The organism is Bowmanella dokdonensis (assembly GCF_017254865.1).
GTDB lineage: Bacteria > Pseudomonadota > Gammaproteobacteria > Enterobacterales > Alteromonadaceae > Bowmanella > Bowmanella dokdonensis.
In genome coordinates this window covers 57,672-106,031 of record NZ_JAFKCV010000014.1, presented here as the reverse complement: position 1 = coordinate 106,031, position 48,360 = coordinate 57,672, and the positions used below count along the sequence as shown (strand labels likewise).

Genomic DNA, 48,360 nt, shown 5'->3' with positions numbered 1-48,360 from the left:
TCAGGAGAAGAGATGGACTTCTGCACGGCGGCTATTTTGAAGTCCATCGAATAACGTCTTTTTGTGGTGACTTTCATAAACACCTTACCTCTTGAATTAAGGTGTCTACTTTTTCAGGGGCGGATCACTTTTTGCTCGTCCCTCGTCCCTCGTCCCTCGTCCCTCGTCCCTCGTCCCTCGTCCCTCGTCCCTCGTCCCTCGTCAAGCCCGATTCTGCTCAATCCACTCCCGTACATCCTGCTCGACAATGCTCATTGGGCGGGCGCCCGGCAGCAGGATCAGATCGTGGAAAGCGCGGATATCAAAGGCATCGCCCAGTTCCTGTTGTGCCAGGTCACGTAACTCGACAAATTTCAGCATACCCATCTTGTAACCCAGGGCCTGACCCGGCCACGCCATATAACGTTCCACTTCGGCCACAACATCGGTCATTGCGGTGCCGGTGGTGGTATGGAAATATTCAATGGCCTGTTCGCGGGTCCACTGCTTAGCATGCAGGCCGGTATCCACCACCAAGCGGACGGCCCGGTACAGCTCTGCCTGCAGGCGGCCCAGGTCGCCGAAAGGATCATCCTCATACATGCCAATTTCCTTGGCGGTCAGTTCAGAATACAGTGCCCAGCCTTCGGCAAAGGCGTTAAACGGGGCATTCTGACGCATCAGACCAATATCCTGCTGAGCCATATTCAGGGCGATCTGGAAGTGGTGACCGGGCACGGCCTCATGATAGGTCAGCGTCTTCAGGCCAAAGCTCGGCACGGCGGCCATATCGCGCAGGTTAATCCAGTAGATGCCGGGTCTGGTGCCATCCAGTGAGGGCGGCGTATAGAAACCTCCCGCTTCGCCTTTTTCCGACACCGGCGGAATCCGACGCACCTCCACTGCCTGGCTGGGCATGGTGGCGTAAAGATCCGGTGCCTTTTGCATGATCTTGTCTATTTCTACATTCAGGCTGGCCAGCAAGGCTGCCCGGCCTTCATCGGAATCGGCATACAGGAACTGGGGCTGCTCGGCCAGGGCTACCATACGCTGGCCTACTGTTCCCTCTTGGTAGCCGTTGTCTTTGAGGATCTTATCCATCTCGGCACTGATCCGGGCCACCTCACTCAGGCCAATCTGATGGATTTGTTCTGCGCTCAAATCACTGTCGCCCAGATAACGAATGGCGTGCTGGTAGAAGTCGCTACCGCCGGGCTGGCTCCATATACCATCCCCTTTCGGTGCCAGCACTTCTGCCTCCACCACTGCCTGGCGGGCTGACCGGTATGCCGGGTAAATGCGTTCGGCTACCAGTGCAGTGGCGTTGGAGACCAACTCCTGACGTTGCTGGTCGGATAAATCCTGCACTTTGTTAAGGCGTTCGGCGAAGGTCGTTACCAGCGGATGCCCTGCGGGCTCGGCGGACAGGAAGCTGTCGAAGAAGCTCAGGGTCCCGGGCACCAGTTTTTTCGGCAGCACCACACCGGCCTGAGCGTCTGCCTTGAATTTACTGACCACCTCTGCGGTCATGGTTTCCAATGCGGCCAGGCGGTCCAGATAAGCCCGGGCGTCGTCCATACTGGCGATACGCTGCTGTACCTGCATCAGCTTGGGAATATCGATGAGAGGGCCGGATATCTGATTGATAATATAGGGCAAATGTCCGGCCCAGGTATCGATATAGCCTGCGGCGAAATCAGCATCTCCGGCAAAATACTGCTCAATCACCTGAACTATCTGCAGGTGCTGGCGGGTCGGAGCATCCAGTGTGCTTTTGTCAATGGCGGCCAGGGCATCGGCCGCCTGTTGCATCTGATTCTGCACCTCCTGCATTCCGGCTGCGGAATAATCGGGCAGTCTGTCGTTGTAAGGGCCGCCGACCTGCTCTTGGGGCACATCCAGCATAGTGGACAGGGCCGGTTGCAACTGCATAAAGGCCAGGGTGTGCTGCTCCACCAGGGCGCCAGGAGAAATGCTTTGGGTCTGGGCCGCTACTGTCTGCTCGGTGGTATTGGGGGCACTGCTCTGCTGGGCGGGCTGACAGGCACTCAGTGCGGTGACGACCGCCAGGCTGATAAGGGTTTTCTGGTACATGGAATTCCGTGAGTGTGGCTTGCAATCATCTCACGTTATCTTATTTTCCATTGGATTGGCAGGGAGTTCACCCCCTGCCAGACGGCATCTGTCGTCCTTTTCAACCCTTTCTAGTGTCGTTGTACTCGTTCGGCCCCGATCTTACCCGCCGGCTGGTGCTGACGTTCAGCCTTGACCGTGCGTTCCACCGTGCGGGCCCGCTGCTGCACCGGCCTGGTGGGCTGAACACTTTTCTGCGGCTGGGCCCGGTGTACCTGGCGATTCTCCACCCTGGCCGGTTGCTGCACAGCTGAGCGACTTCGAAGTGGTTCTTTGCCGGCGGACTCGACGCGCGCCGGTTTGACGATGATATCCGGCGTGCGCCTCGGGTCCATTTTGCGCTGCTCCTTCTGGATCCGGCCCATATTATTGTTCAGGCGTCTGTCTGGTTCATGTTTGTTCAGGCTCTGGATCCGTTCCCTGACCCGTTCGTGCTGATGTTTACGCTCCAGGCTGGGTGATTTGTAGCGGCTCGGGTCGCGCACCGCCTTGTCCAGTTGAGCACCGCGATCGATGGTGACCCTGGGCGGTGAATAGGGCTTACCGCCCTGGTATTCACGATTTACCGTCACTTTTCGATGTGCAACCGGGTGATGGTAGCGCACCCCGCGGCGATGTTTTATATCGTGGTGCCAGCGGTCTCCCACATCGCGGTACCAATAACGGCGCGGATACTGATAGGGTCGCTGATGGTAAAAGGTCCGGTTGATCACCACATGACGATTGGTCCAGTGCAGGGCACTGAAATAGAAGTAGGGGCGCACCCAGATGCTGGGTCCCCAGTACACACCGCTGACACCGTAATAATGGGGATGAGACCAGTAATGGGGAGAGTTGTGCCACCACCAGTCACCGTAGACGATGCGGGTATCGTAGTAGGGCACATAAACGGTTTCCCGCCTGACCGTCTCAATCCGGATCACATCGGGCTCTTTTTCCACCACCACCTGACTATTGGATGACAGGTTACCCTGTTCGTAAGCCCGCTCCCGAAGCACCTGAATGCGCGCCAGCACCTGCTCCTCATCGGCCAGAAACGCCTCGCCCAGGTCCTGTGTCCAGGTCAGATCCTCGCTCATCTTCTGCAATAGATCCTTAAAAGGCAGCAGTGCCTTGACGCTGGGGTCCCAGTCCTGGTCCTCCACCGATTCCAGTATTTCTGCAGCATCCAAATCCGGGTGTTTTTCCCGCCAGCGGGCAGCCTGTATCACCTCCAACGGATAACTGGCGGCAATCAGTACATGGGACAACAAAGTATCAGGATACAAGGCGATGGGCGCCAGCAGGCTGTCCAGTTCAGCCATATCGAGGGAGGCGGCAGTCTCCTGTGTTTGTGTCTGTTCGGCCCGTGTGGCTGGTACCAGCAGAAGGGCTGCCAGCATCAACAGGGCCAGGGGGAATTTCAAATGTCGGTGGGTGGGCATAACATGCCTCCTTTTAACCAGCTTGCCTGATTTATAGCCCGGCTGGACTTAACCCCGGCTGAACTAGGGCGTGTTTATCTTTCATATTGACGCTCTGCTGGAGGCCATTTTTTTGCCCGGCAAGGAAGAAGGAGTGCGGTTTAGTGGGCCTAAATAAGCGACTGACCAATGGGAATGGAACCCATTGGAACAGCGAAGCTGGCCTCGAAGAGGTGAAATATAGGGATATATTTCATATCACGCCGCTGGACGGAAAAAAATGCCGGGAGCATTTTTTAACAGCTTGGCTGGCCGCTTGTCGGCGAGTATCAGGGATGATACGAGTAAAAATGGCCCCAGCCCGAAGGGTTGAGGCTAAAAACCCCTCACTCGGCGTTGCTCCCAACTTGTTTAGATGGCTAAACGGCGTTAGTCGCGCCTTGATTGAGGGGTTTTTAGCTCTCAACAGAGGCCAATATAAAAGATAAACACGCCCTAGCTGACATTTGTCCATACAGTGAATTGAGGCAGCCCGGCGTTCTGGTTGGCGATAAGGAGCGCCTCAGGGTCGCGGCCGGGTGCCTCAAAAGGTTGGCTGGTCAGCTGGGGTGGTTGGTGACCAGCCGGATGTCTGCGGTCAAGGCTCCACCAGGGCTCTCTGCGTGCAGGCCACCGCCAAAGGCCCGGTAAACTTCGGTCAGCGCAGAAAAGGTCAAAGCCTGGGCCTGTACCAGGTTATCCCTGGCGGCCAGCAAGGAACGCTGGGTGTCGAGCAGATCCAGCAGCTCAATGGCGCCGGCATCATATTGCACCTGGGCCAGCTCCAGTGCCCTGCTGGCGGCTTCTACCTGGGCTGCCAGCAAATGACTGCGCTGCTGTACCTTGGCGTAATCGTGGAGGGCAGACTGGGCTTCGCTGACAGCATCCAACCACTGCTGCTGCAGATTAGCCAGGGCAGCCTGTTGATTGGCATTGGCCACCTGGATCCGGGCCCGCACCGAGGACAGATCAAACAGTGGCAGACTCAGGCTTGGCGCCAGGCTCCAGGCACGGGTCTCACTGCCAAGCTCGCTGGCGCCGGGAGACAGAAAGCCCAGAAAACCTGTCACCGACAATGCCGGATACTGGGCGGCTTCACTGACACCCACGCTGGCGGTGGCCGCAGCCAGTCTGCGTTCCGCCTGGCGCACATCGGCCCGCTGACGCAACAGCTCTACCGGTTCGCCCAGGGCAACGGGCTGGCGTAAGCCTGGCAGGGTTGTCTGCTGCCATTGCCAGCCGCCCAGTTTCTGTTCGCCACCGGCCAGGGCGACCAACAGATAGCGGGTACGCTGCGCCCGGGCCTCCAGATCCGGCAGGCTGGCTTCAACGCCTTTGAGCTGGGCTTGTACCCGTAAAAGATCCAGTTCTGACGCGTAGCCCGACTCGAATCTGGCCTGAATAATCTGCCGGGTACGGGCCAGGCTTTGCAGATTTTCCCTGGCGACCTCAATACGGGCATTGAGGCCGTTGAGTGTGGCATAGGAATCAGCCACCTGGGCGACCAGGCTGACCTGCAGATCCTGCCAGGCGAACTGGCTGGCCTCGGCGTCGGCCTGAGCCGCCTCCGTGGCGCGCCGGAGCTTTCCGAACAGGTCAATGGTCCAGCTAAGGTCCGCGCCAATACGCACACTACGGCTGTTAATCCGCTGAGTACCCTGGCCGGGAACCACCTGATCCTGGGCCTGATAGCTGCCTGACAGGTCGCCGCTGGGCAGGGTGTCATTGCCGATATCCAAAAAACGGGCGTAGGCGGCCTGCATATTGGCCCTGGCAGCACTGAGTGAAGGATTGTGCGCCAGGGTGGCCTGAATCAGCCTGTTCAGTTGCTGATCATCGAACTGGCGCCACCAGAGCGGTTCAAAAGCCTGGTCTGATTCAAAGTCGGCGCCGCCAAAGCTGGCGTTTTCCAGTTCGCTGGCGGCCAGCTCGGGCTCCTGATAATCCGGCCCCAACGCACAGCCGGGCAGGACCAGGCAAAGAGTGATGGCCAGAGGCAGGTATTTAAGCTTGTTCATGGGCGACCTCCTGGGTAACCGGCAGGCGGGGGCTGGCAGGGCGCCGGCTTCTGAGCAAATGATAGAAGACGGGGGTCAGGACCAGGCCGAACAGGGTTACCCCGATCATGCCGGAAAAGACCGCCACGCCCATGGCCTGACGCATTTCACTGCCGGCTCCGTCGGAGAACACCATGGGCACCACACCCATAATGAAGGCGATGGAGGTCATTAGTATGGGACGCAGTCTCAGACGGCTGGCTTCTTTAATGGCCGCCAGGGTCGCCATGCCTTTATCTTCCAGCTCCTTGGCGAACTCCACGATCAGGATGGCGTTCTTCGTTGCCAGCCCCACCAGTACAATAAAGCCTATCTGGGTAAAGATATTATTGTCGCCGCCATAAATGATCACGCCGGTCATGGCGCTGAGCAGCGTCATGGGCACAATCAGGATAATGGCCAGCGGCAGGGTCAGGCTCTCATACTGGGCGGCCAGTACCAGGAATACCAGTATCACCACCAGCGGGAATACCAGTACCGCAGTATTGCCCGCCAGGATCTGCTGGTAGGTCAGCTCTGTCCATTCGTAACTCATGCCCAGCGGCAGGGTTTCGTTGAGGATCCGCTCGATAGCGGCTCTGGCCTGGCCAGAGCTGTAGCCCGGCGCAGGAGAACCGTTGACTTCGGCTGTCGGATAGCCGTTGTAGTGCATGACCCGATCCGGGCCGGCGGAATGCTCAACACTCAGGAAAGAGCCTAATGGGATCATTTCCCCTGCGTTGTTACGTACCTTGAGTTGGGCAATCTGCTCGGGCTCCTGGCGGAACTGCTCGTCGCCCTGCACATTGACCTGATAGGTGCGGCCAAACTGGTTAAAGTCGTTTACATACACCGAGCCAAGGTAAGCCTGCATGGTCTGGAACAGACTGTTCATATCCACGCCCTGGCCCATGGCCTTGGTTCTGTCCACATCCACATCCAGCTGCGGCACATTGACCTGGAAGCTGGTGAAGTTGCCGGTCAGCTCTGGTGCTGCCCAGGCCTTGCCGATGACCTCCTGGGTCACCCGGTACAGCTCCTCAAAGCCCAGATTGCCGCGGTCCTGAATTTGCAGCCTGAAGCCGCCAATGGTGCCCAGTCCCTGTACAGGCGGGGGCGGGAAGATGGCGACAAAAGCATCCTGGATGACACCAAACTGCTGATTGAGCTGGGCGGCGATGGCGCCGGCAGACAGTTCGGCACTCTGGCGATCGGCAAAGGGTTTAAGCGCTGCAAACACAATGCCGCTGCTGGGGCTGTTGGTAAAGCCGTTGATGTTCAGACCAGGAAAGGCCACCGCGTGCTCCACCCCCGGATGTTCGAGCATGATATCGGACATCTGGCGGATAACCGCTTCGGTTCTGTCCAACGAGCTGGCATCAGGCAACTGGGCGAAGGACACCAGATACATCTTGTCCTGGCCCGGCACATAACCGGTGGGTGTGCTGGCAAACTGCTGATAGGTCAGGGCCATCAGACCGGCGTATAGCACCAGGATAATGCCACTCATGCGCACCAGCTTGCCAACGCCCTGGGTGTACCCCTTGGCGCCCCGGTCAAACATGCGGTTGAAGGGGTTAAACAGCCAGTTGCCAAAGAGTCTATCCATGCCACGGGTCAGCCAGTCTTTGGAAGCACCGGTCGGCTTGAGCAACAGGGCAGCCAGGGCCGGACTCAACGTCAGGGAATTAATGGCCGAGATAAAGGTGGAAATGGTGATGGTCAGGGCAAACTGTTTATAGAACTGACCGGTCAGCCCCGACATAAAGGCGGTGGGAATGAATACCGCAGCCAGCACCAGGGTGGTGGCCACGATAGGGCCAGTGACCTCGCGCATGGCCTGCTTGGTGGCTTCCACCGGCGACAGACCGTCGTGAATATTCCGCTCTACGTTCTCCACCACCACGATAGCATCGTCCACCACTATACCTATGGCCAGCACCAGGCCGAACAGCGACAGGGCGTTCAGTGAAAATCCCAGTAAATGCATGATGGCAAAAGTACCGACCAGGGAGATGGGCACCGCTACCAGCGGAATCACCGAGGCGCGCCAGGTTTGCAGGAACAGCACCACCACCAGGACCACTAGTAAGATGGCCTCCAGCAGGGTGTTGATCACGGCTTTGATGGAGCCGCGCACAAAAACCGTCGGGTCATAGACAATGGAATAGTCCACGCCCTGCGGAAAGGTCTGCTTGAGTGTGGCCATAGTGGCGCGCACATCGTCAGAGATCTGGATGGCGTTGGAGCCCGGTGCCTGGAATACCGGCAGGGCCACCGCCGGCTGATTATCCAGCATTGAGCGCAGGGCGTAGGAGTTGGAGCCGAGCTCCACCCGGCCCACATCACGGATCCGCGATATCTGCCCGTCCTCGCCTACCTTAACGATAATATCGGCGAATTCCCGTTCGTCGGCCAGGCGGCCCTTGACGTTGATCAGCAACTGAAAGTCGCTGTCGCCAGTGGGCTGGGCACCCAGACTACCGGCTGCGGCCTGCTGGTTCTGGGCGCGGATAGCATTGACGATATCGCCAGGATTCAGACCCAGCGCCGCCACTTTCTGGGGATCCAGCCATACCCGCATGCTGAACTCGCCGGCACCGAACAGGCGGACATTGCCGACGCCCTGAATGCGGGCCAGTTCATCTTTCACATATTGGTCCGCATAGTTGGACAGGTAGAGCATGTCATAGCGGTTGTCAGGCGAAATCAGGTGCACCACCATGGTCAGATCCGGTGAGGACTTCTCCGTCACCACGCCAAGCCGCTGTACTTCCTGTGGCAGGCGGGGCAGGGCGCGATTGACCCGGTTTTGCACCAGGGTGGTGGCATCATCCGGATCCGTGCCGATGGCAAACGTAATGGTCAGGGTCATACGACCATCGGATGTGGCCTGGGAAGACATATACAGCATATCTTCGACACCATTGATGGCCTGTTCCAGGGGCGTGGCCACGGTCTCGGCGATGACCTCCGGGTTGGCGCCCGGGTAGCTGGCGGTGACCACCACGGTTGGCGGCACCACTTCAGGATATTCGGTGATGGGCAGCTTCCATACCGCCAGAGCGCCGCCGATAAAGATCAGCAGAGACAGTACCCCGGCAAAGATGGGGCGCTGGATAAAAAATTGCGAGAAGTTCATCTCAGCCCCCTATGGTCGCAGTGTGATTGGCAGCAAGGTGCGCCAGGTCGGCACTGTTATCCAGGCGTTGTTGCATGGCCTGCAGGTTTTCCAATTGCTCCTCGCTGGCCATCCTGACAAATTCCGGGCTGACGGGGGCGCCGGGCCGAACCCGCTGCAAACCGTTGACTACGATGCGATCAGACGGAACAAGACCGGATTTGACAATACGCAGGCCGGCCAGCTTCTCGCCCAACTCCACCGCGCGATATTGCACCTGGTTGGACTCATCCAGCACCAGCACAAACTTGTTACTCAGGTCCGTGCCGATGGCACGATCATCGATCAGAATGCCCTCATAACTGGCGCTGCCGGTTAATTTGATCCGGGCAAACAGGCCCGGCAGGAACTGACCCTGCTGATTACTGAAGACAGCCCGGGCGCGGATGGTGCCGGTGCGCGGGTCCACCTGATTGTCCATAAAGTCCACCACACCTGCATAGGGATGGCCGTCATCACTGGCCAACCCCATAAATACCGGATGGGCAGCATCCCGGGCGTTGGCGCGGCTGCCGTCCCTGGCCAGTTCCAGATAATTGAGATAGGTTTTCTCATCGGCGTCGAAATAGGCGTAGATCTTATCGGTGGAGACAATAGTGGTCAGCAGGCTCTGGCCGGCCGTCACATAGTTGCCCTGGGTGATCATGGCGCGGGAGACCCGGCCGGAAATCGGCGCCTCTACGCGGGTGTAGCCGCGATTGAGCTTGGCCACTTCCAGAGCGGCACCTACCGAACGGATACGTGCTTCGGCCTGTTGTACCTGGGCGCGACGGTTGTCCACTACCTCCTGGGAGATGGCTGACTGTCCTGCCAGCTTCAGGGCGCGCTCATATTCGGTGCGGGCCAGACTGACCTGGCTTTCGGCCTGCTCAAGTTCTGCCTGCAGGCGGTTGACTTCTGCTTTGAACGGCTTGTTGTCGATAAAGAACAAGGGATCGCCGGCTTTGACCAGGGCACCTTCCTCGAAGGCGACCAGATCGATATAGCCCGATACCCGGGGGCGTAACTCCACCCGTTGCGGCGCTTCCAGCCTGCCGGTGAACTCATCCCACTCGGTAATGCGTTGGCTGATCACCGGTGCGACCGACACCTGGGGCGCCTGCATGGCCTGTTGATTGGCCTGAGTGTCGGATCCGCAGGCGGCCAGCAGGCTCAGGGATCCAAGCAAGACTCCAATTTGCAAACTCTGACGTAAAGACATGGTGGGCTCCTTAATTTAACCAGTTGCGACGCGGGCAAGTATGGGCGGGGTCAATAGATAATAAAAATTATAATTTCACATGAGTAACATCATTTAAAATTATGTGTCATACTCTACCCAACTAACGTAAGGAGAGGCCGGAATGCGCCACCAGGATCTCAATCTTTTGATGATTTTCGATGCCATCATGACCGAAGGGGCCATTACCCGGGCGGCCGACCGTCTGGCCATGACCCAGCCTGCGGTGTCAAATGCCCTGTCACGTATGCGGACGGCCTGGAAGGATGAGCTGTTCGTCAAGGATGGGCGGGGGATTCAGCCTACGGTATTTGCCCAGAATCTGTGGAGCCATATCCGTGATCCCTTACGCCAACTGGAAGATGCGGTAGACCCGACCCTGTTCGATCCCAAGACCGCCAGGCGTACCTTCAGGATTGCCACCTCGGATATCACCGTGGACATGATCTGGTCTCCCCTGCGCCGTCTGATTGAGCAGCAGGCGCCGCACATCAATATCCATTCCATCCCCAACACCATCGTCAATAATGAACGGATCCTCAACGATGCCGAAGTGGACATGGTGGTGGCCGGCCAGACCATTATGTCCAGTGTGATACGCAGCGAATACCTGTTCTCTCCACGCTATGTTTGCGCCATGCGCCCCGGGCATCCGCTGGCCGGCAAGGAATTGAAGCTGGAAGACTTTGTCAGGGCGGATCACCTGCTGGTCTCCATGTCTGGCGATACCACCGGAGTGACGGATGTGGCCCTGTTACAGATGGGGCTCACACGCAGGGTGGCCATGTCGGTAAATCATTTCTCTGCCGTTGCCCCCCTGTTGAAGGAGAGCGATTTAATCAGTGTGGTGCCGTCCATGGCCATTGAGAGCGAGATATTCAGTGGCGAGCTGGCCGTGTTCGAAACCCCGGTGGAGTTGCCACCCACCCAACTCGGTATCCTTTGGCACAAGCGCCAGGACAGGGATCAGGGCCTGATCTGGCTCAAAGGCATACTGGCTGCATTACTGAAACAACGCTCCGCCCAGCATTTCGCCGACTTGTCCCGTTGTTGCCGTAAGTCCCAGTGCCCCAAAGCCATGCTGGAGAAGCTGCAACAGAGCAGGCTGGAGTCGGGTAAGTTATCGGTGGTGGGCTGAAACATAGGCCCGACCTTGTGCCCAAACCGTTTTAACCGGGAAATTTACCGACCAAAGGACTGGTCAATCGCGAAAAAGCTGCCAGTCTTTGCCTTATGCAAAGATCTATTCTGTCTGTTTTCACGGCATTAGCACTTAGCTGCCTGACTCTGTCAGCGGCCAGCCCGGCCCAGGAGCGGCGCGACAACGCGCCGTACCGCCTGCAAGGCCTGCAACGCTTCGCCCCGGCGCAGCGGCAGCAATTGGAGGACTGGCTGGCCCATGCCGTGCAGGCTACCCAACAGACTCTGGGGAATTACCCTTTTGTCATGCACCTGCATCTCTACCCACGTAAGTCCAACCAACCCGTTCCCTGGGCCAACACCTGGCGCAAGGGACGACAGTCGGTGCATTTCTATGTGGATACCCGCTTTGATCTGCAACGATTTATCCGTGACTGGACGGCCTACCATGAACTCAGCCATCTGGCCCTGCCCTATCTGGGCAGTTGGGAATCCTGGTTTGCTGAGGGGTTTGCCAGCTATATGCAGTATCAGATTATGGCCAGGGCGGGATTGCTTGAAGGCACGCCGATGGACCACTACCGGCGTAAGCTCAGACCCCACCTTCGCTGGTACAACAGTGAGCATAGCGCGGCCTCGGTAGCCAGACGCCTGATGGAGCAAAAACAGTATCCCGCCGCCTACTGGGGTGGAGCCTGGTTTTTCGTCCTGGCGGATCAGCGGCTGGCCGAAGATCACAATATGCGGCTGACCACATTGATGAAAGATTATCTGCGGTGCTGTCGCAGCCGGGACACAACGCTGGATGAGGTCATTGCCTCTCTGGACGGGCTGGTGGGGGAGACCTTGTTCAGCGAGTTGCGAAGAGACTTCGAGCAACAGCCGGCAAAAAAAATGATACCGGCGTCACCGGATTAAAAAAAGGCCGTCACAGGGACGGCCTGACAGGGAGTCATCAGCGGATACTGATGTTTTTAAAGTAACTGACCCCGGTTGGATTACTCACATCATGATCCATCATGAAGAACAGCTTATTGAAAGTACCGGTATAGAACTGTCCCACCGGAATCTCAAAATGCTGATACTGGCCAGGAGTGGTGTAGCTGTAGGTCTGGTTGCCATATCTCTGGGTACCGTAGAGGGTGAAGATCTTGTCGGCGGTTTCCTTGTCGTCATTATCGAAACCTAAACCGTGCAATTCGCCCTTGCTGTCACTCATAAAGTCGAAGCTCAGCACCGAGTCCTTATCTATCTGGGTGTACAGGCTGATGGCTTTCCAGAGGTTGCCTTGCAGGCGCAGGACATTGCCATCTTCAAGGATGTGCACCGACCCCGTCTTATCCTGTCCGCCAGCATAGCTGAGGATCTCCGTATCATTGAAATTGAAGCTTAGCTGTTCGCTGCTTTGCTCGTAGACCCGTACATTGCTGAATACGCTTTCCCCGGTGGGGTTGCTCACATCATGGTCCATACCGAAGAACAGGGTTTTCATATTGCCCTGGTAGTAAAGCCCGACAGGGACCACATAGTGCTGGGACTGGCCCTTACCGTTATAGCGGCTCAGCATCTTGCCGTAAGGCTGCGTGCCGTAAAGCTGCAGGATGCGCTTCTGCCTCAGTTGGCCGTCTGTATCCATACCTATGGCGTGAATTTCGCCCTCCTTTGAGCTGCTGAAATCAAACTCCAGCACGGTATTGGCAGTGACCACATAGGGATAGTCGATATACTTCCAGCGGTTGCCCTGCATTCTCAGAGTCTTGCCCTGATCCTCAATGCTGACCGGGCCGGTTTTGTCCTGGGTGCCGCCGTAGCTGCCAAGGTAGAACTGGCTGAAATCGATGACGTCACCGGCAGGCGCGGGGGCGGATGCCACCTCAATTTCAAAGTATTGCGAGTCACTGCCAAAAGCGTTGCTGACGGTTATCTGCGCTACTTGTGTGCCTTCCTGGGCAGCTGTCGGGGTCCAGACGATTCTGCCGTCAGCCTCGATAATCATTCCGTCAGGGCCAAAGTCCAGCCGGTAGCTCAGCCCTGTGCCCCCACTGACATCAATCCGTTCATCGGCGTCGTAGGCATAGGCCAGGCCGACCCTGGCTGAGTTGCCGGCTGTCGAGCTGATAACCGGGGCCAGACCGTCCAGCTCATTAAGACAGTAGGCATTTTGAATACGGCTGTTCATCTGCTGCAGACTGCAGGTAGAAAACTGATCGTTACCATTGACCATCGGATTCATCAGAAATGTACCGCCGGTGGTGGCACAGGCTGAGCCGGACTGATTGTCGTGGGGCGCCCCGAAGTTGTGGCCAATCTCATGGGCGGCGATAAGCGCCGTCATGCTGCCGTATTTCTGGGTAATGCCAACCCCATAACTGGAGCACATGGCAGAGAGGTAAGCGATACCCACGGTGCTACCGTCCAGATTCCGGCCGGTAAAGAGGTGAGTAAGACCCGGGTTTCCTATTTCACTGTGAACATAGTTGCGGAAGTCCTGGATCAGGGTACTGGCGTTAGTGGCGGTGAGATAGCCGTCGTCAGACATGACATGACTTTGGACTATCTTCAACTGCACGCCCACCTGCTCCGAAAAGATACCATCGACAATATTCATCTCCGCCAGCATCTTTTCCAGTCCATTGCCAGCATAGGCCATATTGAACTGGGTGTCGGCGACGACGGCCAGTTCCAGCTCTTTACTGGGGGCAGTAGCAGCCAGCTCGTTGAGATCCTGCACATAGTGCTGATAGTCAAAAGAGGAGTCAGAGAAGTGCGCGGGCCCTTCCATGCCGCACAATCCGTGATGCTCGATATCCGAGGCTTTGAAAATCACATCGCGCCGGCCTTTCTGCGCCAGTCTGTCCAGCAGGTTGTGGTTGGTCAGGGCGTCCTTCACGTTACTGCCCTGTTCGATAAAATAAAGATCCTCTCCATCAAAGAAAGCGCCGGAGTAGCCGCCGTCAATATAGGACAGCCTGACCCAGGAGCGGGGATGGTCTTTCAGCTTACCCTTGTAAAGTACCAGCTCGCCGTTGGACATATCAGCGTCCAGGCCCTTGAACAGGTTCTTGTTCTCCTCCAGTTCAAACCGGTGGGCGGCCCTGGAGCTGCTGACGGACAGTTCAAACTTGTTGCTGTCGGGCTTGGCCCGCAAATGACCTATCTCAGCCACGACGGCGTGTTTTATAGTGATATCCCTTGCTGGTGCGGCATTGACCAAAGCAGGAGTGAAGGTTAATGCACAACATGACAGTACTAAGAGCTGGCGGCCAAGGCGGGAACACCAGCCGGCATTGCGGGAAAACGACATAGCTAAACCTCAAATTTGAGCAGTGAAGACCGCTCAACGACTAACGGGATATCAAACTGGGCCCGGGCGTTCAGGTGGCCCCCTTCGTGCCAAGCAGTCCGTTGAATTGCCTGTGGGGATACCTTTGGCTTCCGGCTGCCAGTAGCGAGGGTCGGATTGTACGTAAATTAGCCAGGTGCTGTGATATGGCAGGTTATTCCTGTGTATGGATTGCAGGATAAAGAAAACCGGCCTGCGTCCGAAGGACTGACAGAGCTGCTGGATGATCAGTGACTTAGCTCAGATTGAGGGCGGAGCCAGTTCCTGTCCATGGGAAAATAACCGGCAGTCCATGGCATTCTTGCCTTTTTGCTTGATGCCATACATGAGTTCATCGGCCATGCGGATAAGATGATCCACATCCTGAGGACTGGCCTCGCAGGCCAATACGCCGATGCTGAAGGTTACCGGCCAGCGGTGGGTTTGCATTTCGTTCAGCAGCCTTTGACGCAGCCTGGCTACCAGGCTGGTGGCCAGGTTCAGATCGGTTTCCGGCAGCAGCAGGGCAAATTCATCGCCGCCGAGGCGGGCGACAGTATCTGAACTTCTCAGGCCCTTTTGCAGGCAAGCGCCGACCTTTTGCAGCAATCTGTCACCCGTATGATGGCCCAATGCATCGTTAATATGCTTGAAATTGTCCAGGTCTGTGTAGGCAACGGCAAAGGGGCGCTGGTAGCGATGGGCCCGCTCAATTTCATACTCGGCCAGTTCATAAAAGGCCCGCCGGTTGGCACATCCGGTCAGCATGTCAGAGCGAGCCAACTGCTTTTCTCGGTTCAGGGCCTCGCTCAGGGCATTCTGGATCTGCTTGGCTTCACTCATGTCGCGAATGGTGCAGATAATCCACTGCCTTCCCTCAACTTCGATAGGGCTGAGCATGATATCCACCGGGATCAGGCGCCCATCCTTGTGCTGTCCCGACAGCTCCAGAGCGCTGCCCATCATTCGACGACCCGGTTGCTGGAGATATTGTCTGACATGCCCGGGGTGTTTATTGCGATTGGACTCGGGGACCAGGAAAGTGACAGGTTGGCCGAGCATCTCCTGCTCCTCGTAGCCAAACAGCAAACCCAACTGCCGGTTGACCAGACTGATTATACCCTGATCGTCCGTTACCAGGGTGGCGTCTGGCATAGCTTGCAGCAGGTAGTGGCAGGATTTCAGGTTGTCAGGCATCAGATGGACCTCTTTTACTGATTGCCATCAGAAGGAACTGCGATCAGTTGTGCCCAGCATAACGTTGTTGGTTTTTTGCCCACAAGGACAATTATACCCATCTTTGACCTGGATCTAATTTTTCCCGGCCAATGCATGTTTTTCCTTTTTCCATAAAGCCGTTAGGCTTAAGTCATCTGTACTTAAGAGCCGTAAATGACAACTGTGTCCCACTATCACTATTGTGTCAGGTGTCTCGCAGCCTTGGTGGTGCTGATACTGCAGATTGCCTGTACGCCGGCAGAACCCAGGGTCTATGCGGTTTACTCCTATCATTCTGATCCGCCGTTCACCCTGCCCGGGGAGCCGACCGATCTCAGTCGTGCCTGGGTGGAACGGTTCAATCACTGGCAGGAAGATATCCAACTGGAACTGGTGCATATTGAGCGTGCCGACCTCAATGCCCTGGTGGAAAGTGGCGAACCTTACCTGATCCTGTGGGCCAATCCCCTGTGGTTCAGCTTTCGCGATCCCGACGTTCAGGCCAGTCATCGTATCTTCTGGGATGCGGATATAATCGTCAGCCTTAGAAGCCGGCCGGTCCGGTACACTGAACCTGCCGACTTGACGGGTTTGCATATTGGTGCACGCCAGGGACACTTTTACCGGGATATCAACAAACTGGCGGAGCAGAAGCTACTAAATCGGGAAGATGCAGATCGTGATTATGCTAACTACCAAAAGCTGTTGGGCGGCGAGTTGGATGCGTACATCATGGTTCGCTCCAGTCTGCTGTACTGGAAGGAACATGGTGTGGACACCAGTGAGTTGTTTGTTGCCCAGACCCCCCACGATACCTATTCGAGGCATATTCTGCTCAGCCAGGGCAGGGCAGAACTGATGCCGCTCCTCAATGCCTTTATCGATCATAATGCCGATGATCCGAAGTGGCTGGCCCAACTGGAGTATTGGGGTGTAACACGGCTGCTGGATCCCTTCGAACTGGAACTGGATGAACTGATGGAACTGGACGCTGACAAACAATAATTCAGGACAACAAAATGAAAAGAGTCGACTCGTTAACTGACCGCCGCCGGATATTGAAACTGCTCGGCACATCGGTCGCATTGACTGCCCTGGGCGGCTGGACACCGCGCCTGGCACTGGCAGACCCCGACCTGCCGGCATTTCGCACCAATGCCGACCCTCTGCTGCTGCATTACAATGAAAATGCCCTGGGCATGTCACCCAAAGCCTTGCAAGCGGCGCAGCAGGCAGCACTGGTATTGGGCAATCGCTATCCGGACGAATTACTGGCGCAGGTCAAAGAGACACTGGCTCAGCGGTTGCAGGTCACTACTGACCATTTGATCCTTGGCAACGGCTCGACTGAAGTCCTGAAGGCGCTGGTGCGGCACCTTGCCAGGCAGGGCGCCAGCCTGCTGGAGCCAGTGCCTACCTTCGGATTGGTCAGCAGCTATGCCGCCACAGAGGGAATGCCGGTTATCCAGGTTCCCGTGGGTCAGGGTTTTGCGACCGATCTTGCGGCCCTTCGCGCCAGGGCCGGACAGCACCAGGGCAGGCTGCTGGTCAACCTGTGCAACCCGAATAATCCCACCGGCACGGTACTGGACAGTAAAATGTTGCTGCAGTGGCTAGCCGAGGCACCGGACCAGCACTTCTTTTTGCTCGATGAGGCCTACCATGATTACGCGGAGGGGCAGGGCGACTACCAGTCGGCCCTGGCACTGGTCAAAGCCGGGCAGCCCAATCTGCTGGTCACCCGTACCTTTTCCAAAATCTACGGCATGGCCGGTCTGAGAATCGGCTACGGAATCGCAACGCCCGGGACGGCCCGTCCCATAGACCAGTACTCGGCCGGCTTTAATTTGAATGTCACGGGTCTGGCGGCCGCTGCAGCGTCCCTGCTCGACGAGCAGTTTTACCACTACAGTCGTCAATCCAACCAACAGGCCAGACAGATCCTGACAAGCGCACTGGCCAGGCTGGAACTGGCCTACATTCCCAGCTATACCAATTTCGTCCTGCACCGGATTAACGGGCCACTGGTTGATTATCAGCAGCGTATGCTGCAAAGCGGCATCAAGGTTGGGCGCAGAATGACCACTGAGGATGGCTGGAACAGATTGTCGCTGGGCACGCCGGAACAGATGACGGAGTTTGTCAGGGTGCTGGAAGCCTTCAGGGGCAGAGAATGGGTGTAGTGGACAGCCTCGGCTGCCCGCGGGTTGGCCATTGATTTATGACGTTTTTCGATAAGAGTTCGAGTGAACTGGATAAGCTGCCCTACCCCCACAGGCTGGGGGCAGGACGGCTCAGGAGGTGGCTCAGATGGCTTTAAGAAAACGCTCTGCTCTGGGTAGATAGTAGTGTTCGGGATTGAGCGACAACACCACCTGGCGGGAGCGACCGACAATTTCGTTTCTGGGCACAAAACCTATGACTCTTGAATCGGCACTGTTGTCGCGATTATCACCAAGGGCAAGATACTGCCCCGGTGGCACGGTCACCGCATTGAAGCTGTCCAGTTGTGAGCCCGCCTGCCTAATCCTGACGGCATGCCGGATGCCTAGCAGATCTTCCTGATAGTCCCCTTGTTCGGGCAAGGCAACATAGTCCAGGCGTTGGCCGTTGATAAACAGCACATTGTCTTGCATCTCCAGCCGATCGCCGGGCACGCCCACCACCCGCTTGACCAACCGTTCATTCATTTTTGCCGAGTCGAAAATGATAATGTCGCCCCGGGCCGGATCGGCGAACTTATGCAGGGACAAATGAGTAAAAGGTACACGCAGATCGTAAGCCATTTTGTTGACCAGAATTCTGTCCCCTTCGAGTATAGTGGGCTTCATGGAGCCGGTAGGTACGTCGTTCCAGTCCGCTACGGCGCTTCTGAATACCAGCATCAGGGCGAGAAACAGCAATAATCCGCGATTTTCCTGATAGAGCTTGTTCAGGGTCTTTTTCATAACTTTTTCCTGCATTTTTGACAGATTAGATAAGCGTCACAGACTTTTCGACTCAGGGGCAGGATAAGAATTCCCCAAAATAATCAGCCAGTTGTAAGTAAATACTACAGCCATCTTCAGTGCCGGTTTGACGTTCCACTCCCTGGCCCGCCCCTTGAATTGTCAGGCGCAACCACTAGCTTATACCAATCGGATTAATCTTTAGTGCAATCAGAGCTGCCCAGGAAGGATTAGTTCAAGGCGCGGCTTCGAAGGCATAGTGGTGCTATGTCGAGATGTCGGAACGCAGAAATAATCCTTCCTGGGCGCTCTCGACAACTGCTCCTGCGTTGTTCTACTTCACGCCATCCATGGCGCTCCCAGTGGGCGAAGTCAAAATGCCCGCTACCTGTGTTGCTCGCATTCGATTTAGCGCCACTAGACCTTCATACGAGCGCCTTGGTATCGAACATTTTGTCTTTCGCTGAATACACTAAAGATTAATCCGATTGGTATTAAATAGTAGTAATGCTTCAAGGAGAACTTACCGATGGCAAAAACAGCTGAACTGCATCGAATGGTAATGGAGGATCACCTCTGCCCTTTCGGGCTCAAATCCAAGGCGCTGCTGGAGCGCGAAGGCTATGAGGTAGAGGACCACCACCTGACCACCCGAGAGGAAACCGACGCCTTCCAGGAAAAGCACCAGGTGGATTCCACACCACAGACCTTTATTGACGGCACCCGTATCGGCGGTTACGACGATCTGCTGGCGTACTTCGATAAGACCCAGCCGGGTGAGGAAATGGCGGCGAGTTACCGGCCGGTGATCGCGATCTTCCTTATCGCACTGTTGATGGCCCTGGCCGTGAACTGGGCCACCGGCACGGCGCTGGTTTCCATCCCCACAGTAGAACGTTTTGTTGCCTTCAGCATGGCATTGCTGGCTCTGCAGAAACTGCAGGATGTGGAAGCCTTTACCAATCAGTTTCTGGGCTATGATCTGCTGTCCCAGCGCTGGGTGCGTTACGCCTATCTTTATCCCTTTGCCGAGGCCTGGGCCGGCATCGGCATGCTTGCCGGTATCTGGGCCTGGCTGGTGGCGCCCATCTCACTGTTTATCGGTACGGTGGGTGCCGTCTCGGTATTTAAGGGCGTGTATATCGACAAGCGCGAGCTCAAATGCGCCTGTGTGGGCGGCAACAGCGACGTGCCGCTGGGGTTTATCTCCCTGACCGAGAATCTGTTTATGATTGCCGCCGGGGTATGGATGTATGTGAAGATGTAGCCAGCCTTTGCCTATCAGGATACACAAGGGCTGATTAATGATTTGGGCTACCCTCTGTTTGGCCTCGGGCAGACCGAGCGGGCTTTCCGGCTCTTTGCCTATAACTGCAGGACTACCCTGATTCGGCTAATGCCAGGCTCAGCTATCGCAAAGCGCTGGCGCTGGCCCCTGAGAACCGGCAGATACAAGAGGTCGTTGCAACGCCGGAGCAGGGCGACTGAAGCAGGCCCAGCGGCGGCTTATGAGAGCTCAATGAACCGCATTTGAGGCATCAGCCATGGCATGGGCCGCCCGGGCAGGGTATAGTCACCGGATCAGAATAAGAGTCAGCAGCCCAATGTTTTCACTGCAAGAATGGCAATCCCAGGGACAGGTCTTTCATTTCGAAGGACATGAGATTTTCTATCGTACTGACGGCGATAAGGATAAGCCTGTCCTATTGTTAATCCATGGTTTCCCCAGCAGCAGCTGGGACTGGCGGGCCCTGTGGCCAGAGCTGGTACAACACTTTCGCCTGATCAGCCTGGATCTGCTCGGATTCGGCTTCAGTGACAAGCCCAAGCATTATGTTTACTCCCTCAAGGTACAGGCCCGGTTGTGCATCCGCTTGCTGGAAAAAGAGCGGGTGCGGCGGGTCAATCTGCTGGCCCATGACTACGGTGACACCGTAGCCCAGGAGCTGCTGAGCCTGGCGCGGGAGCCCGGTGGACCGACTATCGACAGCGCCATGTTGTTCAACGGCGGGCTGTTCCCGGAAACCCATCAACCGCTTCTTATTCAGAAAATGTTACTCAGTCCTTTTGGTGGCCTGGTGGCAAGACTCATCAGCTATGCCAGCTTTGAGCGCAATTTTGATCGAATCTGCGCTGTCCCCCTAAAGAGGGAAGACATACGGGGATACTGGCAGTTATTGCAGACCAAGGGCGGCAAGCGGGTGGTGCCGCGCATTATTCAGTACATGAAGGAGCGCGAGCTGTTTCGTACCCGTTGGGTAGGGGCGTTGCAACATCCCCCGTGTCCTGTGCGCCTGATCAACGGCATAGCGGATCCCATTTCCGGCAAAAACATGCTCAATCGCTACCGGGAACTAGTTGTCCAACCCGATGTGGTTGAACTGGCCGATGTGGGACATTACCCCCACCTGGAAGCTCCACAGCTGACGCTGGAGGCCGCCCTGGCCTTCTGGCGGGCCCATCACATACTTTAGTTTCATCCCTCCTATTGGCACCTGGTCCTTAAAACGGCGGCGATTGGGCCGGCCTTGTTGGGCAGTGGTGCCTGAACTCCTTTCCTGTGTATAAATTATTCCTTTTAATTTTTTATATAGAAATATTTATTATTCCTTATGTGATCAATTGTTTGTAATAAATAATTCTGTGTTGTAATTTTGTTAATGGAAGGAATATGCCTAAACAGGAAAACCATGATGCGCAAACACAACAGAATTTTTATGGCCGTACAGGTCGCTTTGCTTGCCGGTCAGGCGTTGCCTGCCCTGGCGCAGGATGAAAAACAGGACGAAGTGGAAGTGGTGGAGGTTAAAGGCTTCCGCGGATCGGTGCAAAAAAGCCTGAATATCAAGCGGCTATCCAGCACTATCGTGGATGCCATTTCCGCCGAGGATATCGGCAAGTTTCCTGATCAGACGGTGGCGGACGCCATGTCAAGGATCACAGGCGTGCAGGTGGAGAAGACCGATGGCGAGAGCGACAAAGTCAGCATTCGCGGCACCGCCCCGCATCTTAACCTGACGCTGCTCAACGGCCAGAATGTGGCCTCAGCCACGGCATCCACCTCCATTCTCACCCCTTCCCGGGGTTTTAACTACTCGCTGTTGCCTGCCGAAGTGGTGGAGACCCTGGAGGTGCATAAGTCGGCCCAGGCCAAGGTGGACGAAGGCTCCATCGGCGGGACCGTGATTGTCAAAACCCGTAAGCCGTTGTCCACCGACCGCAACTATCTGGTGTTGTCGGCCCGGGATGCCTACCAGGAAAGCAGCGGTGAGCACAGCCCTTTGCTGTCCGGATTCTACTCCTGGAAGAACCAGGCGTCCGATTTTGGTGTCAACCTGGGGGCCGTACACAAAGGCAACGGCATCCGCCGTGACCGTGTCACCACCGCCGGCTTTGTGCCTGCCGAGCTTGGTGGAGACACCCTGTATGCGCCATCTCAGGCCCGGGCATCACGTTACGAGTCAGACAAGGATCTCAATACCCTGACCGCCACCTTCGAATATGCCGCCGGCGATAACTTCAAGCTGATTTTCAATAATCTGTATTCCAGCGTCGATGTCAGCAACGAGCAGGTGGCCAACGGTGCCTATGTGGTGGGCAGTGTCAATGAAATCATCAACCCGCAACTGAATGGCGATACCATAGTATCCGGCCAGGTGCCGGCCAATGAGGCCGATGCCAACTGGGCCAGGGAAGTGCTCTACAGCGCGGGCAGCCATGACGGCAGCTATGATACCCGTGTGCATGATCTGCAACTGGAATACCGTGGCGATAACTTTACCTGGACTACCCAGCTCGGTCATACCGAAGCCGAAGGGGAAATCCAGGACGACCAGGTGGAGTTCCAGGCTTCGGCCCTGGTGGGCTTTGAGGTGGGTGACGGGCAGATCCACTACGACTTGCCCGATGACCTGACCCCTGGTGGCTATACCGGCCTGTACACCCACCGGAATCTGATCAGCAACACCCAGCAGGAAACCTACCTGCAGACGGACCTTAACTGGCTGCTGGACTCCGACTGGCTGAGTTCCGTGGACCTTGGCCTGAAATACCGGGATCATAACAAGACGTCTGCGTTGTTTAAGGTGGTCTGGCACCCTGATGATGTGGGCGCCATGACATTGGCGGATTTTACCGACGGCGCGCTGGTGGATGATTTTATGGGAGAGGGTCACAGCCAGTCGGATCTCTACCAGTTCCGCTATGCCAGTTGGGACGAATGGACTGCCACCACCGAGCCGCTGCGTGAATATGACCATCTGCAATACGGTTTCGATTTGACCGAGAAAGTCACCAACGCCTATGTGCAGGGCAATTTTGCCTTTGACAAGCTCAGCGGCAATATCGGCGTGCGCTATGCCCGCACCGAGCAGCGCAGCGAAGGGGTGGACTTTTACATGAAATATACCTGGGCGCCGGAAACCTGGACCTGGGTGCCGGTGATTGTCGAGCGGGATTACACTGACGTGCTGCCCAGCCTGAATCTGAATTACCAATTGAAGGAGGACGTGATCCTGCGTTTTGCCGCAGCCAAGGTCATGTCACGGCCCGACTACGATCTGCTGACCAGTCGTCGTGGGTACCGTTTAAGCGCCTGGTCCAACCCGAAAAATCCGGGCTTCCAGGGCAACCCCAATTTGGATCCTTACCGGGCCACCCAGTACGATATCTCAGCCGAGTATTATTTTACCGACTCGTCCATCCTGTCCCTGGCTTTCTTCTACAAGGACATCAGCACCTATATCGACGAGCAGTATTTCCCGGTGATGCTGCCCGACGATGAAGGCAATGTGGATGAGTACAACCTGAAAACCCCGGTTAACAGTAATGGCGGGGTAAACCAGGGCGTTGAGGTGAATCTGCAGCATGATTTCGACAACGGCTTTGGCCTGCTGGCCAACTATACCTACGCCGATGCCGAGATGGACGAGGAAGGCAAAGAGCTGCCCAATAACTCGGAGAATACCTATAACGCCACTGTCTACTATGAAAAAGACGCCCTGTCCGTGCGTCTGTCCTACAACTACCGGGGCAGCTACTATGCCGGTGTGGTGGGCGATATGCGCTGGTACCAGCAGGGTTACGGCCAGTTGGACGCCAACCTCAGCTACCACCTCAATGAAAACGTGACGCTGCTGCTGCAGGGAGTCAATCTCAGTGACGCCAAGCAGGAGGCCAATGTGGGTGATGACAGCCGGCCTTACTTTATCAACCACTATGGTCGACGCCTGTTTGCCGGGGTGCAGATGACTTTCTGAGATTGGTATAACAGAGGCAACAGGCCACCTGAGGGTGGCCTGTTTGTTTGATAGTATTACTTTTTGACCGGACGATTGAGATACACCTGATTAGGCGCAGATGAATTGGCAAACACTGCGTCCGGATAGCCGTCGCCATCCATATCGCCCAATGCCACCCCATAGGTTTCATCGCTTTCTTCGCCCAGTTGGATACGGACAAATGACAGGCCTGCTCCTGTATTGAAATACACTGCATTGGGCTGTTCGTCGTTGCCTTCGACAAGATCCAGGTCTCCGTCCAGATCAAGATCGGCGGCGGCCAGCGCATAGGTTCGTCCGTCTTTGGGGCCAAAGCTGCCAGCCAGCTCAAAGCCGCCCTTTCCATCACCCAGGTATATTAAATTTGCACCGGCCACCACCCCCAGGACCACATCTATATGTCCGTCGTGGTTGATATCGCCTGTCACCACCTTGCGGGTATCGGCAATACTCTGTGGTAAGGGTTGTTCCTGGAATACTCCCCGGCCGTCATTCAGGGCGATGACGCTTGATTGGCCGTCCCGGCGCGCAAAAACCAAATCTATGTCTTGGTCACCATCCAGATCGGCGGCGGTCACGGCAGTGGAGGATCCATTCGGATCACCAAACAGCCTGGCTTCGCTGAATCCGCCCAGACCATCACCAAGAAAGTAAAGGTCGGCTTCACGCCTTCTGGCTATGACCAGATCCAGATGTGTATCGCCATTGATATCTTCCAGCAGTGCCCCTCTGGCTCTGCCGGCACCACCGGGGAGAGTTTGTGCTGGAGCAAAACCACCCGTACCATTTCCAAGCAATATGCTGGGATCCAGATAATCATATATCACCACAGCATCCAGGGTGCCGTCGTGGTTCAGATCACCCAACTGGACCGTATAACTTGATGCCTGGGGGGTGGGCAGCGGCACAGCGCTGGGCAGCTTGCCGTTACCCAAGTTGAAGAATATTAAATCGGCTTCTGCCCAGTGCCTGCCATTGGCCACCACCACATCCAGATCCCCGTCCCTGTCCAGGTCTCCCAACTGCACATCGGCACTCAGGTGTTCCCCCAGATCAAAGAGGTAAAAGGGATGGGCAATCAGTTGCCGCTCCTGTGCCTGACAAGCAGAAGCCATCCCCATCAGCAGGATGAGCAGTGTCAGGGGAAAGTGCCGGGCTTTACCCGGCAGAGATACATTGGGTGTCATCCTATCCAGGCCAACCTGGCTGAATTTATATTCCAACATAGGAATTCCTTTTTGTTTTGGTTGATGTAAAGGGTGCCACAAGAAAGCGGATAAGACCTGAACAATTTGTGCCCAGTGGCAGTGGCCGGGTCTTATTTTTTCCAGCGACTGGCGGCTGGCCTGTAATTTGCTCTGTTAATGGAAAGATTGTCAGAGGAGGATTTCATGGATATCTCAAATCTTACCGGCCGGCGGTATCCGCTGCCGGCTCAGCCGCAGCAGACGGCAGAAGCGCTTCCTGCCGTTCACGGGCCGCGGCAAGATACTGCCGCCGCGGCCAACGCACAGAACACGGACGGCAAGCAAAATCAGCAAGGGCAGCAGCAGACCCAGACCAGTGCCGAGTCTTTTGTACAGAAAATGTTTGAGCAGATGCTGGCCAACCGGCTTGGCATCGATAAAGAGAAGCTGGATGAGATCAAGGAGAAGATGGAGCAGATTGAAAAGGAAAAACAAGCCCTGCAACAGCAGGGGCCACTGGATGCCAAGGGGCAGCAGCAGTTGCAAGCCCTGGATGACAAGCTGGCCGCCCTGGAGCAGGCCATGCAGGATCTTCTGAAGGAAGCTAACGAGCGCAGGAATCAGCACCAAGACGGCCCACAGAAGGTCAACCAGCAACTGGCCAGCTACCGCTATATCGCCCGGTACTGAGGGCGCCTGGCCAGAACTATCTTCCCTCTTGCCCCTTCCCGTCGCGGGTAACTATAGTTACAGCAAACGCCGAACATATTCCGACAGTAAAGCCGCCTGATATGACATTCAGGCCTTTCGACATTCCCTGACCCGGTCAGCCGGGGCCTGAACAGTAGGATTCCACCAGCGGTGGGCGGCTGCCAATGTAACAGCCAGGAGGGCTCCCCATGTACAGCAAAGCAATGATGATAGAGCAGGATCTGCAAGGCCGGGACATCCAGGATAAACGGGTGCTCGCAGCCATGGAAGAGGTCGACAGGCGTCTGTTTGTGCCGGACGATCTGCAGAATCATGCCTATGAGGACAGTCCGTTGCCCATCGGTAAGTCACAAACCGTCAGCCAGCCTTATATCGTCGCCTACATGGCCCAGGTGCTGGATATCAAAGCCGACGACAAGGTTCTGGAAATAGGTACCGGCTGTGGCTATAACGCCGCTATCCTGTCCCGCCTGGCCAAAGAGGTGTATTCCATCGAAATCATAGAATGGCTGGCCGAGTTGGCGAAGATCAACCTGGCCCAAACAGAGTATGACAATATTCATATCCGTTTCGGCGACGGCTACCAGGGTTGGCCTGAGCAGGCCCCTTTCGATGTTATTGAACTTACCGCCGCCCCGCCCAAAGTGCCGCAATCCCTGAAACAGCAGTTGAAAACAGGCGGTAGGCTGGTCGCTCCTGTGGGCACACTGTCACAGGAACTTGTGCTGGTTGAGCGACTATCCGAACAGGATTTCAGTGAAAAAGTGCTGTCCATGGTGCGCTTTGTGCCCATGACCGGACAAGCGCAACAGGAGTGAATATGAACAGCACCGTAAGTGATATAAGACTCAAGCTGGCCAAAGATCTGATGAATGGGTTTGCCGGGCGCACCGGCCTGTCGGAGACAGCAGACGAATCAGAGGTCGGGAATGTGGCAAGACGCTATCTCTGGACCGATGCCCTGGCGCTTTTGAACCTGCTGGCGATGGCCCAGCTGGAGCAGGAAGAAAAATTTACCGGGCAGGCCCGACGGCTGGTCAGGCAAGTGCATCATCATCTTGGCCGATACGCTGCACAGGATGACAGGCGGGGCTGGATCAGCGGGTTACCGGATGAGTTGGCCCCTGACCATCCCACCGCCGGCGGCCTTCGCATAGGCAAGCCGTTACCCGAGCGTCAGGAGGGTGAACCCTATGATGCGCGCCTGGAATGGGACAGGGATGGTCAATACTACCACTATCACACCCGCTGGATTGCCGCCCTGCTCAAAGCCAGCCAGACGCTGGATAGCAAAACCCTGGCCGACTGGGCGTTGGAGTTGAGTCTGGCTGGCAAGAAGTTTATTCGCGAGCTACCCAATGGCCTGATCCTGAGCTGGAAAATGAGTGTGGATCTGTCCCGCCCGCTGGTGCCGACCATGAGTCCCCATGATCCTCTCGGCGGCCTGCTGGTGGCCCTGGACGCCAGCCAGCAAAGTCAGTTGGCGTTGCCGGACCTGCCGACCTATCTGGCCAGGCTCGAAGGTCTTTGCAGTCAGGCAAGCTGGGATACAGACGATGCTTTGGGTATTGGCGGCCTGATGCTGGATCTACTGCGTGCCACCAGGCTTTACCTCTCCATTGACTTACCTGAGTCCATCAAGCCTGACCGATTGCTTAGAGCCATCACGCCGGGCCTGGTGAATTTCCTGACACATTTCGATTCAGGCGAAGCGGCCCGTTACCGGTTGGCTTTTCGCGAGTGCGGGCTGTCGCTGGGGCTGAGGTGTGTACAGGGGCACTTGGCCTGGCTGAAAGAGCAGGGAATCGAACCCGATTGGCCGGAATCCGTCTGGCAACTGCCAGAGCAGATAGAGAATTTCTGGCTGCAGGAACAAAATCAGCAGGCTGATAGTTTCAAGGATCATCTGGATATCAATGAGGTCAGTCTGGCAGCCAGTTTGCTGGCGGGGCCACAGCCGGCCATTTACGCCTAGCCCCCGCCGGATTAATCCTATTGGTATTAAGCCTCAGCTGGCCGTTTCCTGCCAAACAGATGGCTCGGCAGCAGGCGCATATTCTCCCCTAAGTCCGAGGACCTGCCGGGCCACCCGCGTACCCAGGTATTGGGCGGTGAGAAGATCTGCCGGGTCCACCTCGCCGTTTGCTGTCCAGGCTGTGACCCCTAACTGACTGCCGAGGCGATTGATGCCCCGCCCGTCATACCCATAAGCCGAATCCAGACCCAGCCACAGCATACCGTGCTGACTGGCCAGAGTGGCAAAGTACTGTAACGTACTGCTCTGATCACCGTTGGGGGCGCCGCCGCAGGTAAAACCCGCCGCCAGCTTGTCCGCCCAGCGCTGTCCGGTCCAAATTTCGCTGGTGGCATCGGCGAAGGCTTTGAACTGCGCCGAAGCATTGCCCATATAAGTGGGCGAACCGAACACAACGGCTTCACAACCGGCCAGATCCTCCAGCAAGTCCAAGTTAGTATAACGGCCACGAACTATCTCATCTGCGCTGATCCTGTGACTCACCAAACTGAAGCTTCCCACCGCAGCAATTCCACGCACAATGGCCCTGGCCAGTTTGTCCGTGGTTCCGGTATGGGAGAAATACACTATGCCTATTTTTAGCAAAACCCTACCCCTGTAATTGAAACAGCAGGCAGGGTAATAGCTCAACCAAGGTTCAGGTCAACCCCTGAGTTTCAGGCAAACCTGGCCGGTGGCTGGTAAGACTCACCAATTATTAGTGAGTTAAACAGTGGTGGCTTAATGGGACAAGTCGGGATCGCCTGTCTGACGGGCGTTGGCAATTGGCCCGATCTTTGCGGTACGGACTGTGATGTGATGCAAGGAGAAAATAATGAAAACTATCGCACTGATTATTACCCTCGGCTTGTCAGTTTGCCAGATAGCCCGGGCCGACCAATGCCCGGATATCGATGCCTATCAAAAAGCCAGAGAGGTTATTGCCGATCTGGGGCGTATCGAAGCCCCCAATGGTGTCCAGGCGTCATACAAGCTTAAGGTAGGCGGGGTTGAGCAGTGGCTGAACGTGCGGGGACAGGACAAAGACAACCCTATTATCCTGTTTGTACATGGTGGTCCCGCCTCACCCCTGACCCCCAGCTTGTGGCAGTTCCAGCGTCCGCTGGAGGAGTATTTCACCATGGTGACCTGGGATCAGCGCGGGGCGGGCAAAACCTATAATGAAGCCGAGGAGGCCGAAATCAGCGATTCTATTCATATTGCCACCTATGTTCAGGATGCAATCAGTATTGCAGAGCACGTCCGCAGCAAGTATCACAAGCAAAAGCTGATATTGATGGGGCATAGCTGGGGTACTATTGTCGGCATGCAGGCGGCGCTGGAACGGCCGGACTTGTTCCATGCCTATGTGGGCATAGGCCAGGTCATCAATACCCGGGTCAACGAGGAGGTCAGCTTCGACTATGCGGTTCAGCAGGCCACATTGCATGATAACCAGCCGGCGCTGGAGGAATTGCAGTCCATCGCCCCTTATCCCGGCGATCAGCCCATCACCCGCGAGCGTATCATCAAGGCCAGAAAATGGGCCCAGTTCTACGGCGGCCTGACGGCTTTTCGGGCAGAATCCAAATATTATTACGGGGCACCCAGACTGTCCCCTGAATATTCCGCACAGGATATCTGCGCCATCAACAAAGGCAGCTTGTTTACCCTGGGCAGGGTATTGCCGGAATTTTTGCAGGTGGATTTCAAGCCGGTTGAAGCCTTTCCGATTCCCGTGGTGATGTTTATGGGCCGCCACGATTACACCACCCCGTCCCAGCCGACTGCCGAGTGGCTGGAGCAGGTAGAAGCCCCCTACAAGAAAGCCGTGTGGTTCGAACGCTCAGCCCATATGGTCCCCTGGGAGGAGCCGGGCAGGACCCTGGTCAGCCTGCTCGAGTATGTGCGGCCGCTGACAGAGGCACAGGGTAGTCCAAGCCTTTAAGTTCTGCTTAAACGGGGTTAGTCCAGCGGCCGGTACCCGATGCGAAACCCGCCCCAATGCTTGTTGTTGACATACAGGGGGACAGAGAGATCATGCATGACCTCCCCTGTATCGCGTTTATAGGTTTGCAGCAACAGGGGCTGGGTATGGGCACCGCAACGCAGGCCGGTTTTGTCATCAAATATGCGGCGGGATCTGTTACCCAGCATATCCTTTTTGACATCGCCGGTCAGCGGCTGGTTAAAGCCGTTGTTGTGCCTGGCAACGTATCCGTTCGGATCGGTGGCAATGGCGTAGACAGTATGGCTTTCACTGCTCAAAGCCTGTTCCTGGTATTCGGGAAGTATGCGATCAAAAAATGCCGAATAGGGGGTCTCGAACTTGGTCAGGACAATTCCCTTGACGGGTTTGTAGTCCCTGCAAAATAGCTGTGCTTCGGTCAGCTCGCCCTGGGAGAGGGCCTGTTCCAGACGCTGCCCTATCCGCCGGGCGGTCTGTTCGGCGATGCTGTAAATCCTGCGATGGGCAGAAGTATCGTCCGAGGTGACCAGCAGGGCCAGCAATTGTTCAGCCTGACTCTCCAGGCGCTGCGCACGTTCGGTAAGCTGCTTCATCTGCTTTTGCTGTGAACTCAGATCCCCGGTCAGGGAATCCAGCAGCAGGGTGTTTTGCGCCAGATCCTGCTGGTTTTCCCCCAGACTGCTGGCGATATTCTTAAGCTGTTGATCCACAGCCTCGGCGTGGTTAGCGATCTGCCCTAGCTGGTCCGCCACCATTTGGCTGGTGTCAGATTGGCGATCAACCTGCTCGGCCAGACTGTGAATCATCCCCGCCGCCTGTTGTGTTTCCCGGTGGATGGCTTCAACCAATTCGCCTACTTCCACCGTGGCCGTGGAGGTGCGCAGGGCCAGGGTGCGCACTTCGTCTGCCACCACTGCAAATCCGCGGCCATGTTCCCCGGCCCTTGCCGACTCGATAGCCGCATTCAGGGCCAACAGGTTGGTCTGGTCGGCAATGCTCTGGATAACATTGGTCACGCTGCGGATTTTTTCAGCCTTATCGCGCAACCCTGCTATCGTCTGTTCTGCCTGGCGACTGGCCAGGACCACATCGGCGATATCGCGCGAAAGCAACTGTACCTGCTGCTGGCCCTGGCCGCTGATCAGGCGGGTCTGTTCGCCTGCCTCTGCCACGTCGCCGGTGAAATGATGAATGTCCTGTGCCCGTTTATTGACCGCATCAGAACTTTGCGCCACTTGCTCCAGCCTCTCCACCGTATTGGCCAAGACCTCATGCAGATTGGTTATGGCGAAGCTCAACTCGGCGGTGGAGATGGCATTGACACCTGAATTACGCGCCAGTTGATGCAGGGTGTCGTCGAGCTTGCCTTGCGTTGGTTGGCTTTCGGCCGGTAACGGCGATGCCGGGCTATCTCCATGGGCCACCGCCAGGGCTGCAAGCACAATTACCGCCAGCACCAAAAACCGCACCACTTGGTCTGGTATCAGCCATAATGCCAGGCCCATACAGAGAAGGGTTACGAGCGCCACCGGCGCCACTGGTGTCAGGCTTCGAATCATAATAGAGCCCCCGTTTTCAGCCTTTACTTCTACTTCAGCTCATTATTGGCGTAAAGGGTATGGCTGCCCAGTCAAACAGTTAATGACGGGCTTAGACATTAGTCGTAGAAGCAGGCCCGGTATCTTTGCATTATCACACTGAGATCCTGCCAGGAGCGGCAAGATCCGCCGGATGCACCTCGCCATCCTCTGTCCAGGCGATGACTTCAGGCTGCCCAGTCGTGGCTGCGTCCTTCATATCCATAAGCCGGGTGCAGGCATGAGGGAAAGATGACATTGCCGGTCATTTGCCCGACACTGGCGGTCTGTCAATCCGGTGCTCAATGCCATGAACCCTCAAGATTATGCCCTTATTGTGGAAAAGGCTTTAAGGCCACTGGCCGATGCATCCAGAGCCGAAAGCATGAAAGCCTACCTGAGGGGGAAATTTGACTTTCTGGGGTTGTCTTCACCGGTGCGCCGTGAGGCAGTCAAGCCCCTGGCCGGACATAAATGGCTCAGCGCCGGGGAGTTACTGCAGGCGGCTCAACTGCTTTGGAACCAGCCCCAGCGTGAGTTTTGTTATACGGCGGTGGATATGTTGCGCAGGCAGTACAAGCTGTTGTCATTGCGGGATTTGGCCGCCATTGAGGCCCTGATGCTGGAACGACCCTGGTGGGAGACAGTGGACGGTCTGGCCATGGTTATCAGCAAGGTGCTGAAACGCCATGCCCCCACAGACAGCGCAGCATGGATGGACGCCTGGGTCAGTCACCACAGCTTCTGGGTGCGCCGTGCCGCTATGCTGCACCAGTTGGGCTGGCGGGGACAAACCGACTTTGGCCTGTTATGCATTTATGCAGAACAACTGGCGGACGAGCAGGAATTTTTTATCCGCAAGGCCATCGGCTGGGCTTTGCGCGATTATGCGAAGTGGGCTCCAAAGGTGGTGCAGGAATACCTGCAGAACAATAGAGTGCGCTTTTCGGGGCTTACCGTCAGGGAAGCCTCCAAACACCTAACCAACAGATAATAACGGGGCCTCTGGCTGTAAGGATCGCTAAGCCCGCTGAAGCCAGCCGCCCGAGTGGCTACTGCTTTGCCAGGGGATAATTGCGGTACAGGGCCTTCTCACCGGTCGGGCTTAAGAGGACCACCCTGGAGTCCGGCTGGCGTCTGGCCCAGTCGCGGGTCAGTATGTCTTCCAGCAGCCACTGTCCCAGGCTGCCGGCCAGGTGGTGGCTACGCTCACTCCAGTCCAGGCACGCCCTGCACAGGGGCCGTTTTCGCCGTTCAAGTGCGCTGAGATCACAACCCTTTTCCTGAAAAAACGCTTTGCCCTTTTCGGTAACACTGGCCTGGGCGTCCCGTTCGTCAATGAATTCGGCCTGCTGCAGCCCCTGATAAAGCCTGACGCCCAGTTCGCCGGCCAGGTGGTCATAGCAGATGCGCGCGCGGCGAAGCGCCGGATCCGGCGGGCCGGTGCGGATATTAACCGGCAGCAGGCTGATGGACAGGTTCAGCATGGTTTCAATCAATCCGGCCACCTGACCGTCCCGCAGGCGAAAATATTTATGCCGGCCTTGCTTGAGCACCTGCAGCAGCCCGGCGCCGACCAGCTTGGCCAGATGGCTGCTGGCCGTTTGGCAACTTATGTCCGCCGCCAGCGCCAGCTCGGTAGCTGTCAGGGCCTTGCCGGCCATCAAAGCCGTGAGCATGCTGGCCCGGGCGGGCTCGCCTATCAGCGCGGCTACCTGGGGCAGGGAAGGTGATCCGGTTTGCATAGTTCGATGCCCATCGAAGCATTAAGTTTTCAGTAAGCTAGACTGCCGCAAAACCCATAAGGAGACAAGCCATGACCCTGACCTGCTTTATTCGTTATCAACTCGACCCCTTCAAGCTGGAAGCGTTTCGCCACTACGCCGAAAAGTGGGCGGATATTATCCCTGCCTGTGGCGGCAGGCTGCTCGGCTATTTTCTTCCCCATGAAGGCACCAATTGCGAAGGCTGGGGACTGGTGAGCTTTGACAGCCTGGCCGATTACGAGGCCTATCGACAGCGCCTGATGCAGAACAGCGAAGCCCGGGCCAATTTTACCTTTGCGCAGAAAGAGCGTTTTATTCTGCAAGAGTATCGGACCTTTTTGCAGGCCGAACCCCAAAGCTATTTAAAGCTTTTAGCCACAGGAGAGCACAGCCATGCTGGCCGTTATCTTTGAACTGGCGCCCAATCCGGGATGCATGGACGACTATCTGGCCCTGGCAGAGCAACTCAAAGCTGAATTGAGCACAGTGGATGGTTTTATCTCAGTGGAACGTTTTGCAAGCCTCAGCCAGCCGGGACATTACTTATCCTTGTCTTTCTGGCGTGACGAGCAGGCCGTAGCGGCCTGGCGAAATCTGCCGTCCCACCGCCTGGCGCAGGCTCAGGGGCGTAACGGATTGTTTGCCCGTTACCGTCTGCGGGTGGCCAGGATCCAACGTGATTACAGCATGCAGGAGCGCTCTCAAGCCCCGTTCGACAGCCAGGCTGCGCATCGCGGCGAGAATGGTCATGAGCCTGCTTGAGTATCTGCAACGTCGCTATCTGACGGAGGAACAGTTACTGGCCGGCGCGGGTTGTAGCCAAGACCAATTGCGGCAATGGCAGAAGCGCGGCATGGCGCCTCAGGCTTCTTACCGGTTAGATCTGAGCCTGGTCTGTCATTCTGTGCTGGTCGAACACCGGGAGACCCAACAATTGTTGTTCCATGCCAGGTACACATTGTCATGGCTGCGTTTGCTGACAAAAGTCGCCGATGCCGAGCAGGCTTTTGGGATCTTTGCGCAAATATATGAGAATCAACTTGGGCAACGGCGCAAGCAAGGGTTTAACACATCAAGCCGGTGCTTTAATCAGCAGCTTTGCGGCCATATTTCCCAGGAATGGCGGCATTTTCTACAGGGCACCTACGGGCTTTGCACCCAAACCGGCCGGGTGGAAGAAATTGTCGATAAGGAGCTGGCTATTGCCATTATTGAGGAGTTGACAGCGGGGCAACCCGATGCGGCTTTGCAAGCCACAGTGTCAGGCATACTGGAAAGGGCCTATGCGTTACTGGACAAGGCCTGTGCGCCTTTTCCAAGCCATGAGTACCCGGGGAGTTCCAGGGAGAGGTACCTGGCAGGGCGGTTGGAAACGCCATGACACAAACCTGCCTCAGTTGGGTGCCTGCGCAGGCACCCTTGACCTTCTGTTCGGCACCGTCTGCAGAGCCTTAAGCAGCCGGTTGCATCTGTGTGGGCCACTCAGCGTAATTTCACCCCATAAGCTTTACTGAGTCGCCACAGGTCTCTGTGGCCGTTTTAACTTCGGCGCACTAAACCTTCGCAATTAAAAAAAACGGCACCTTTATTGAGGTGCCGTTTGGTTTGCAGGTAAGGGTTAAGGTTTACTCGGTCATCACCGGTGTACCCATGGTCCAGGGACCGTTGGCCTCCACTATCGCCTTTTGCAGATTTGGAATGGCCTTTTCCTGCACGGCCAGCACGCGTTTGCTGATCGCATTGAGTCCTTCCAGGGCGTAATCGAACTGTTCGCGGTGCTGCTTGGTCGGACCGTAAGAGGAGCGCAGGGCAGACATGGCATAGTTCAATCTGCTGGAGACATTGGCCGGCTTAATGCCCATCCGTTCTCTTGACTCCAGACCATTGAGTTCAAAGTTAATCCCATTCAATTCACTTTGGATATCGGCGTACTGTTTTTCCAGTGCGGCAATGTCGCCGGGTGTGCGATTAAGCGCAGTGCGGATCGCTTTCATTTTCTCTTCCAACTCTTTCAGTACTTGCGTGATAGCTGAAGAACGTCTCTCTGCAGCGACGATATCTTTGCCAAACTGCAGTACTTCCTGCTGGGTTAACCCAGGTAACGTCCCCTGGTAAATCGGTTGCAATTCAAACTGCACCGGCTCAGTGAGTTGCGAAATCTTGCTACCCTCACGTTTGTAGAGTGTGGCGGTATATTGGCCTGGCGCCGCCATCAAGCCTTTACCCATCGGGTGCCAGGGCGAGGAATCTTCCTCTGCGTTTGTGACAGCGCTCAGTTTCGCGTAGGTCATATCCCAGGTAATGCGGTGGATACCTTTTTTGGTTTTTCCTTCCACACGATTGACGAATCTGCCTGATGGATCGGTGATTTCAATGTAAACGGCCGGTTTGGCTTCCTGGTTTTCCGCCTCAATGGCTTCCCAGCTCGGATACCTGGGATACTTTTCCTCTTTGACCATTTTCTTCTCAGCCTCCTGACGCTGCTCTTTGGCTGTCAACAAGCTTTCCCTGAGGAAATAGGTGAGGGTGGCGCCGTGCTCTGGATTTTTCGCCGCGAAACGATCATCGCCGTCTGTTTCGCTGTGATTGTCGTCCAGTCGGAACCATTTGACCGGTCGACTCGGGGCAAATAACAGGGCCTCGTTTTCCATGGCTTTTTCGGTCAACTGACGCAGCGGGGCATAGTCATCCAGGATGTAAATGCCGCGCCCGAATGTGCCCGCCACCAGGTCGTTTTCACGACGCTGGATTTGCACATCGCGGGTAGAGATGGTGGGGATGCCGCCACTGAGCTCCAACCATTTTTTACCGCCATCAACGGTAAAAAACACGCCAAATTCAGTACCGATAAACAGCAGGTCTTTATTGACATGGTCCTGAACGATTCGCCATACCAGGTGCTGGTCGGGCAGATCTTCTGCCAAAGACGTCCACTTCTTACCCAGATCGGTTGATTTGATGAGGTAAGGCTTAAAGTCGCCGTATTTGTGGTTATCCAGCGCCACATAGACAGTGTTGGGATCGAACAGGTCAGCGCGAATGTCGTTGACGTAGGCCGTTGCAGGCACGCCTTTGACTTTACCCAGGTCAATTTTTTTCCAGTTTTTGCCGCCGTCGGTGGTGACCTGGATCAGCCCGTCGTCGGTGCCAACCCACAGAATGTTTTCGTCAACTGGGCTTTCGGCAAAATTGGCGATGGTATGAAATTCTGACATGGCATACAGATCCCAGCCTGCTTCCACTGACCAGGTGCGGCCCATCATTGGCGTGTGCATGCGATTGCCATTTTTGGTCAGATCGCCTGAAACTGGCATCCAGCTGTCTCCCCGATCATCGGAACGCCAGACCCGTTGTGAGGCAAAATACAAGCGTTTCGGATCGTGCGCAGAGACGTTGATAGGGGCATCCCAGTTGAAACGTTCAGCCGGTTCACCAGGGCGGGGTTGTGGTTTGATATACACATTCTCACCTGTGGAGCGGTCATGGCGGTTCAGGTTACCTTGCTGCCATTGTGAATAGAGTATATCGGGGTTGCCCGGTTCAGTGGCTGGTTGATGCCCGTCACCCCCTAAGGTCAGGAACCAATCTTTGTTTTTAATGCCCTCTGTGCGGTCAGTGCGGGACGGCCCGCCCTGGGTGGAGTTGTCCTGAGTCCCTCCATATACGGTGTAAAAGGGTTGGGCATCATCGAGTGCGACTTTATAAAACTGGGCAAGTGGCAGGTTTGCCATAAAGCGCCAGTTCTGCATGCGATCGTGAGACATGTAAATGCCGCCGTCCGAGCCGATCAGGACAAAGTCCGGATCGGTGGGGTGGAAAGCCATTGCATGGTCATCCACGTGTTTACGTTTGTTATTAATGGGGGTCCAGGTTTTGCCTCCGTCATCAGACACTTTGCTGTAGTTGCTGGCAATATAGACACGGTCGAACTGGTGTTGATCGGCAAAGATTTCCTGATAGTAATGGGGGCCGGTGCCGCCACCGACTTCGTCAGACATTTTTTCCCAGCTCGCCCCCCGGTTGGCCGAACGATAGAAGCCCCCTTTGCGGTTGTCAGTTTCTATGGTGGCATACAACACATCGGGGTTAGTGGGAGAGATGGCCATGCCGATCTTGCCTAAATTACCCTCTGGTAACCCGGTTTTGAGTTTCGTCCAGGTTTTCCCCCCATCGTCTGAGGTATGGATGCCGGCGCCCGGTCCTGTTCCTACATAGGCTTCAATCTTTCTCTGGCGGGACCAGGTGGCCGCGTAAAGTTTGTCTGGATTGCGCGGATCCATCAGCAGCGATGTGACGCCTGTCCACTCGTCTGCAGTCTTGAGCACCAGTTCCCAGTTTTCACCGCCATCGGTTGTTTTGTATAACCCGCGCTCGCCGCCACCGGTCCACAATGGACCCTGGGCAGCCACCCACACTGTATCCGAGTCTTGAGGATGAACAAGGATGTCTGAAATATGCTCTGACTTTTTCAGCCCCATGTTCTGCCAGTTTTTGCCGCCATCTATGGATTTGTATACGCCATCACCAAAGCCAATATGACGACCGCCGTTATTTTCTCCTGTTCCCACCCAGATTATGTCGGAGTTGTTCGGGTCAATAGTGACGTCGCCAGTGGAATACACCGCCTGCTTATCAAAAACCGGGGTCCAGGTGGTACCTGCGTTTTCTGTTTTCCAGATGCCGCCGGATCCAACGGCAACGTACCAGGTGGAGGGATCCTTTTGATCCACTTCGATATCAGCAATACGGCCTGACATATAGGCCGGACCGATGTTACGAAGCTCCATGGCTTCAAAGGTTTTGCTGCTGAACAGGGGCTTATCGGCAGCGTCATCTTCTTTGTCCTGTGCCAGCACTTGCGCGCAGGACAGCACTAACGACGCCGCAAAAGCGGTTTTGAGTAAGGTCTTCATGTCATTCCTCAAGCAGGGTAATTATTAGTATCTACAGACAGTTAGAGAATTTTTATCATCCAGCAACGGAAGATAACAGAAGTCCACCGATACCTTGTGTGAACTCATCTGATTAATTGGCATGCTTAGCTGATTTCCAGCGCAAAACAGGCATCACTGGTTTAGCTTGTGCCGGGCCGGATAACGGCTGGAAAGCCCAGTAACTTCAGGGCAGTAAACAACCCACTTTATGATTGTTATGCAGTTAAGATTTTTCCTTGTCAGTAGTTTTCTTGTGGTCCCCTTGGCGTCAGCGGAGTTTCTGGATGATCGCATAGAGGTCACTGAGCAAGCGCCTCATTACCAAAGGTCTGTGTCAAAAGTCTTGCCAGAGCAAAAGGCCATAGATGAAACCAGCTTCAGTGCCGACAGCTTGGCGACGTTGCTGGAGCAATCCCCTTTGGTCAACCTCAATGGGCAGGGGGGCCTGTTCCAAACCGTCAATATTCGCGGCTTTGCCCGCTGGCGTATCCAGACTCTGGTCGAAGGGGTCCCCATTTATACGGAAAGACGCGCCGGTACCGCTGTCGAATTTATCCCCCCTGCCTTTATCAGCCAGGCATATATCACCCAGGGCGCTGCATCGACCCAACTGGGATCCGGGGCCATTGGCGGGGGAATCGATCTGATACTTGCCACTCCACAGCAACATGCACTGACCTACAGCTATGGGCATCTTGCCGATTACCGGGAAGTGCAGGTGCAGGGAAACGTCGCAGATGAAGGCCTCAGCTATCTGCTCAATCATCGCCATGCAAATAACAGTCAGGATGCAAAGGGTGATGCGATTCTGGATCGCTTTGAGCAACAGAGTATTGCCCTTCGCAAGCGCATGGACACCGGCAAGCTGCGTGAAGGCCTGCTGCTTTATTCCTCGGCCAATAATATCGCCAAGGCCAGTAGTGATGCTCCCGCCAAGCGTATTACCCTCTATCCGGCCAACGACCACCTGTTGGGCAAAGTACAATTCGATTGGCTGAACACCACTTTCTATCTGCATGACAGCAAACAGCTGACCCTGGTTGATCGCCCGGGCAAACGCGTTAACAGGGTGAGTAACGATGCTCTGGATCTTGGCCTGCAACTGAATGACGAACTTAAATACGGCCAAACCCTGCTAAGTTGGCGTGCTGGTATTGATGCAAGAACCGGAGTGAAGGTTTTTGAGCGGGAAGTGGACAGTGCTGGTGACGAAACGTTTGCACGACTCAACCTGGATGCACAGCAGTGGCAGGCGTTTGTGGCCTCAGAATTCGTCCGCGAAGCAGGGCAGGGCACCTGGGTAGGGGGCGCCAGACTGGCGCAGCAATACCAACATGACAACCTCTTCTCACACACCAGTGAAGATACCAACCTGAGTGGGTTTATCGGCTATGCACATACACTTAATGCAAACTGGCAATGGGCGGGTTATCTCAGTCATGCCTATCGTGTACCTAGCTTAACCGAGCGCTATTATGACGGCACCACACCCAGAGGCACCGTCAAAGGTTCAGTCGATTTAACCACAGAGACGGCGATCAATGCCCAGACCAGTCTGATCTATCAGAGTAAGGCGGTTGGCCTGTCGATAACCCTGTTTGAACAAAATATTAATGATTATATCGAACGGGTTAACCAGGCCGATGATCAGTTTGTCTATCGCAATATCGCCAGTGCCCGGGTAAGGGGTCTGAGCTACCAGGGTGGGATCGAGTTCAATCTGAGCCAACTACACTGGAACCTGGATGTTTCCGGGCAGTGGTTAGAGGGGGTGAACCCCCAGGGTCAGCGAATTGCCGATATACCTCCGGCAAAGCACCGACTTGCCCTGACGGCGTTTGGCGAGCGAAGTCAGGGATTTATTGCCTTGACGCACAGGCAGTCGAGTGATGAGCTGGCAGAGGGGGAGTTGCAGCTTGCGGACGCCACCACCATTGACGCCGGTTACCATTATCAGCTCAGCGACAGCCTCGAAATTTCGGTCAATTTAACCAATCTGACCAACAGGCAGTATGTCACCGCTCGCGATGATCTGGCACCCTTTGCCAAAGGCAGAGACCTGCACCTGTCAGTTGACTATCTCTTTTAGTGACCGGCCCTCCAATGCGCCCAGCGTCACTGACGCAGCGATGAGGGATTCGAACTTTAGCCCGCAAACCGCTATGCTACGCGGCGAATTTAGATTCAGGGGTGGTAATTAGCCGTGTCCAGCAAATTGCGACAATTCAGTCGCCAGCTTCATCTGTGGTTAGCCCTGGTGATTTTTATCCCCTCTGTGATTGTCATCGTCAGCGGTATCCTGTTGCAGGTAAAAAAGCAGTCTGACTGGATCCAGCCTCCGACGCACCAAGGTAAGGCACACACACCCAGCATCAGCTTCGAGCATGTCCTGGCCGTGGCGCAGTCAATCCCGGAGTTGAGTGTGTCTGACTGGACGCAGATCGACCGGTTGGATGTACGGCCAGATAAGGGCCTGATAAAAGTCTTAGCCGTCAACAAATGGGAAGCGCAAATCGACGCCACAAGCGGTGACGTACTGCAAGTGGCTTACAGACGCTCCGATATCATCGAAGCCATTCACGATGGCAGTTGGTTTGCCGATGCGGCGAAACTCTGGGTGTTTTTGCCGGCGGCCATTGTGCTGTTCATCATGTGGTGCAGCGGCGGCGTGTTGTTGTTTACAACTTTGAAAAGTAAATACAGCAAGAACAAGCAAAGAAAAACCAGAGAGCTAATTTAGCTGACACCGCTGATAAGCTAACAGCCGGCAACCCCTGGATTACCGGCTGTCTGGTGTCAGTCCAGTTGCCTGGCCTGTTGCAGGGCATAGACCGCAAAACTGCCCAGCCAGTGAGTGCCCTCGTAGTTATCGTCGACTATGGAAGGCAGGGAATAACGCACGTGCTCATCGGCGATGGCTTGCAGGTGGGCGTATTTTTCCGGGAAGTCGCCCACCAGGCCATACAACACCCAGGCGCGGCTGAAATTCAGGCCATCCAGGTGTACCAGCTTACCGTCACTGCGATCGCTGACCCGGGCGGGGTCAAGGCTGAAATCCTTCTCTGCCAGTTGGGGTAAAAAATCCTCCAGCCAGGTCTCGAAGGCTTTTTTGTCCAGCACTTTGCGCATGGCATCCAGTTCCTGCAGGCAGGGGGACAGAAAATCAAAACCGTTGGGCTCCCAGCCAAGGGGACAAGCCTTGTCATTGGCAAACCAGTCTTTGGCGCGCTGGGCAATCATATCCTTAAGCGGCTGGTGGCCGGTGGTCGAAGCATAGTCATAGGCCAGTGACAGGCCAAAGCCGGTATTGGGATGCTCTCCGGTGCGAATGGGGTAAATCAGCTTGGGCAGAAATTCCAGGTACTTGCTGACCATCAGGCTGGTCAGCGGCTGCAGGTTTTGCTCCAGTTGCCGGGCCAGCGGATCGTCCCACAAGTGCAGCTCCTCGGCCAGTTTCAGCAGCCAGGCCCAGCCGTAGGTGCGCTCATAAGTGCCGTTTTGCGGCATATGAAAATAGGCCACCTCGGCCTGGATATTTTCCTCGGTCATAGTCTGTTGCAGCGCCTGGCGGATGGCCTGTTGATCGGTGAGGTCAGGGAAGTGCCGCAGCAGATTCACCAGCATCCAATGCCCATGCACGCTGGAATGCCAGTCGAAACAGCCGTAAAAGGCGGGATGCAGAATCTTCGGGCCTTTCAGATACTGGGCATCCGCCAGTACCTGGTTCAGCTTATTGGGATACTCCACCTGCAGGCAATGCAGCGGCATGGCCGCGAGGCGGTTGGCTTCCTCCAGGGTGAGCTTGGGGGTGGCGGCAGTGGCAGTGAAGGGCAGCATGGCAGCACCGAGTAATAAGCTGGCGACTAGGATTCTGGACATAATACGGGCATCTGAAGGAACAATAAGAGGGCCACTATGGCAAACGACCCATACTCAGACAAGCCGGATTAAGCTGAAACGCCGGGTTAGGCGGGTTAAATACTGACACCTGTCCCGGCAAAAAACAAAGTCAGGCTGATACCGGCGGCTTAGAAACGATAGCTGACGCCAACGTTACCGCTGTTGACTTTCAGGTCTCCCATGGGCAGATGCTTAAGGCCCACGTTCATGCCCCAGCCGCTGTCCCATCGGTATTGCCAGCCCGCTTCCAGGTACAATCCCAGACCCGAATCATCAGCCAGGTTGATGCTGCCCCGGCTGATTTCATAGTCATAGTACTGGGCCCCTAGTTTACCGTACAGGCTGTTGCGCTGGCTCAGGGGAAACTGGGCGGTTGCGGCCGCCACCAAGCTTCTGTATTCCAGATCTTCCGCGTCCAAACCGAAGATCGGTTTGCGGTTGTTACGGCAAACCAGGTGGTCCCTGTCATCATCATGGCAATCCCAGTCACTGCCTTCAGTACCGCCCAACAATCCTGCCTCGAGTCCGAACTGCTCGTTGAGACTGTAGTGGTAGTAGAGGTACAGATGATCGACGCCGTTCCCGTCTTCATCGGAATTCTTGTACTCGGCGCCGCCGGAACCCAATACCAGACCCACTGAATGAGGGGAGTGCTGGGTCTCAGCCAGAACCGGCCCGGCAACAAAGAAGGCAAGTACAGTGGAAAGTGTGGTTTTTAACATAATGGTCTCCTTGAATGTGTGGCGGAGATTGTGCGCGGGGACGGGGCAAATATCTGTAAGAAGGCCGCAGTAAAGATGTATAGGGGTGTAGGAAATTGTAAGCAACTGTTTTAGGAGCTCGCAGCGGCTTAAACCCTGGCCAGTCCGTTCAGTTGCAGGGCGGTGCGACGGCGGTGGTTGTCAGCGCAGCAACTATCGCTATAGACTGACTTTTTACCTCACAGTTTCCTGCGCCGCCGATGTGCCGCCGGGGGCCTGAAAACAGGTATTCCTGTTCATTTCGGAGTGTGCAATGCGTAATATTATCCTGGGGGCCTTGCTCGGCCTGTTGTTTGGCTGCTCACAGCCGCCCGAATCAGTTGAAACCGCACAGAGCCAGGCTGGTTCGGCGCAAGAGCACCGCTATAAGGTCATGCTGAACGGCAATGTGGTGGGCCACCTGCACGCCGTCCATCAGGGCAGTGAGATTCAGGTGGATTATGATTTCAAGAGTAATGGCCGCGGCCCGGCAGCGAAAGAACAAATCAGCCTGAGCGCCCAGGGTATACCGCAAAGCTGGACCGTCAGCGGCAACACCACCTTCGGCAACCCGGTTGAGGAACAGATGCAAATCAACGCCGGCCAGGCCGTTTGGCGGGACGCCACCGGCCCGGGTGAAGCCAGCCTGGAAGAGCCCGCGCTTTATGTGCCACAAAACAGCAGTCCCTACAAAGCCTATATCCATGCCAGGGCGTTATTGCAGACAGACGGACAGGCCATGGCGGCGTTGCCTGCCGGCACCCTGACCCTGAATCAACTGGAAATCCTTGACGTCGCGGGGCCGGGGGGCAAGCTGTCGCTTAGCACCTATGCCCTGTCCGGGGCTGACCTGGATCCGGATTATCTGATCCTGGACGACCAGCAGCAGTTTTTTGCCTATATCACCCCGCGCTTTATTGTGATCCGCGAAGGCTTTGAAGGCGAGGAAGCGCGACTCCGCCAGCTATCGGCCAAATACTCAACCGAACGCTTCGAGTCCATTCAGGCCGAGTTTGCTCACCAGTATAAGGGACCGGTGCGTATCCGTGACGTGCGGGTGTTCCAGCCACAGAGTCTGAGTCTGTCAGAGCCTGTATCGGTGCTGGTGGAGGGGGACCGTATTGCCGCCATTGAGCCACTGGAGGCCAGTCAGCAGGGCGAGACCGTCATCGATGGCGCCGGCGGCACCCTGGTGCCGGGCCTGTATGAAATGCACAGCCATACCGGCGATGACGACGGCCTGATGAATGTACTGGCCGGGGTCACGTCGGTGCGGGATATGGGCAATGCCCTGGAAGTGCTGGCCGAGCTCAAAGCCAAGATCGACAGCGGTGTGCTGGCCGGTCCCCGTGTAACCCGCTATGGCATGATCGAGGGCAAGAGCCCGTCCAATAATAACAACGGTATCCTGGTGGAAAACCAGCAGCAGGCCATAGCGGCGGTACACACCTACAAAGAACATGGCTTTGACGGGGTCAAGCTCTATAACAGCATAAAAGGAGAGTGGGCCCCGGCCATTGCCGAAGAGGCCAAGCGCCTGGGCATGCGGGTCACCGGCCATGTGCCGGCGTTCTCCAATGCCAATGCCATGATCAAGGCCGGGTTTGATGAGATGACCCATATCAACCAGGTGATGCTGGGCTGGGTGCTGGCACCGGATGAAGATACCCGCACCCTGCTGCGCCTTACGGCCCTGGACAGGCTGCCTAAGCTGGACCTGACCAGTGACAAGGTCAGCGAAACCCTGGATCTGATGGTTAAAAACAATGTCGCCATCGATCCCACCCTGGCCATCCACGAATACCTGCTACTGTCCCGCAACGGCGAAACCCGCGCCGGCGTCACGGATTACATCGGGCATATGCCCCCGGGTGCCCAGCGCGCCGCCAAGGTATCCCTGGCCAAGATCGCCGGCCCCGAGCAGGATGAAGCCTACCGCGGCGCCTACGAGCAGATCCTGACGACTTTGAAAATGATGAAGGAGCGGGGCATTTTGCTGCTGCCCGGCACAGATTTGGGCGGCGCTTTTAACCTGCACCGGGAGCTGGAGCTGTACCAGCAACTGGGTTATTCACCGGCCGAACTGCTGAAGCTGGGCAGCTATGATATGGCCAGATACCTGGGCCATGAGGACAGAGGCAGTATCGAGCCCGGCAAACTGGCCGACTTTTTTGTGGTGCCCGGCAACCCCATCGAGAACTTCAAGGACATTAAGACCATCAGCCTGGTGTCCCGCGGCGGGGTGTTCTATTTCCCGACTGAGGTGTACCCGACCCTGGGCATTAAGCCTTTTACGGAAAAGCCTGAGGTGATCCAGGCAGGCGTACTTTAACAAATATCTTTTCGCGCAAGGCATGCAAGACCGCAGAGGCAAAGCAAAAGGATCTTGCTCTTCTTAGCGTATTGGCGGTCTCTGCGCGAGAAAATCAAGCACCGAAGGCTGTGGGTTAAAGACTGGTTCGCGCAAAGAGCGCAGAGGTAGCCAGGATGAAACACAGCATGATTAGGGGACCTATGGCCCCACATCAGCTACGCTACTTACGCTCTATGCAGATCCCCTTGGCGAAATGGGACGCCGAAACGCCATTAGGTTCCGCACCAAACTTCCTTTTGTGTAGGTAAAAATCAGGATGACGCCGACCTAATAATTGTACTCCGGGGAGGTTGTTCTACCTTTTGTTTGTTGCATGCGTTTAACCAGGTCTATATTCCAGATCATCCTGAATAGTTTTGTGACCAGGTAGAGAAATAGCAGTGGGAAGAGTATCGATCGCATCACAAAAGACACGATGGCGTTAAACATTGAATCAGTGGCGTTGCCGATAGTGCCTTTCAGTGATTCATATGAAAACTTATTCTTCAATTGAATAAGCTTTTTAGAAGCAGATGATACTGCGCTGCCAACATCTTCAAAGAAGCCGGATGATTCGCCGCTTAACTGGCGTTCAAGGGTACTGATCTCGGCGTCAAGCTTACTCTGCCTGAGTTCGGCAGCAGCCAACTGCTGAACCACAATCTTATATTCGGTTTCAGCCATCTCTTTTTGGGCTGCAGCCTCTTTAACTTCCTCCGACATTGACAAGAGGTTGTACCGCTGTGAAAGAGGGTACTCCTCGTACTCGCTGGTATATTTCTCTAAGGTTTGTGCTTTTTCCTGGCTAAGCGTTTCCAATTCCGCAATCTCCTGTGCCAGAATTTTTTTCTCTGCACCACGTGACTGAATATCAGCCTCGAGTTCGAGGCGAAGGTTTTCGGGGATAACGGGTTGTGGATCTAATTCAGTGATGTTTGACTGGGCCATCTCCAGAGCTTGCAGGTCTTTCTTGATATATTCATCCAGAAATATTTGCCCAAACATCCCGCTCAAAAGTGCCATCAGCACAACCAAATAGCGTAAGGCGACAAAAGTGATGAAGGTCTTAAAAGCGATTAACTGATATCTGGCTGCGCCGTAAAGTACCGTGCCTATAACAACACCGCCAGATAAGGTCAGAACAATATTGAAAAAGCTGGTCCGGACTATTTCCAGCATCACTTTCTGTACAAGCAGTGAACCTATGGCATATTTCATAACAGTGGAGAAGTCCTCCACCATATCGTTCAGTGGGTCCAATACTTCGCCAATGGAAATAGAAGTACCGCCGAAGAACTGTATGCTCAGTGTGGTTGATTGCAGTACAGAGACCCCGGCATTCATCAATCTGGCAGAACCAAATGCCAGGCCCGCGTCGACTATCGAGTCGTTCAGATAGCCGGTGGCGATAAAGTCCACAGAGCCTGTCCATGACAGCGCACACAGCAGAAGAACGATCAGTACAAATAACTTCGGGTAGACATGGGATGAACTGATAGCTTGCATCCTCACACTCCTTGTCCGTAGAAAAATTAACGAAATAAAGGACTTAACTATGTGTTATTAGTATGTATCAATATTTTGGCACTTCTACCGCACAACACTTCAAAATACCAGAGCTCTCCGGCAAGATGCACGTAGATCCTTATGCAAAATAACAAAAAACGAGAGCACCCATGCGAATACTACTGATCCTGAGTTTACTGACTGTCAGCGTGCAGGCACTGGCTCACCCTCTGCCGATGCGCGAACGGGCGGCGCTGGTTGATGAGATCCTCGAAGATAGACTGACCCATCTGTTGCCCCAACTGATGGAGCGCGAAGGCATCGATATGTGGGTGTTGATCTCCCGCGAGTACAATGAAGATCCGGTGCTGAAGACCATGCTGCCTTCCACCTGGCTGTCGGCGCGCAGACGGACCATTCTGGTGCTGTTTAATCCCAAAGAGGGCAAAGAGCTGGAGCGCCTGGCCATTGCCCGCTACGACGTGGGCAATCTGTTTAAAAAAGCCTGGGATAAGGAACAACAGCCGGACCAGTGGCTGGCCCTGAAGCAGGTTATCGAGGCCCGTGCACCGGAAAAAATCGCCATCAATCAATCCGCAGATGTGGCGCTGGCCGATGGCATTACCGCCACCGAATATGCAGAATTCAAACAGGCCCTGGGCAAAGACTGGCAGGACAAACTGGTATCCGCCGAATCCCTTGCCATCGCCTGGCTGGAAACCCGCAGCGACAAAGAGATGGCGGTTTATCCAAAAATTGTCGCCATGGGCCATCAGCTGATTGCCACCGCCTTTTCCAATCAGGTGATTACCCCAGGCAAGACCACCACCGAAGATGTAGTCTGGTGGCTGCGCGAACAAACCAGGGAAATGAAACTCACCAACTGGTTCCACCCCACGGTGTCCATCCAGCGGGCCAGCGCCGAGAAGTTTGATCATCTTAAAGCCTTCACCCAGGCCAAAGACGAACAGCTGATCCTGCCCGGTGATCTGTTGCATGTGGATTTTGGCATTACCTATCTGCGCCTGAACACCGACCAGCAGCAACATGCCTATGTGCTGCGCTCCGGTGAAACCGACGCGCCGGATTACCTGTATCAGGCCATGGCCGGCGCCAACCGGCTGCAGGATGTCTTTACCGGTAACTTCAAGGCCGGCCGCACTGGTAATCAGGTACTGAAGATGTCCCGGCAGATGGCCATGGAAGAGGGCATCAAACCCGCTATTTATTCCCACCCCATCGGCTACCATGGCCACGCCGCCGGTACGACTTTAGGTATGTGGGATGCCCAGGACGGCGTGCCCGGCAGTGGGGATCATCCGTTGCACCACGACACGGCCTATTCCATAGAGCTCAATGCCGCGAGTTTTATTGACGAATGGGACAAGGAGATACGCATCATGCTGGAAGAAGAGGCCTTTTTCGACGAATCCGGCGTGCACTATATGGACGGACGCCAGACGGGCTTTCATCTGATTCAATCGGAGCAGAAGAGGTAAGCGCCGCTTATAGCGGCTCTTAGCAAAGGTTTTGAGGCTTAAGCGCAGGCTTGGAGTACTCAAAAAAGAAGGGGCAGGCGAACCTATTGGTTTTCAAGACCGTCTAAAAATTTCGGCTTAGGCAGATCGTGCTCAAAGCCCTGGAAGCCAATCTTATTGAGCCACTCCCTGACCGCCTCTGACCATACATCGGCACTTTGTGGTGTTATTCCTTCTACCTCACGGGTGTCCGCGACAATGGCAAACTCCTGAGGTGTGAGTCGGTCTACATAACGGGAAATCAAGGCGATGGCGTTTCTGGAGGCTT

Annotated in this window: 37 protein-coding genes (1 of these 37 cut by a window edge); 19 read left to right on the top strand and 18 right to left on the bottom strand. The window is 55.7% G+C overall.

The features are described from left to right. Window positions 1-201: 201 nt before the first annotated feature. From J0A66_RS18340 to J0A66_RS18320, 5 genes are all read right to left on the bottom strand, one after another. Entirely contained in the window at window positions 202-2,073 is a 1,872-nt protein-coding gene (locus tag J0A66_RS18340) for a DUF885 domain-containing protein (protein ID WP_206575308.1), read from the bottom strand. Between the two features lie 110 nt (window positions 2,074-2,183). Then, the gene (locus tag J0A66_RS18335; RefSeq protein WP_206575307.1) at window positions 2,184-3,536 is read right to left on the bottom strand and encodes a DUF3300 domain-containing protein; all 1,353 of its coding nucleotides are present in this window, start codon (window positions 3,534-3,536) and stop codon (window positions 2,184-2,186) included. 578 nt (window positions 3,537-4,114) lie between these two features. Further along, complete coding sequence (locus J0A66_RS18330; protein WP_206575306.1) at window positions 4,115-5,572, bottom strand: efflux transporter outer membrane subunit; 1,458 nt, start codon at window positions 5,570-5,572, stop codon at window positions 4,115-4,117. Beyond that, entirely contained in the window at window positions 5,559-8,732 is a 3,174-nt protein-coding gene (locus J0A66_RS18325; protein WP_206575305.1) for an efflux RND transporter permease subunit, read from the bottom strand. Before J0A66_RS18325 ends, J0A66_RS18330 begins: the two co-directional genes overlap by 14 nt. A gap of 1 nt (window position 8,733) precedes the next feature. After that, window positions 8,734-9,972 carry an efflux RND transporter periplasmic adaptor subunit gene (locus J0A66_RS18320; RefSeq protein ID WP_206575304.1) on the bottom strand — a complete coding sequence of 413 codons (1,239 nt, stop codon included), beginning with the start codon at window positions 9,970-9,972 and terminating at the stop codon, window positions 8,734-8,736. Window positions 9,973-10,114: 142 nt separating this feature from the next. Here J0A66_RS18320 and J0A66_RS18315 point away from each other — a divergent pair, with 142 nt between their 5' ends. Both J0A66_RS18315 and J0A66_RS23435 read left to right on the top strand, forming a co-directional pair. Beyond that, complete coding sequence (locus tag J0A66_RS18315; RefSeq protein ID WP_206575303.1) at window positions 10,115-11,128, top strand: LysR family transcriptional regulator; 1,014 nt, start codon at window positions 10,115-10,117, stop codon at window positions 11,126-11,128. Window positions 11,129-11,223: 95 nt separating this feature from the next. Next, a complete protein-coding gene (locus tag J0A66_RS23435) occupies window positions 11,224-12,048 on the top strand; it encodes a hypothetical protein (RefSeq protein ID WP_241264292.1) in 825 nt (274 codons plus the stop codon). A gap of 37 nt (window positions 12,049-12,085) precedes the next feature. On the opposite strand, the gene J0A66_RS18305 is transcribed toward J0A66_RS23435, so the two are convergent. After that, window positions 12,086-14,296, bottom strand: coding sequence for a M12 family metallo-peptidase (locus J0A66_RS18305; RefSeq protein ID WP_206575302.1), 2,211 nt, complete (start codon window positions 14,294-14,296; stop codon window positions 12,086-12,088). Window positions 14,297-14,713: 417 nt separating this feature from the next. Next, window positions 14,714-15,649, bottom strand: coding sequence for a GGDEF domain-containing protein (locus J0A66_RS18300; RefSeq protein WP_206575301.1), 936 nt, complete (start codon window positions 15,647-15,649; stop codon window positions 14,714-14,716). Between the two features lie 195 nt (window positions 15,650-15,844). On the opposite strand from J0A66_RS18300, the gene J0A66_RS18295 reads away from it, so the two are divergent. Both J0A66_RS18295 and J0A66_RS18290 read left to right on the top strand, forming a co-directional pair. After that, window positions 15,845-16,675: a substrate-binding periplasmic protein gene (locus J0A66_RS18295; RefSeq protein WP_206575300.1), complete on the top strand. Its 831-nt coding sequence runs from the start codon at window positions 15,845-15,847 to the stop codon at window positions 16,673-16,675. A gap of 14 nt (window positions 16,676-16,689) precedes the next feature. Next, window positions 16,690-17,853: a pyridoxal phosphate-dependent aminotransferase gene (locus J0A66_RS18290; RefSeq protein ID WP_206575299.1), complete on the top strand. Its 1,164-nt coding sequence runs from the start codon at window positions 16,690-16,692 to the stop codon at window positions 17,851-17,853. Between the two features lie 123 nt (window positions 17,854-17,976). Here the strand turns inward: J0A66_RS18290 and lepB are convergent, their stop codons facing one another. After that, on the bottom strand, window positions 17,977-18,618 hold the full coding sequence (lepB, locus tag J0A66_RS18285; protein WP_206575298.1) for a signal peptidase I: 642 nt from the start codon (window positions 18,616-18,618) through the stop codon (window positions 17,977-17,979). 529 nt (window positions 18,619-19,147) lie between these two features. Here lepB and J0A66_RS18280 point away from each other — a divergent pair. The 3 genes from J0A66_RS18280 to J0A66_RS18270 all read left to right on the top strand — a co-directional run bounded on the left by J0A66_RS18280 (window position 19,148) and on the right by J0A66_RS18270 (window position 23,876). After that, a complete protein-coding gene (locus J0A66_RS18280) occupies window positions 19,148-19,885 on the top strand; it encodes a MauE/DoxX family redox-associated membrane protein (protein WP_206575297.1) in 738 nt (245 codons plus the stop codon). 337 nt (window positions 19,886-20,222) lie between these two features. Next, window positions 20,223-21,092 carry an alpha/beta fold hydrolase gene (locus tag J0A66_RS18275; RefSeq protein WP_206575296.1) on the top strand — a complete coding sequence of 290 codons (870 nt, stop codon included), beginning with the start codon at window positions 20,223-20,225 and terminating at the stop codon, window positions 21,090-21,092. Between the two features lie 219 nt (window positions 21,093-21,311). Beyond that, window positions 21,312-23,876 carry a TonB-dependent receptor gene (locus tag J0A66_RS18270; protein ID WP_206575295.1) on the top strand — a complete coding sequence of 855 codons (2,565 nt, stop codon included), beginning with the start codon at window positions 21,312-21,314 and terminating at the stop codon, window positions 23,874-23,876. A gap of 56 nt (window positions 23,877-23,932) precedes the next feature. Here J0A66_RS18270 and J0A66_RS18265 read toward each other — a convergent pair whose 3' ends face one another. Then, the gene (locus tag J0A66_RS18265) at window positions 23,933-25,123 is read right to left on the bottom strand and encodes an FG-GAP repeat domain-containing protein (protein WP_206575294.1); all 1,191 of its coding nucleotides are present in this window, start codon (window positions 25,121-25,123) and stop codon (window positions 23,933-23,935) included. 165 nt (window positions 25,124-25,288) lie between these two features. Between J0A66_RS18265 and J0A66_RS18260 the strand changes: the two genes are divergently transcribed. From J0A66_RS18260 to J0A66_RS18250, 3 genes are all read left to right on the top strand, one after another. After that, window positions 25,289-25,774, top strand: coding sequence for a hypothetical protein (locus tag J0A66_RS18260; protein ID WP_206575293.1), 486 nt, complete (start codon window positions 25,289-25,291; stop codon window positions 25,772-25,774). A 209-nt stretch (window positions 25,775-25,983) separates the two neighbouring features. Further along, complete coding sequence (locus J0A66_RS18255; RefSeq protein WP_206575292.1) at window positions 25,984-26,613, top strand: protein-L-isoaspartate(D-aspartate) O-methyltransferase; 630 nt, start codon at window positions 25,984-25,986, stop codon at window positions 26,611-26,613. 2 nt (window positions 26,614-26,615) lie between these two features. Continuing rightward, window positions 26,616-27,770 (top strand): hypothetical protein, encoded by a 1,155-nt coding sequence (locus J0A66_RS18250; RefSeq protein ID WP_206575291.1) that lies wholly within the window; start codon window positions 26,616-26,618, stop codon window positions 27,768-27,770. Between the two features lie 33 nt (window positions 27,771-27,803). Here J0A66_RS18250 and J0A66_RS18245 read toward each other — a convergent pair whose 3' ends face one another. After that, entirely contained in the window at window positions 27,804-28,415 is a 612-nt protein-coding gene (locus J0A66_RS18245; protein WP_206575290.1) for a flavodoxin family protein, read from the bottom strand. 229 nt (window positions 28,416-28,644) lie between these two features. Between J0A66_RS18245 and J0A66_RS18240 the strand changes: the two genes are divergently transcribed. Further along, window positions 28,645-29,757, top strand: a complete 1,113-nt coding sequence (locus J0A66_RS18240; protein ID WP_206575289.1) for an alpha/beta fold hydrolase — start codon at window positions 28,645-28,647, stop codon at window positions 29,755-29,757. A gap of 17 nt (window positions 29,758-29,774) precedes the next feature. Here J0A66_RS18240 and J0A66_RS18235 read toward each other — a convergent pair whose 3' ends face one another. Together J0A66_RS18235 and J0A66_RS18230 are read right to left on the bottom strand one after the other, a co-directional pair. Next, window positions 29,775-31,337 carry a methyl-accepting chemotaxis protein gene (locus J0A66_RS18235; RefSeq protein ID WP_206575288.1) on the bottom strand — a complete coding sequence of 521 codons (1,563 nt, stop codon included), beginning with the start codon at window positions 31,335-31,337 and terminating at the stop codon, window positions 29,775-29,777. A 133-nt stretch (window positions 31,338-31,470) separates the two neighbouring features. Then, entirely contained in the window at window positions 31,471-31,614 is a 144-nt protein-coding gene (locus tag J0A66_RS18230) for a hypothetical protein (protein WP_206575287.1), read from the bottom strand. A gap of 51 nt (window positions 31,615-31,665) precedes the next feature. Here J0A66_RS18230 and J0A66_RS18225 point away from each other — a divergent pair, with 51 nt between their 5' ends. Next, a complete protein-coding gene (locus tag J0A66_RS18225; protein WP_206575286.1) occupies window positions 31,666-32,349 on the top strand; it encodes a DNA alkylation repair protein in 684 nt (227 codons plus the stop codon). 58 nt (window positions 32,350-32,407) lie between these two features. Here J0A66_RS18225 and J0A66_RS18220 read toward each other — a convergent pair whose 3' ends face one another. Beyond that, window positions 32,408-33,100: an ArsR/SmtB family transcription factor gene (locus tag J0A66_RS18220; RefSeq protein WP_206575285.1), complete on the bottom strand. Its 693-nt coding sequence runs from the start codon at window positions 33,098-33,100 to the stop codon at window positions 32,408-32,410. Window positions 33,101-33,171: 71 nt separating this feature from the next. On the opposite strand from J0A66_RS18220, the gene J0A66_RS18215 reads away from it, so the two are divergent. The 3 genes from J0A66_RS18215 to J0A66_RS18205 are packed head-to-tail and all read left to right on the top strand — an operon-like array spanning window position 33,172 to window position 34,502. Continuing rightward, window positions 33,172-33,534: an NIPSNAP family protein gene (locus J0A66_RS18215; protein WP_206575284.1), complete on the top strand. Its 363-nt coding sequence runs from the start codon at window positions 33,172-33,174 to the stop codon at window positions 33,532-33,534. Then, window positions 33,515-33,883: an antibiotic biosynthesis monooxygenase family protein gene (locus tag J0A66_RS18210; protein ID WP_206575283.1), complete on the top strand. Its 369-nt coding sequence runs from the start codon at window positions 33,515-33,517 to the stop codon at window positions 33,881-33,883. Before J0A66_RS18215 ends, J0A66_RS18210 begins: the two co-directional genes overlap by 20 nt. Beyond that, a complete protein-coding gene (locus tag J0A66_RS18205; RefSeq protein ID WP_206575282.1) occupies window positions 33,870-34,502 on the top strand; it encodes a DUF6058 family natural product biosynthesis protein in 633 nt (210 codons plus the stop codon). The genes J0A66_RS18210 and J0A66_RS18205 overlap by 14 nt, the downstream gene beginning before the upstream one ends. A gap of 244 nt (window positions 34,503-34,746) precedes the next feature. Here J0A66_RS18205 and J0A66_RS18200 read toward each other — a convergent pair whose 3' ends face one another. Next, entirely contained in the window at window positions 34,747-38,034 is a 3,288-nt protein-coding gene (locus J0A66_RS18200) for a WD40/YVTN/BNR-like repeat-containing protein (protein ID WP_206575281.1), read from the bottom strand. Between the two features lie 352 nt (window positions 38,035-38,386). Here J0A66_RS18200 and J0A66_RS18195 point away from each other — a divergent pair, with 352 nt between their 5' ends. Both J0A66_RS18195 and J0A66_RS18190 read left to right on the top strand, forming a co-directional pair. After that, entirely contained in the window at window positions 38,387-40,144 is a 1,758-nt protein-coding gene (locus tag J0A66_RS18195; RefSeq protein ID WP_206575280.1) for a TonB-dependent receptor domain-containing protein, read from the top strand. Window positions 40,145-40,258: 114 nt separating this feature from the next. Next, a complete protein-coding gene (locus tag J0A66_RS18190; RefSeq protein ID WP_206575279.1) occupies window positions 40,259-40,795 on the top strand; it encodes a PepSY domain-containing protein in 537 nt (178 codons plus the stop codon). Between the two features lie 56 nt (window positions 40,796-40,851). Here the strand turns inward: J0A66_RS18190 and J0A66_RS18185 are convergent, their stop codons facing one another. Beyond that, window positions 40,852-41,934 (bottom strand): DUF2891 domain-containing protein, encoded by a 1,083-nt coding sequence (locus J0A66_RS18185; protein ID WP_206575278.1) that lies wholly within the window; start codon window positions 41,932-41,934, stop codon window positions 40,852-40,854. A gap of 149 nt (window positions 41,935-42,083) precedes the next feature. After that, window positions 42,084-42,677, bottom strand: coding sequence for a porin family protein (locus J0A66_RS18180; protein WP_206575277.1), 594 nt, complete (start codon window positions 42,675-42,677; stop codon window positions 42,084-42,086). Between the two features lie 292 nt (window positions 42,678-42,969). Here J0A66_RS18180 and J0A66_RS18175 point away from each other — a divergent pair, with 292 nt between their 5' ends. After that, window positions 42,970-45,027, top strand: coding sequence for an amidohydrolase family protein (locus J0A66_RS18175; RefSeq protein ID WP_206575276.1), 2,058 nt, complete (start codon window positions 42,970-42,972; stop codon window positions 45,025-45,027). Between the two features lie 309 nt (window positions 45,028-45,336). Here the strand turns inward: J0A66_RS18175 and J0A66_RS18170 are convergent, their stop codons facing one another. Beyond that, window positions 45,337-46,554 carry a hypothetical protein gene (locus J0A66_RS18170; RefSeq protein WP_206575275.1) on the bottom strand — a complete coding sequence of 406 codons (1,218 nt, stop codon included), beginning with the start codon at window positions 46,552-46,554 and terminating at the stop codon, window positions 45,337-45,339. Window positions 46,555-46,724: 170 nt separating this feature from the next. Here J0A66_RS18170 and J0A66_RS18165 point away from each other — a divergent pair, with 170 nt between their 5' ends. Next, window positions 46,725-48,053 carry a M24 family metallopeptidase gene (locus J0A66_RS18165; RefSeq protein WP_206575274.1) on the top strand — a complete coding sequence of 443 codons (1,329 nt, stop codon included), beginning with the start codon at window positions 46,725-46,727 and terminating at the stop codon, window positions 48,051-48,053. Window positions 48,054-48,136: 83 nt separating this feature from the next. Here the strand turns inward: J0A66_RS18165 and J0A66_RS18160 are convergent, their stop codons facing one another. Then, on the bottom strand, window positions 48,137-48,360 hold the 3' portion of the coding sequence (locus tag J0A66_RS18160) for a hypothetical protein (RefSeq protein WP_206575273.1). 82 nt of this gene lie beyond the right edge of the window; the window shows 224 of its 306 coding nt (coding positions 83-306); its start codon lies beyond the right edge, outside the window — the gene reads right to left on this strand; it ends in the stop codon at window positions 48,137-48,139.

What these genes read in the sequence shown, in the direction of transcription:
- J0A66_RS18340 (WP_206575308.1), bottom strand. Translation starts at nt 2,073, where the DNA reads ATGTACCAGAAAACCCTTATCAGCCTGGCGGTCGTCACCGCACTGAGT.
- J0A66_RS18335 (WP_206575307.1), bottom strand. Translation starts at nt 3,536, where the DNA reads ATGCCCACCCACCGACATTTGAAATTCCCCCTGGCCCTGTTGATGCTG.
- J0A66_RS18330 (WP_206575306.1), bottom strand. Translation starts at nt 5,572, where the DNA reads ATGAACAAGCTTAAATACCTGCCTCTGGCCATCACTCTTTGCCTGGTC.
- J0A66_RS18325 (WP_206575305.1), bottom strand. Translation starts at nt 8,732, where the DNA reads ATGAACTTCTCGCAATTTTTTATCCAGCGCCCCATCTTTGCCGGGGTA.
- J0A66_RS18320 (WP_206575304.1), bottom strand. Translation starts at nt 9,972, where the DNA reads ATGTCTTTACGTCAGAGTTTGCAAATTGGAGTCTTGCTTGGATCCCTG.
- J0A66_RS18315 (WP_206575303.1), top strand. Translation starts at nt 10,115, where the DNA reads ATGCGCCACCAGGATCTCAATCTTTTGATGATTTTCGATGCCATCATG.
- J0A66_RS23435 (WP_241264292.1), top strand. Translation starts at nt 11,224, where the DNA reads ATGCAAAGATCTATTCTGTCTGTTTTCACGGCATTAGCACTTAGCTGC.
- J0A66_RS18300 (WP_206575301.1), bottom strand. Translation starts at nt 15,649, where the DNA reads ATGCCTGACAACCTGAAATCCTGCCACTACCTGCTGCAAGCTATGCCA.
- J0A66_RS18295 (WP_206575300.1), top strand. Translation starts at nt 15,845, where the DNA reads ATGACAACTGTGTCCCACTATCACTATTGTGTCAGGTGTCTCGCAGCC.
- J0A66_RS18290 (WP_206575299.1), top strand. Translation starts at nt 16,690, where the DNA reads ATGAAAAGAGTCGACTCGTTAACTGACCGCCGCCGGATATTGAAACTG.
- lepB (WP_206575298.1), bottom strand. Translation starts at nt 18,618, where the DNA reads ATGAAAAAGACCCTGAACAAGCTCTATCAGGAAAATCGCGGATTATTG.
- J0A66_RS18280 (WP_206575297.1), top strand. Translation starts at nt 19,148, where the DNA reads ATGGCAAAAACAGCTGAACTGCATCGAATGGTAATGGAGGATCACCTC.
- J0A66_RS18275 (WP_206575296.1), top strand. Translation starts at nt 20,223, where the DNA reads ATGTTTTCACTGCAAGAATGGCAATCCCAGGGACAGGTCTTTCATTTC.
- J0A66_RS18270 (WP_206575295.1), top strand. Translation starts at nt 21,312, where the DNA reads ATGCGCAAACACAACAGAATTTTTATGGCCGTACAGGTCGCTTTGCTT.
- J0A66_RS18265 (WP_206575294.1), bottom strand. Translation starts at nt 25,123, where the DNA reads ATGTTGGAATATAAATTCAGCCAGGTTGGCCTGGATAGGATGACACCC.
- J0A66_RS18260 (WP_206575293.1), top strand. Translation starts at nt 25,289, where the DNA reads ATGGATATCTCAAATCTTACCGGCCGGCGGTATCCGCTGCCGGCTCAG.
- J0A66_RS18255 (WP_206575292.1), top strand. Translation starts at nt 25,984, where the DNA reads ATGTACAGCAAAGCAATGATGATAGAGCAGGATCTGCAAGGCCGGGAC.
- J0A66_RS18250 (WP_206575291.1), top strand. Translation starts at nt 26,616, where the DNA reads ATGAACAGCACCGTAAGTGATATAAGACTCAAGCTGGCCAAAGATCTG.
- J0A66_RS18240 (WP_206575289.1), top strand. Translation starts at nt 28,645, where the DNA reads ATGAAAACTATCGCACTGATTATTACCCTCGGCTTGTCAGTTTGCCAG.
- J0A66_RS18235 (WP_206575288.1), bottom strand. Translation starts at nt 31,337, where the DNA reads ATGATTCGAAGCCTGACACCAGTGGCGCCGGTGGCGCTCGTAACCCTT.
- J0A66_RS18230 (WP_206575287.1), bottom strand. Translation starts at nt 31,614, where the DNA reads ATGTCATCTTTCCCTCATGCCTGCACCCGGCTTATGGATATGAAGGAC.
- J0A66_RS18225 (WP_206575286.1), top strand. Translation starts at nt 31,666, where the DNA reads ATGAACCCTCAAGATTATGCCCTTATTGTGGAAAAGGCTTTAAGGCCA.
- J0A66_RS18220 (WP_206575285.1), bottom strand. Translation starts at nt 33,100, where the DNA reads ATGCAAACCGGATCACCTTCCCTGCCCCAGGTAGCCGCGCTGATAGGC.
- J0A66_RS18215 (WP_206575284.1), top strand. Translation starts at nt 33,172, where the DNA reads ATGACCCTGACCTGCTTTATTCGTTATCAACTCGACCCCTTCAAGCTG.
- J0A66_RS18210 (WP_206575283.1), top strand. Translation starts at nt 33,515, where the DNA reads ATGCTGGCCGTTATCTTTGAACTGGCGCCCAATCCGGGATGCATGGAC.
- J0A66_RS18205 (WP_206575282.1), top strand. Translation starts at nt 33,870, where the DNA reads ATGAGCCTGCTTGAGTATCTGCAACGTCGCTATCTGACGGAGGAACAG.
- J0A66_RS18200 (WP_206575281.1), bottom strand. Translation starts at nt 38,034, where the DNA reads ATGAAGACCTTACTCAAAACCGCTTTTGCGGCGTCGTTAGTGCTGTCC.
- J0A66_RS18185 (WP_206575278.1), bottom strand. Translation starts at nt 41,934, where the DNA reads ATGTCCAGAATCCTAGTCGCCAGCTTATTACTCGGTGCTGCCATGCTG.
- J0A66_RS18180 (WP_206575277.1), bottom strand. Translation starts at nt 42,677, where the DNA reads ATGTTAAAAACCACACTTTCCACTGTACTTGCCTTCTTTGTTGCCGGG.
- J0A66_RS18175 (WP_206575276.1), top strand. Translation starts at nt 42,970, where the DNA reads ATGCGTAATATTATCCTGGGGGCCTTGCTCGGCCTGTTGTTTGGCTGC.
- J0A66_RS18170 (WP_206575275.1), bottom strand. Translation starts at nt 46,554, where the DNA reads ATGCAAGCTATCAGTTCATCCCATGTCTACCCGAAGTTATTTGTACTG.
- J0A66_RS18165 (WP_206575274.1), top strand. Translation starts at nt 46,725, where the DNA reads ATGCGAATACTACTGATCCTGAGTTTACTGACTGTCAGCGTGCAGGCA.